We start from the raw sequence: 49,876 nt of genomic DNA on the forward strand, positions 1-49,876 counted from the left end.
CGGTAGATGTCGCAATCCACACCGAACCCAGAAGGCCCTCACCCGTTCAAGCACCCAGCACGCGTGTCACCAACGTCCCGGGACAGCACACCTAGGGCAGCCGCGCCCCCGGCTTCTCCAGCGGGATCGCCTCCCCGTCCGAGCCGACGACCTTCCGCTTCCCGAGCGGCTCGTCCAGCTCCACCGTGCGGTGGTGCGTCTTGGCGATCATGATGCAGACCTTGTCCGGCCAGGGCGTCTCGGTCACCGTGACCGTCACCTCGTCCGCGCTCTCCGTCGCCGTCGCCTCGTAGTCCGCGCAGACCCCGCCGGTGAAGGCGACCGTCAGCTCCCTGCCCTCGGTGGTGTAGCCCTCCACCTTCACGTTCCGGCTCTCGGCGGGCGCGTCCGGTCCCGTCGGTCGCGGACTCGGGTTCCCGCTCGGCGACCCGGAGGGCGAGGGCGAGGTCAGATAGCGCGGGTCGACGGCCGGATACGTGACCGTGAAGCCCTCCTTCGCGCCCGGCGCCCGCACCTCGAACAGCCAGGACGGCACCAGCGTCGGCCGCGCGTCCACGAAGTGCGAGGCCAGCCCGAACACCGCGTCCTCCACCACGATCGCCTCCCGCGAGAGGGTCGGGTCGGCGGGGACGGCCGGCTCGCTCGGGGCGGCCGTCGGGCCCGAGGGCTCGCACGGCGCCTGCGCCCGGTCCTCCTCCAGCGGCACCGGAGTGGCGCAGCCGCCGATGCCCACCCGGTGGCCGGGCTCCTGCGCCGCGTTCAGCCGGTCCAGCGTGGCGCGGGCGTCCAGTACTGGATACGTGTGCCCCTTCACCGGCGCCTTCAGCTGACCGCTGCCCGCGACCACCTCACCCTGGGCGCTGACCGTCAGCCCCGTCGGCCAGCCGTACGTCGGCAGCCCGCCGACCACCGGATCGACGTTCACCACCCGCTGCGCGCCCATCACCTGGGAGGCGTCCGCCCTCGCGGCGTCCTGCCCGAGCACCCGCAGCACCGGCGCCGCCGCCTTGCGTGCCGCCGCCTCGCTCACCGGGTCGCCGGCCGCGGACGTGGGCGGCTTCGAACAGACGGTGACGCTCTGACAGTCGTCGGTGCCGGGCGCGTACCGGTGGAACGTCCATGTGCCGGGCGCCTGCCGGTTCACCTGGAGACTCGGCCCCTGGCCGTCCTTGCCGGACCCGACCTTCCAGGCCTGGCCCTCGGCCACCGGCGTCCCGTCCACGCCGAGCGCCGTCGCCAGCCGCGCGACCTCCTCCCGGCCGACCTCGCCCTTCGCCCAGTACACCGGCGCCGAGCCGGGCCCCTTCGGCAGGTCGCCCGAGGCCCGGTACGTCACGCCGTTCGGGTCGGGCTCACCGGGCGCGATGCCGTTCCCGGAGCCCTCCGCGTACCCGTCGAGGGCGAGCGGCGGGGGAGTCCCGTCCCCACCGGGCGCCCCGGCCCCGGACCCCCCACCACCCGCGGCCCCCGCCAGATACGCCCCACCACCCCCGACGAGCAGCACGGCCGCGGCCATGGCGGCGACGAGGACGGGCGAGCGGTGGCGGGAGGGGCGGCCGGCGGGGGAGAGGTCTGCGTCTCGGCCGAGGTCGGGGCCGGAGCCGGTGGGCGCGACGAGTTCGCCGAGGGCCGGCCGGCCGGAGTCCTCCGCACCGTCGGCCGGTTCGGCGGCGTCCGGACCGCTGGATTCCACGGCCGGGTCCGACTCGGCGCCTGCCGGCCCCGCGGACTCGGCGCCTACCGGTCCCGAGGGCTCAGCGGGAGCCGACCTCCCGGACTCGGCGCCCGCCAGTGGAGCGGACCCCGCCCCCGCCGTTCCCGCAGACCCCGCACCCCCATCCGATCGGCCGTCAGTCGATCCGGCGGATTCCGCCGCGGACTCCGGTTCGCGCGTGCGCGCGCTCGCCCCCCGCCCCCGCGTGGGGTCCGCAGGGGAGGAGGGGCCGTCCTCGGAGCCGTCGTTCCTCTCGGCGGCGCCGGACTCGCCCACGACCTCGTCGTCGTTGTCGGGTCGCTCGGTGTTCACCGCATCGCTCCTTCGGCCACACAGCTGTTACGGGGGACAGCGATGGGACGCGGCGGAGGAGCGAGCGGTTCCCCTGGAGGAGGCCGCTCAGTCCCCGTAGTCGGACATCGCGTCCAGCAGCCGCGCGGAGGTCACCGGCACCGACACGCCGTGGATCAGGGACGGCGGGACCGGGCGGGCGGTGTCCCGGTCCGGGACCGTCCAGTGCGGAGCCATCCGGGCGCAGTCGCCGCGCAGCGACGCCAGGTCGCCTTCCAGGTCGGCCGGGGCGGGGGCAGGGGCGTCGAGGTTCGTCATAGTCGCACCGTAGGCACGGGTCGGCTCACGAAGAAAGATCTACTATCGGGTAGTTTTGTCGCCTTCAGACCCGGCCCCCGCACCGGGTAGCGTGGATTGTCATTACCCCTCCACCCAGGAGCGTCCACGCCGTGCGCATCGCAGTCACCGGCTCCATCGCCACCGACCACCTCATGACCTTCCCCGGCCGCTTCGCCGACCAGTTCGTCGCGGACCGGCTGCACACGGTCTCGCTCTCCTTCCTGGTCGACAACCTCGACGTCCGCCGGGGCGGCGTCGGCGCGAACATCGCCTTCGGCATGGGGCAGCTGGGCACGAAGCCGATCCTGGTCGGCGCGGCCGGCTTCGACTTCGACGAGTACCGCGCCTGGCTGGACCGGCACGGCGTCGACACCGGCTCGGTCCGGATCTCCGAGACCCTGCACACCGCCCGCTTCGTCTGCACCACCGACGCCGACCACAACCAGATCGGCTCCTTCTACACCGGCGCGATGAGCGAGGCCCGCCTGATCGAGCTGAAGACCGTCGCGGACCGCGTCGGCGGCCTCGACCTGGTGCTGATCGGTGCCGACGACCCGGAGGCGATGCTCCGCCACACCGAGGAGTGCCGCTCCCGGAACATCCCCTTCGCCGCCGACTTCTCCCAGCAGATCGCCCGGATGAACGGGGAGGAGATCCGGATACTGCTGGAGGGCGCCACGTACCTGTTCTCCAACGAGTACGAGAAGGGCCTCATCGAGACCAAGACCGGCTGGACCGACGAGGAGATCCTGGCCAAGGTCGGCCACCGCGTCACCACCCTCGGCTCGCGCGGCGTGCGGATCGAGCGCGTCGGCGAGGACCCGATCGAGGTCGGCTGCCCGGACGAGGAGCGCAAGGCCGACCCCACGGGCGTCGGCGACGCCTTCCGCGCGGGCTTCCTCTCCGGCCTCGCCTGGGGCGTCTCCCTGGAGCGCGCCGCACAGGTCGGCTGCATGCTCGCGACGCTGGTCATCGAGACCGTGGGCACCCAGGAGTACCAGCTGCGCCGGGCGCACTTCATGGAGCGCTTCACCAAGGCGTACGGCGACGAGGCCGCGGCCGAGGTGCAGAAGCATCTGAGCTGATTCCCGCCCGCGGGGACGAGGGGGCCGGGCCCCTGCGCCGGCCCGGCGTCCTCTCAGCCGGAACGGCGTACCACGTACGCCGTTCCCTTCTCCGCCGGCTCCTCACCCACGTACTCCTGCCCCCGCATCTCGCACCACGCCGGGATGTCCAGGCGTGCGGCCTCGTCGTCCGACAGGACCCGGACGAGGCCGCCCACCGGCACGTCGCCGATGACCTTGGCCAGCTCGATGACCGGGATCGGGCAGCGCTTGCCGAGGGAGTCCACCACCAGGACGTCGTCGCGCACGGCGGTCTCGGCCACCGGCGCGCCCAGCTTCTCCCGCACCCCGGCCACCACCCGCGGCAGCACCTCCAGGAACCCGTCGACGTCCTCGGAGACCGCCCCGAACGGCAGCGACACCCGCACATTGCCCTCGCTGAGCACCCCCATCGCCTTCAGCACATGGCTGGGCGTCAGGGTGCTGCTGGTGCAGGACGATCCGGACGAAACCGAGAAACCCTCCCGGTCCAGCTCGTGCAGCAGCGCCTCTCCGTCGACATAGAGACAGGAGAAGGTGACGATCCCCGGCAGCCGTTTCTCCGGGTCGCCCACCACCTCCACGTCCGGCACCAGTTCCGGCACCCGCGCCCGGATCCGGTGCGTCAGTTCCCGCAGCCGTACCGCCTCGGCGTCCGCCTCCGCGCGGACGGCCCGCAGCGAGGCGGCGGCGGCCACGATCGCGGGGATGTTCTCGAACCCGGAGGCCCGCCCGGACTCGCGCTCGTCCACCGGCCCTTGCGGCGCGAACCGCACGCCCTTGCGGACGACGAGCAGCCCCACCCCGGACGGCCCGCCCCACTTGTGGGCGCTCGCCGTCAGCACGGACCAGTCGCCCGCCACCGGACCCCAGCCCAGCGACTGCGCCGCGTCCACCAGCAGCGGCACCCCGGCCGCCCGGCAGATCTCGGCCACCTCGGCCACCGGCTGCACGGTGCCCACCTCGTGGTTGGCCGACTGGAGACAGGCCAGCGCGGTGTCCTCGCGCAGGGCGTCGGCGTACGCCGCCGGGGACACCGCGCCCGAACGGTCCACCGGAACCCGGGTGACCGTGCCGCCGTCCGCCTCGTGGGATTCGGCCGAATGCAGTACCGAGGAATGTTCGACCGCTGACACGATCAGGTGGCGCCCCACCCGCCGCCGGCCCGCCAACACGCCCGAGACGCCCGCGTGCACGGCCCGGGTGCCGGAGGAGGTGAACACCAGCTCGTCGGGCCGGCACCCGACCGCCTCCGCGGCCGCCTCCCGCGCCGCGTCCAGCAGCATCCGGGCCTTGCGCCCTTCCCGGTACAACCGCGCCGGATCCGCCCATCCCTCGTCCAAAGAGGCCAACAGCGCCTGCCGGGCGACGGGATGCAGGGGAGCGGCGGAAGCAGCGTCGAAGTAGGCCATACGGCAACGCTAAACCCCGGTCGGCCAAGACTCCCAAGGGGCGCGGGACAGCGCCGTCAGCGGCTCCGCCGTGGGGCGCGACCAGCCCAAAAGAACCCGCAGCCGCCAATCCAGCGAACCCACGGAGTGACTAGGCACCCCTCCCCGCGAACCCTCGAAGAGGGTGGGCTAGGGTTTGGTCCGCATAAACATCCAAACCCCTGCCCGACGCAGGGCGGCGACCGACCAGCGAGAAGGCCAGGCCGCAGCCGATCCGCGCGGGCGAGACTCTCGGGAAGGCGCTACGTGAGTCCCAACGGCTCCGACCGCTCGCCGCGGCGCCCGATGCGGCGGAAGCTGCTGCAGGCACTGACCGCGGGCCTGGTCCTGGCGACCGCCACCGGTTGCACATGGGAGGACTTCCCCCGCCTTGGCATGCCCACCCCCACCACGGAAGAGGCGCCGATCGTCCTCTCCCTGTGGCAGGGCTCCTGGGCTGCCGCGCTCGCCGTCGGCGTGCTGGTGTGGGGCTTGATCCTCTGGAGTGCCATCTTCCACCGGCGCAGCCGCACCAAGGTGGAGATCCCTCCGCAGACCCGGTACAACGTGCCGATCGAGGCGCTGTACACGGTCGTACCGATCATCATCGTGTCGGTCCTCTTCTACTTCACGGCTCGTGACGAGTCGAAGCTGCTCTCCATGGACAAGAAGCCCGACGTCACGGTCAACGTGGTCGGCTTCCAGTGGAGCTGGTGCTTCAACTACATCGAGAACGTCGAGGGTTCCACCGGCGACGCCAAGACCGCCAAGGAACTGGCCGCGGTCCCCGACCGCTACAAGAAGGACTTCCCGGCCAACGCCGGCGGCGTCTACACCTGTGGCACCCCGGGTGAGCGCAACCCGCAGACCGGCAACCCCGGCCCCACCCTGTGGCTGCCGGAGGGCAAGACGGTCCGCTTCGTCCTGACCTCGCGGGACGTCATCCACTCCTTCTGGGTGGTGCCGTTCCTGATGAAGCAGGACGTCATCCCCGGCCACCCGAACGCCTTCCAGGTGACCCCGAACCGGCAGGGAACCTTCCTGGGCAAGTGCGCCGAGCTGTGCGGCGTCGACCACTCCCGGATGCTGTTCAACGTCAAGGTCGTCTCGCCTGAGCGTTACGAGCAGCACCTGAAGGAGCTGGCCGAGAAGGGCCAGACCGGTTACGTGCCCGCCGGTATCGAGCAGACCGAGCACGCGAAGGACCGGGAGGCGAACGTCCTGTGAGTATCGTCAACGAACCCGCAGGTGCCCCCGAGGCCGGCACCTACGAGAACGAACTGCCGGTGAGGCGCAAGCAGCCCGGCAACGTCGTGGTGAAGTGGCTGACGACCACCGACCACAAGACCATCGGAACGCTGTACCTGACGACGTCGTTCGCGTTCTTCTGCATCGGCGGCATCCTGGCGCTCTTCATGCGCGCCGAGCTGGCCCGCCCGGGCCTGCAGATGATGTCGAACGAGCAGTTCAACCAGGCGTTCACGATGCACGGCACGATCATGCTGCTGATGTTCGCGACGCCGCTGTTCGCGGGCTTCGCGAACTGGATCATGCCGCTGCAGATCGGCGCCCCCGACGTCGCGTTCCCGCGGCTGAACATGTTCGCCTACTGGCTCTACCTGTTCGGCTCGCTGATCGCGGTGGGTGGCTTCCTCACCCCGAACGGCGCCGCCAGCTTCGGCTGGTTCGCCTACACCCCGCTGTCCGACGCGGTCCGCTCGCCGGGCCTCGGCTCCGACATGTGGATCATGGGCCTGGCCTTCTCCGGCTTCGGCACCATCCTCGGCGCGGTCAACTTCATCACCACGATCATCTGCATGCGCGCACCCGGCATGACGATGTTCCGCATGCCGATCTTCACCTGGAACGTCCTGCTGACCGGTGTCCTGGTCCTGCTGGCCTTCCCGGTCCTGGCCGCGGCGCTGTTCGCCCTGGAGGCGGACCGCAAGTTCGGGGCGCACATCTTCGACGCGGCCAACGGCGGCGCCTTGCTGTGGCAGCACCTCTTCTGGTTCTTCGGACACCCAGAGGTGTACATCATCGCCCTGCCGTTCTTCGGCATCATCAGTGAGGTCATCCCGGTCTTCTCCCGCAAGCCGATGTTCGGCTACTGGGGTCTGGTCGCGGCGACCATCGCGATCGCCGGTCTGTCCGTGACCGTGTGGGCGCACCACATGTACGTCACCGGCGGTGTGCTGCTGCCGTTCTTCTCCTTCATGACGTTCCTCATCGCCGTCCCGACCGGTGTGAAGTTCTTCAACTGGATCGGCACGATGTGGAAGGGCTCGCTGTCCTTCGAGACTCCGATGCTCTGGGCGACCGGCTTCCTGATCACCTTCACCTTCGGTGGTCTGACCGGTGTCATCCTGGCCTCGCCGCCCATGGACTTCCACATCTCCGACTCGTACTTCGTGGTGGCCCACTTCCACTACGTGGTCTTCGGCACGGTCGTCTTCGCGATGTTCTCCGGCTTCCACTTCTGGTGGCCGAAGTTCACCGGCAAGATGCTCGACGAGCGCCTGGGCAAGATCACCTTCTGGACGCTGTTCGTCGGCTTCCACGGCACCTTCCTGGTCCAGCACTGGCTGGGCGCCGAGGGCATGCCGCGCCGGTACGCCGACTACCTGGCGGCCGACGGCTTCACCGCCCTGAACACGATCTCCACGATCAGCTCGTTCATCCTGGGCGCGTCGATCCTGCCGTTCTTCTACAACGTGTGGAAGACCGCCAAGTACGGCAAGCCGGTCGGCGTCGACGACCCGTGGGGCTACGGCCGCTCCCTGGAGTGGGCGACCTCCTGCCCGCCGCCGCGGCACAACTTCATCACCCTGCCGCGGATCCGCAGCGAATCCCCGGCGTTCGACCTGCACCACCCCGACATCGCCGCACTGGAGCAGCTGGGTCACTCCGGCCAGAGCGCGCTCGCTGGTAGCAAGGAGGCCGGCAAGTGAAGATCCAGGGCAAGATGTTCATGTGGCTGAGCGTCTTCGTCCTCGCCATGGCGGTCGTCTATGGCGTGTGGTCGAAGGAGCCGGCCGGCACCACGGCCCTCTTCCTGGCCTTCGGCCTGTGCATCATGATCGGCTTCTACCTGGGCTTCACGGCCAAGCGGGTCGACGTCGGTGCGCAGGACAACCTGGAGGCGGACGTCGCGGACGACGCGGGCGAGCTGGGCTTCTTCAGCCCGCACAGCTGGCAGCCGCTGTCCCTCGCGATCGGTGGCGCCCTCGCCTTCCTCGGTGTCGCGGTCGGCTGGTGGCTGCTGTACTTCGCCTTCCCGGTCATCCTGATCGGCATCTTCGGCTGGGTCTTCGAGTACTACCGCGGTGAGAACCGCACCCAGTAGCACGAGGCGAGCCCACGGGAGCCCGGACACTCCGTCAGGAGCGTCCGGGCTCCCGCGTTTGCAGCAACCGCCGTCCCCCGCCCGGCCTACCCAGCGCGCCGCGTCCCAGGGGGCTCCCTAGCGTGAGCTCATGAGCCACACACCGCGTTCTCGCACCGTGATCACCTGCACCCTGCTGGTGATAGCCGTCGGCCCGGCCGTCACCTCCTGCGGCGACGACGGGCACCCGCTGTCGGCCGCGCCGTACGACGCGGCGGACCAGATATCCTTCAGCGGCCCCGCGGGGGAGGGGAAGAAGGCCGACCCGGACAAGCCCCTGGAAGTCACCGCGGAGGACTCCGACGGGCGCATCACGGACGTCACGGCCGTGGACGCGGCCGGCCGCCATCTGGCGGGCGAACTCTCCGCCGACGGGTCCCGCTGGCACTCCACGTCCGCGCTGGCCGCCAACGCCCACTACACGGTCCGGGTGAGCACCGAGAACGAGGACGGCCGGCCCGGCCGCCGGGTCCTGGTCTTCGACACCGGCAAGCCCCTCACCAAGAAGCGCCTGGACGTCTCCTTCGGCCCCAAGGCCGGCACCTACGGCGTCGGCCAGCCCATCACCGCCGAACTCAGCGGCGAAGTCAAGGACGCCGCACAGCGGGCGATCGTCGAGCGCGCCCTGAAGGTGCACTCCACGCCCGCCGTGGAGGGCTCCTGGCACTGGGTGAACGACAAGGAACTCCACTACCGGCCCAGGGAGTACTGGCCCGTCCACGCCACCATCCAGGTCACCAGCAACCTGGAGGGCATCAAGATCAGCGACCGGCTGTGGGGCGGTACGGCGAAGCCGCTGAAGCTCACCACGGGCGACGAGGTCGTCGCCGTCACGGACGCCTCGTCCCACCACATGACCGTCTACAAGAACGGCAAGGAGATCAACTCCATACCGGTCACCACCGGCAAGCCGGGCTTCGAGACCCGCAACGGCGTCAAGGTGGTGCTCGGCAAGGAGTACTTCGTACGGATGCGCAGTACCAGCATCGGCATAGCCGCCGGCTCCTCCGAGTCGTACGACCTGCCCGTCTACTACGCCACCCGGGTCACCTGGAGCGGCGAGTACGTCCACGCCGCCCCCTGGTCCGTCGGGTCCCAGGGCTACGCCAACGTCAGCCACGGCTGCACCGGCATGAGCACCGGCAACGCCGCCTGGTTCTTCCAGAACGTCCGCGAGGGCGACGTGGTGAAGGTCATCAACTCCTACGGCAGCACCATGGAACCCTTCGGCAACGGCTTCGGCGACTGGAACCTCACCTGGAAGAAATGGCGAGAGGGCAGCGCCCTGACCGCAGGCAAGCCGGAAGCCCCCAAACCGGAAGAAACGGCACGTCTACGACCGGCCGCGGTCTAACCGGTCAGGGGCGCGGGGCTGTGTCGATATGCGGCTCCGCCGCGTGAACGCGAGCGACCACGACGAACCCGCAGCCGCCCGGTCGCGCAACCCCACGGAGTGGCTAGGCGCTCTGCAGCTTCCTCTGCCGCAACAGGGACGCCAGCGCGGAGGCGAACTCCACCGGATCCACCGGCAGCGTCACGGCTGCCTCGGCCCGGCTCCACGACGCCAGCCACGCATCCTGCGGCCGCCCGATCAGCAGCAGCACCGGCGGGCACGCGAACACCTCGTCCTTGATCTGCCGGCAGAGCCCCATGCCCCCCATGGGCACGGCCTCCCCGTCCAGCACGCAGACGTCGATCCCGCCCTTGTCCAGCTCCCTGACGACGGCCGCCGGAGTCGCGCACTCCACGAACTCCACCAGGGGCGCGTCCGGAGCGGGCCGGCGCCCGGCCGCTAGCCGCACCTGCTCGCGGGTGTTGGAGTCGTCGCTGTAGACCAGCACCGTGGCGGTCGGCTGCATAGCTTCCTCCGTGACTTCGGCGTCGTACGGAAAGGCCCGTAAGCCCGGATGCTACTCCCCTGAACACCACGTCAACACCGGTACGACCCAGGGCAACACTCCGAACGGCACCCCCCGGAGTGAGGGCGAGATAAGCGACCGACATAATGTCGGTCGTGGCGACAGCAACGACAGTAGACACCGGGCACGCGCACCCGTCGGTCAACCGACCGAACCTCGTCAGCGTCGGAACCATCATCTGGCTGAGTTCCGAGCTGATGTTCTTCGCGGCCCTCTTCGCGATGTACTTCACCCTGCGATCGGTGACAGGACCCGAGTTCTGGAGTGAGAAGGCGGACGCCTTGAACTTCCCGTTCTCGGCGACGAACACCACGATCCTGGTGCTCTCCTCCCTCACCTGCCAGCTCGGCGTCTTCGCCGCCGAGCGCGGTGACGTGAAGAAGCTCCGGGGCTGGTTCATCGTCACCTTCATCATGGGTGCGATCTTCATCGGCGGTCAGGTGTACGAGTACACCGAGCTGGTCAAGCACGAGGGCCTCTCGCTCTCGTCCGACCCCTACGGCTCGGTCTTCTACCTGACCACCGGCTTCCACGGCCTGCACGTGACGGGCGGTCTCATCGCCTTCCTGCTGGTCCTTGGCCGTACCTACGCGGCCCGTAGGTTCACCCACGAGCAGGCGACCGCCGCCATCGTCGTGTCCTACTACTGGCACTTCGTCGATGTCGTCTGGATCGGCCTCTTCGCCACGATCTACATGATCAAGTAGCCGGACCCGATCCCACGCGCGTTCCCGTAACACGCACATCCCAGAAGCATCGACGCAGAAGATCCTGACACCGGGGTAATCCGTGAAAAAGCTCTCCGCACGACGACGCCATCCGCTGGCGGCGGTCGTCGTCCTACTCCTCGCGCTGGCGGCTACCGGGGGGCTGTACGCCGCGTTCGCACCCGCGGGCAAGGCGCAGGCCGATGAAACCGCCCAGTCCCTTGCCATCGACGAGGGCAAGAAGCTCTACGCCGTAGGCTGCGCCAGCTGCCACGGCACCGGCGGTCAGGGCACCTCCGACGGTCCGAGCCTGGTGGGCGTGGGCGCGGCTGCCGTCGACTTCCAGGTCGCCACCGGCCGTATGCCGGCCGCGACCTCCCAGGGCGCCCAGGTGCCGCGGAAGAAGAACATCTACACCCAGGCCGAGATCGACCAGCTCGCGGCGTACATCGCCTCGCTGGGCGCCGGCCCCTCCGTCCCGACCGAGGAGCAGTACGGTCCGGAGGGCGCTGACATCGCCAAGGGTGGCGAGCTGTTCCGCAACAACTGCGCGCAGTGCCACAACTTCACCGGCAAGGGCGGTGCCCTCACCAAGGGCAAGTACGCGCCGACCCTCGAAGGCGTGGACCCGAAGCACATCTACGAGGCCATGCAGACCGGCCCGCAGAACATGCCCTCCTTCCCCGACACCACCCTGTCGGAGCAGAACAAGAAGGACATCATCGCGTACCTGAACGCGGTCAACAGCGACGAGACGGACAGCTACGGCGGTCTGGAGCTGGGCGGCATCGGTCCGGTGGCCGAGGGCCTCTTCGGCTGGATCTTCGGCCTCGGCACCCTGGTCGCCATCGCCGTGTGGGTCGCCGCCCGGACCGCAAAGGCCAAGAAGTCATGAGTAGCCAAGACATTCCCGAAGAGAACCTGCCCGCAGCGCAGGGCACCGGCCACGGCGCACTGGGCGTCGCGGACGAGAAGAACCCGTTCGCCGACCCGGGCGTGCCCCCGCACGAGCCCCGGATCCAGGACATCGACGAGCGGGCCGCCAAGCGGTCCGAGCGCACGGTCGCCCTGCTGTTCACGGTGTCGATGCTGGCCACCATCGGCTTCATCGCCGCGTTCGTGACCATCCCGGTCCACAAGACGGTCTACATCTTCCCGCTCGGTCACATCGGCGCGATGAACTTCGCGCTCGGCGTGACCCTGGGCGTGGCGCTGTTCTGCATCGGTGCGGGCGCGGTCCACTGGGGCCGCACCCTGATGTCCGACCACGAGCTGGTCCAGGAGCGGCACCCGATCGAGGCCCCGGCCGAGGTCCGTGCCCAGGTCTTCGAGGACTTCCGGCAGGGTGCCGCCGAGTCCCAGCTGGGCCGGCGTAAGCTGATCCGCAACACCATGTTCGGCGCGATGGCCATGGTGCCGCTGTCCGGCCTGGTCCTGCTGCGCGACCTCGGTCCGCTGCCCGAGGAGAAGCTGCGCCACACCCTGTGGTCCAAGGGCAAGCTGATCGTCAACATGAACACCAACGAGCCGCTGCGGCCGTCGGACATCGCGGTCGGCTCACTGACCTTCGCCAAGCCCGAGGGCCTGGAGGAGCACGACCACGGCTTCCAGAACGAGATCGCCAAGGCCGCCCTGATGCTCGTCCGGATCCAGCCGGAGGACATCAAGGACAAGCGCGAGCTCGAGTGGTCGCACGAGGGCATCGTGGCGTACTCGAAGATCTGCACCCACGTCGGTTGCCCGATCTCCCTGTACGAGCAGCAGACGCACCACGTGCTGTGCCCCTGCCACCAGTCCACCTTCGACCTCTCCGACGGTGCCCGGGTGATCTTCGGTCCCGCCGGCCACGCCCTGCCGCAGCTGCGGATCGGCGTGAACGACGAGGGCTACCTCGAAGCGCGCGGCGACTTCGAAGAGCCCGTCGGTCCTGCATTCTGGGAGCGCGGATGAGCACCAACGAACCCACCGAGTCCCGCTCTCGCGGGAAGGCGCCGGCCGGCGAGCGCGTGGCCGACTGGGCCGACGGCCGGCTGGGGATCTACTCCCTGGCCAAGGCCAACATGCGCAAGATCTTCCCGGACCACTGGTCCTTCATGCTCGGCGAGGTCTGCCTCTACAGCTTCCTCATCATCATCCTCACGGGTGTGTACCTGACCCTGTTCTTCCACCCGTCGATGAACGAGGTGGAGTACCACGGCAGCTACATCCCGATGCAGGGCCAGCTGATGAGCGAGGCCTACAAGTCGACGCTGGACATCAGCTTCGACGTCCGCGGCGGTCTGCTGATCCGGCAGATCCACCACTGGGCGGCCATCGTCTTCCTCGCCGGCATGTTCGTGCACATGATGCGCGTCTTCTTCACCGGCGCGTTCCGCAAGCCGCGTGAGATCAACTGGCTGTTCGGCTTCCTGCTGTTCGTCCTCGGCATGTTCACCGGTTTCACCGGCTACTCGCTCCCGGACGACCTGCTCTCCGGCACCGGTGTCCGCTTCACGCAGGGCGCGATCCTGTCCACGCCGATCGTCGGCACGTACATCTCGATGTTCCTGTTCGGCGGGGAGTTCCCGGGCGACGACATGGTCGCGCGGTTCTACTCGATCCACATCCTGCTGCTGCCGGGCATCATGCTCGGCCTCGTGGTGGCCCACCTGATCCTGGTCTTCTACCACAAGCACACGCAGTTCGCGGGCCCCGGCAAGACCAACAACAACGTCGTCGGCATGCCGCTGCTGCCGGTCTACATGGCCAAGGCCGGAGGCTTCTTCTTCCTGGTCTTCGGTGTCATCGCGGTCCTCGCCGGCATCGCGACGGTCAACCCGATCTGGGCCATGGGCCCGTACCGCCCGGACATGGTGTCCACCGGCGCCCAGCCCGACTGGTACATGGGCTTCGCCGAGGGCCTGGTCCGCGCCATGCCCGGCTGGGAGATCAACTTCTGGGGTCACACGCTGGTCCTCGGCGTGTTCATCCCGCTGGTGCTCTTCGGTCTCTTCCTGGCGGCGATCGCGGTCTACCCGTTCATCGAGTCCTGGGTCACCGGCGACAAGCGCGAGCACCACATCCTGGACCGCCCGCGCAACGCCCCGACCCGCACCGCGCTCGGTGTCGCCTGGATCACCGCGTACATGATCATGCTGATCGGTGGTGGCAACGACATCGTCGCCACGCACTTCCACCTGTCGATCAACGCGGTCACCTGGTTCGTCCGCATCGGCTTCTTCGTCGGTCCGGTCATCGCGTTCGTCGTCACCAAGCGGATCTGCCTCGGCCTGCAGCGCCGGGACAAGGACAAGGTGCTGCACGGTCGGGAGACCGGCACCATCAAGCGTCTGCCGCACGGTGAGTACATCGAGGTCCACGAGCCGCTCAGCCAGGGCGCGCTCTACAGCCTCACGGCGCACGAGCAGTACCAGCCGGCCGAGATCGGCCCGACGGTCGACGAGAACGGCGTCGAGCGCAAGGTGAAGGGCTCCGAGAAGCTGCGCGCCAAGCTGAGCAAGGCGTACTTCGGCGAGGACTCCCAGATCCCGAAGCCCACCGTCGAGGAGTACAAGGAGATCACGAGCGGCCACGGCCACCACTGATCGCTGCGTTCGCCACGCCACGGTCGAAGGGCCCCCGTCCGGTGTTCGGACGGGGGCCCTTCGCCGTGCCCGGGCTGGATAGGCTGGGATCACACCGTGTGGTGTGCCATGTGTCCTACGACGATCAGGAGCGGCTGATGAGCGCTGTGACCCCCGCTGGAGGCGACACCGCGGCGGGCCGTTCCTGGCCCGTGGTGCTGAACGGTCTGCTGGAGGGCCGGGACCAGAGCGCCGAGGACACCGCCTGGGCGATGGACCGCATCATGCGCGGGGAGGCGACCGACGCCCAGATCGCCGGGTTCGTGGTGGCGCTGCGGGCCAAGGGCGAGACGGTCGAGGAGATCACCGGCCTGGTCCGCGCGATGTACGCGCACGCCAAGGTGATCCAGGTGCCCGGCGAGACCGTCGACATCGTCGGCACCGGCGGCGACGGCGCGAAGACCGTGAACATCTCCACGATGTCCTCCATCGTCGTGGCCGGCACCGGCGCGAAGGTGGTCAAGCATGGCAACCGCGCCGCGTCCTCGGCGTCCGGCGCCTCCGATGTGCTGGAGAAGCTGGGCGTCAATCTGGAGCTGACGCCGCAGCGGGTGGCCGAGGTCGCCGAGGAGGCCGGTATCACCTTCTGCTTCGCGGTGAAGTTCCACCCGGCGCTGCGCCACGTGGCGGCGGCCCGCGGTCAGCTCGGGATCCGCACGACGTTCAACGTCCTGGGCCCGCTGACCAACCCGGCCCGGGTGAAGGCCCAGGCGGTCGGCGTGGCCGACCCGCGGATGGCGCCGATCGTCGCCGGGGTGCTCGCCGAGCGCGGCAACTCCGCGCTGGTGTTCCGCGGCGACGACGGGCTCGACGAGCTGACGACCACCGCCACCTCCCGGGTGTGGATCGTGCGCGACGGCAAGGTCACCGAGGAGGCCTTCGACCCGCGCGACGTCGGCCTGGAGCTGGTCCCGGTGGAGGCGCTGCGCGGCGCGGACGCCTCCTACAACGCCGAGGTGGCCCGCCGTCTGCTGGACGGCGAGCGGGGCCCGGTCCGCGACGCGGTGCTGCTGAACTCGGCGGCGGCGCTGGTCGCCCTGCACCCGGGCGACGCCCCGCTGACCGAGCAGCTCCGCGCCGGGATGGCGAAGGCGGCCGAGTCCATCGACTCGGGCGCGGCCCGGCGGACCCTGGAGCGCTGGGTGGCCGCCAGCAACGCGTGACGCCGGCGTAGGTCGTCACGCAGGGCAAGGTCGTCCCGCGATCCGGACACGGGTTGCGGGGCGACGATCATTTCGTCTACGTTCCTGTATCAGGTCATGAGTGACAGTCATGAGGCCCCGGCCGACTGTCCGGCAACCCTCCGTCCGTGGCGGGGTGCCCCGGGTGAAGACCAGGTCGTACGGCAGCAAGGCCTACGGCAAGCGCGGACCCCTCGCGAACCCAGGGGTCCTGGTCGTTCGAGGGAGTCTTCCGTGAGCAAGCGAATGCGTTAGGGCCGCCGAGCCCCGCCTCCGCACACCCTTCTTCTCTTCTTTCCTCCTCAGTCTCACGGGAGTTCCGCCATGTCCGTCTCCACCGCTGCCGCCGACCAGTCCGTTTGTGCCCCGCTGCCCGTTCTGGGCAGGGATGTCACCGTCCCGCTCGTCACCGGTGGCGAGGTCACCTACGCCGCGCTCGACTACGCCGCCAGCGCACCGGCCCTCCAGCGGGTGTGGGACGACGTCGCCGCGTACGCCCCGTACTACGGCAGCGTGCACCGCGGCGCCGGCTATCTGTCCCAGCTGTCCACGGACCTGTTCGAGAACTCCCGCAGGACCGTCGCCGAGTTCCTCGACTGCCGCGACGGCGACCAGGTCGTCTTCACCCGGTCCACCACCGACTCGCTCAACCTGCTCGCCGCCGCGCTGCCCGCCGGCTGCCGGGTCTTCGTCTTCGAAACCGAGCACCACGCCTCCCTGCTGCCCTGGACGAACGCCCAGGTCACCTACCTGGACGCGCCGCGCACCCCAGCCGAGGCGGTGGCGACCCTGGAGCGCGCCCTCGCCGACCGCGATCCCTACGGCCCGGCCCTGGTCTGCGTCACCGGCGCCTCCAACGTCACCGGTGAGCTGTGGCCCGTCCGGGAGCTGGCCGCCGCGGCGCACGCGCACGGCGCCCGGATCGTGCTGGACGCCGCCCAGCTCGCGCCCCACCACCCCGTCTCCGTACGGGAGTTGGACGTGGACTGGGTCGCCTTCTCCGGGCACAAGCTGTACGCCCCGTTCGGCTCGGGTGTCCTCGCGGGCCGCTCCGACTGGCTGCGCGAGGCCGAGCCCTATCTCGCGGGCGGCGGCGCGAGCCGCAAGGTGACCCGGCGCGAGGACGGCGGCGTGGACGTGGAGTGGCACGAGAGCGCCGCCCGGCACGAGGCGGGCTCCCCGAACGTGATCGGCGCCTACGCCATCGCCTCCGCCTGCAAGGCCCTCACCGAGGCCGGGTTCGACACCCTGGTCGCCCGCGAGCGCCACCTCATCGGGAAGGTCCGCGCCGGGCTCGCCGAGGTGCCGGAGGTGCGTGTGCTGTCCCTCTTCGGGGACGACGCCCCGCGCGTGGGCGTGATCTCCTTCGTCGTCGACGGCTGGAACAGCTCCCACTTCGCCGCCGCGCTCTCCGCCGAGTACGGCATCGGGGTGCGCGACGGCCTGTTCTGCGCCCACCCGCTGGTGCGCACCCTGCTCGGCAGCGACCCGCAGACGCAGGGCGAGTGCGGCGCGCCCGAGGCGGCGCCCGGGGAGAAGTCCCTGAACGCGATCCGCGTCAGCTTCGGCGCGGGCACCCCGGACGAGCACGTGGAGCGGTTCCTGCGCGCGGTCAAGGAGCTGGTGCGGGACGGCGCGCGGTGGAACTACCGCACGGAGGACGGGCGTTGCGTGCCGGACACCTCCGCGTGAGCCGGTAGCCGGGCGCCCAGCAGGATCATCCGCAGGGCGCGCTCGGCGGCGTCCGCGAGGAGGTCGCTCGCCCGCACCAGTGCCTCCGCGAGGGCCATCGGGGCGGGCAGGATCCCGCTGAACGCGTCCACGCCCGGCACCTCGTGCGCCCCCTCGCCGAGCGTGCCGGCCAGGGCGAGCACCGGACGGCCGTACCGCTTCGCGCGGCGGGCCACCTCCGCCGGGACCTTGCCGCGCGGGGTCTGGTGGTCGAGGGCGCCCTCCGCGGTGACGACCAGGTCGGCGCGGGCGAGGCGGGCGTCGAGGTCGAGATGGCCGAGGAGGACGTCGAAGCGGGGCAGCAGCCGGGCACCGAGCGCGGCGAGCCCCGCGCCCAGGCCGCCGGAGGCGCCGGTGCCGGGGCCGGTGCGCAGATCGGTGCCCGTCACCCCGAGGTCGCGGGTGAGGACGTACGCCCAGTTCTCCAGACCGGCCGACAGGTGCTCGACCTGCGCGGGCGTCGCCCCCTTCTGCGGTCCGAAGACCCGGGCCACGCCCCGCTCGCCGCACAGCACGTTGTACGGGTTGCAGGCCACCAGGAGTTCCGTCGCGCGCAGCCGCGGGTCGAGGCCGGACGGGTCGACGCGGTGCAGGCGGATCAACTCCCGGCCGCCGGGCGGCAGTTCGAAGCCGTCCGCGTCCAGCAGCCGGGCCCCGAGCGCCTGGAGCGCGCCCGCGCCGCCGTCGGAGGTGCCGGAGTCGCCGCAGCCGACCAGGATCCGCCTGACGCCCGTGTCGAGCGCGGCGCGGATCAGCTCGCCGACGCCGCGGGTGGTGGTGGCGCCCGGGTCGCGCAGGGAGTGCGGGACGAGGGACAGCCCGGCCACCGCCGCCATCTCCACCACCGCGGTGTCCCCGGCGCCGCCGAGCAGCGCGAAGTGGGTGCCGAGCCGGTCGCCGACCGGGCCGGTGGCGGGCAGCGCGACCAACCGTCCCCCGGTCGCGGCGGCCAGCGCGACGGCCGTGCCCTCCCCGCCGTCGACCAGCGGGATCCGGTCGATCTCGGCGTCCGGCAGCACCCGGCGGACCCCGTCCGCGATGGCGTCGGCGGCGGCCTGGGCGGACAGCGACTCCTTGAACCCGCTGGGGGCTACGACGACTCGGCTCAGCATGGCAGGTCTCCTAGGGGGGCGTGGGAACGCCGAGCAACGGCCATACCGCCACGGCGAAGACGAGGACGATCACGGCGGTCAGCGGGGCCAGCACGGCGGACAGGCGCAGCAGGTCGCGCGGGGTGTAGGTGGGAACGCCGGGGACCTCGGCGAAGAGGGCGACCGGCTTGGCGGAGGCGGGCAGGGTGTGGCAGAACCCCGCCGCGGCGGTGGAGGCGAGCGCGGCGGCGACCGGGTCGACCCCGGCGCCCACGGCGGCGGCCACCACCAGCGGGACGAGGACGGAGGAGCGCGCGGAGCGGGACTGGAGGACGAGGTGGGCCGCCGTGCTGACCGCGATCACCACGGCCAGGAAGAGCACCGGGCCCACCCCCGACGGCAGCCCCGAGACCAGCCACTTCGCGGCGCCGGAGTCGGCGAGCGCCACGCCCATCGCCATGGTCGCGGCCATGAAGAGCAGCAGCGACCAGGGGACCGTCTTCAGCGCGTCCTTCAGCCGTACGGTGCCCAGGGCGGGGGAGGCGGCGACGACCGCGCCGATCAGCGCGACGACCGCGGGCGGCACCCGGTGCAGCGGCTCGCTGCACCACAGCAGCACGACGGTGGCGAGCAGCAGCGCGCAGCGGGTCTCCTCCGGCGTCCAGGGGCCGGTGACCGGGGTGTCGGTGTGCCGCTGGATGTCCTCCGGGGTGATGTGCACCGGGTCGCGGCGGTCGGCGCGGCGGGTGGTGGTGAGCAGGACGGTCTCGGCGGCCAGATGGGAGGAGACCACCGCCGGCGGCAGCCCCAGCAGCAGCCACTCCACGAAGCCGATCCGCTGCCCGGTGGTCTCCCACAGCACCGACACGGTGATCAGATGCGCGCCCGCGCCGATCAGGGTCGCCACCGCCGACAGAAGGATCACGGTCGGGAAGAGCAGCGCCAGCATCACGACCAGTCGTTTCCGGTCGGCCAGGGTCTTGGCCAGCGCCAGGAACACCGGCAGGGCGAGCGCGGCCCGGCCGGAGGTGGCCGGCACCGCGAACGCCGTGACGATCAGTGCGGCCGTGGTGAGGTGCACCAGCTGCCGTACCGTGCGCGCGCCGCCGACCAGGAACGCCGCCGCCCGGCCCGCGAGCCCGGTGCGGGTGACCGCCGCGGCCAGCACGAAGGCGCAGATCAGCAGCCAGACGGTGGAGTCGCCGAGGGTGCCGAAGAGGGTGTCGCTGCTGATCACCCCGGTCGCCGTGAGGGCGAGTCCGGCGCCCAGCGCGATGTACGTGTCGTCGATCGGGGTGCCGATCCAGGCGCAGGTCGCCAGCGCGAAGACGGCGAGGGTGAGGCGCGCGTCCCCGCCGAGCCCGGGGAAGGTGCCGGGCACCGCGAGCAGCGCGCACAGGGAGAGCGCCGCGCACAGTGCCGCGGTGAGACGGGGAGTCAGGGTCACGTCATCGAGGGTCCCGGCGGGCGGTGAGCCGTCGATGAGCCGTGGATGAAGGAGACTTCACGCCGCTCCCGGGGGGCGTCTCACGCGGCGGGCAGCCGGTACCCCATCCCGCGGACCGTCTCCACGCGCTCCGCGCCGAGCTTCTTGCGCAGCGCCCGCACGTACACGTCCACGATGTTGGAGCCGGGGTCGAAGTCGTAGCCCCACACGTGGGAGAGGATCTGCTCGCGGGAGAGCACCTGGCCGGGGTGGCGCAGGAACAGCTCCAGCAGCACGAACTCACGGGCCGTCAGGTCCACCGTGCGCTCCCCGGAGCGGGCGCGGCGGGTGCGCAGGTCCAGGCTGAGCGGGCCCGACTTCAGCACGGTCACCTCCGGCGCCCGGGCCGCCGTACGCAGCCGCAGCCGCACCCGCGCGAGGAGTTCCTCGAAGCGGAACGGCTTGGTCATCCAGTCGTCCGCGCCGCCCTCCAGGCCGGCCACCGTGTCGCGGACGGAGTCCCGCGCGGTGAGCACGATCACCGGGACCGTCACCCGGGCCTCGCGCAGCTCGCGCAGCACGGTGAAGCCGTCCCGGCCGGGCAGGCCGATGTCCAGCACGACCAGGTCGAAGCCGCCGGTGAGGGCGTAGTCGTAGGCGGTGTCGCCGTCGCCGACGACGGTGGTGGTGAAGCCGTTGGCGCGCAGGCCCTTCTCGACGAAGGAGGCGATGCGCTCCTCGTCCTCCACGATGAGGATGCGGTTCACGGTCGGGTCTCTCCCAGGGTGAGTACGAAGGTGGCGCCGCCGCCCTCGGTGGGGTGCAGCCGGACCCGGCCGCCGTGGCCCTCCGCGATCGCCTTCACGATCGACAGGCCGAGACCGGCGCCCGAGCCGCGCGCCCCGCGCCGGGTGGTGCCGCGCCGGAACCGTTCGAAGATCAGCTCGGTGTCCTCGGGCCGCACGCCGGGCCCGGAGTCGGCGACGTACAGCTCGATCCGCTCGCCGTCGGCGCGGGAGCCGATGCGGATGGTCTGCCCGGTCGTGGTGTGCTGCACCGCGTTCTGCGCGAGCTGCACCATCGCCTGGGTGATCCGCTGCGGGTCCAACCGGGCCTCCCGGTCGGCGACTTCGGCGAGCCGCCAGTCGCGCTCGCCGAGGGTGCGGGCCTTGACGTAGACGTCGGCGGTGAGTTCGGCGAGCTGGACGGGTTCGGGTGTGACGAAGTCGGGGCGTTCGGCCTTGGCGAGCAGCAGCAGGTCCTCGACGATCCGGCTCATCCGGTCCAGCTCGTCGGTGACGAGGCGTACCGTCTCCTCCCGCTCGGCCGGGTCGTCGCCCATCAGCTCCAGATGGCCGCGCACGATGGTGATGGGGGTGCGCAGCTCATGGCCCGCGTCGTCGACGAACTGCCGCTGGACGGCGAAGGCCCGCTCCAGCCGGTCCAGCATCGCGTTGAACGTCTCCGCGAGCGCGGCCACGTCGTCCCGCCCGGCCACCGGGATACGGCGCGTCAGGTCCTGCTCGGTGAGCTGCGCGGCGGCGGTGCGCACCAGCCGGACCGGCTTCAGGATCCGGCCCGCGACCACCCAGGCGATGCCGATCGTCATCAGCAGGGCGACCCCCGAGATGGCGAGCAGCACCCGGAACACCTCGTCCGCGCGGGCCTGCTCGCGGCCCGGGTGGAAGGCGACCACGAAGGCGGCCTCCGGCTCTCCGCCGTACCGGGCGACGGCGACCTTCGCCCAGCGGATGTCGCCGGACGGCCGGTGCAGGGTGCCGCTGGATCCGGGGGAGGCGAAGATCCGGCGGCGGGCGTCCTCGTCCCGGTGCAGGGGGACGGCGACGGGGATCTCCCGCTGCTGGATGATCTGCGCGGGCCGGCCGCCCGGGTGGCCGACCAGGCCGATCAGCTCCTCGTCCAGGTCGGCGTACTGCCGCTCCAGGAACACCCGCAGCAGCCGGGCCGGGTCGGTGAACGGGCGGCCGGTCTCCGGGTCGACGCCCGCCTCCTCGAAGTGGGCGAACTCGACGGCCTCCTGCGCGAGCAGGTTGTTGATCCGCTGGTCGGTGTCGCGCAGCAGGATCGAGCGGGTGGTGGTGGCCACGGAGGCGAGCGCGACGGCCATGACCAGCAGCAGCCACAGCAGGATGCGGACGCGGGCGGACACCGTCCGCCGGCGCGGCGGGTCAGCCGTCGTCGCCGGGGCCGTCGTCGTCTCCGGTGCCGCGGTCGTCGTCATCGTCATCACTGCCGGGGGCATCGGTGACCGGGGGCCGGGAGACGACCTGGTCGCTCGGCGTGGGCACGGGCGTCGGCGTCGGTGTCGCGCTCGGCGCGGTCCGGGAGGGCGAGGGGGTGGGCGAGCCGCTCTCCAGCTCCACTTTCGCCGGGACCTTCGGCGACTCGGGACTGTCCGTGAGGGCGAAACTCGTCGCGGCGATCCCGAGGGGGATCACCACGACGGCGGCGAGGGCCGCGATCCTGCGCGTGAAGACCATGCGGCCATCCTGTCCCCCGGCGGCGCGCCGAGGATGAGCCGGAGATGAAGAAGCCTTCATCTCGCCGCAGGGGGTCCCGCGACAGGGCGGGTGCGGGGCGTCCGTGGCCGGTCGCGCAGTTCCCCGCGCCCCTTCGGGGCGCGTCCCCTGCCGTTGCTCAGTTGTCCAGGCCGATCGCGAACGCCGCCTCCAGGTCGTGCTGGGAGTACGTGCGGAACGCGACGTGGGTGTCCGTCGCCTCCACGCCGGGGATCTTGCTGATGCGGCCGGGGATGACCTCGGCCAGGTCCTCGTGCTCCTTGACCCGGACCATGGCGATCAGGTCGTAGGTGCCGGTCACGGAGAAGACCTCGCTGACGTTGTCCAGCGCGGCGATCGACTCCGCGATCTCGGGGATCCGGTCCACGCTGGTCTTGATCAGGACGATCGCGGTGATCACGGCTGGTTCTCTCCCTCGGGTGCCGGAGCTGGGGCGGCCCTCACTCTAGTCGCAGGGCCGAACCGGGCCCACGCGAAGAGCAGGCCCAGCGCGAAGCCCACCAGATGGGCCAGATAGGCCACGCCCGGCCCCTGCGAGGCCTGGCCCGCCGCCAGCCACTGCAGGGCCGCCCAGAAGGGCAGTACGAGCCAGGCGGGGAAGCGCAGCGGCAGGAAGAGCAGGAACGGCAGGAGGCTGGTCACCCGGGCCCGGGGGAAGAGGAAGAGGAACGCGCCGAGCACCGCCGAGATCGCCCCGGAGGCCCCGACCAGTGACTGCGCGGAGTCGGAGTTGGCGCACGCGTAGCCGAGCAGGGCGAGATAGCCGCAGCCGAGGTAGAAGAGGGTGAACTGCACCCGGCCCATCCGCTCCTCGGTCATGACCCCGAAGACGTAGAGGAAGAGCATGTTGCCGAGCAGGTGCACCCAGGTGCCGTGCACGAACAGCGCGGTGGCGGGGGTCCATGCCGCCCGGGGGGACCCTTCGAACAGTTCTGCGGGGACCACGCCCCAGTGCCGGAAGTAGGCGCGCTGCGCGGCCAGCAGCTCGTCGCCGGTGCCGTACACCGGATTGAGACCCGAGGCGGGACCGAGCAGGAAGATCCCACAGCACAGGGCCATCAGGACGTACGTCACCGGCGCCGACGGCCGGCGCGGGCCCGGCCACCTCGGCATGCTCCACTTGCTGATCACGAACACAGAGCATGACGTAACCGGACGCAACCGCACAGACCGCCTCGCCGCCGTGGACGGACGGGCGCCCGGCACCCGGCAGGCCGTAGGGTTACGAGCCACACGCCGCGGGAAGTCCGGCGTGTCACGGACACTAGAAGGAAAGCGAACAGTCACGATGACGGTTCCCCTGCCGACCGCCACGACGCGGTGGCGCTGCACCCTCTGCGGCAACCTCACCCGCTTCGACGTGACGCGCTCGTCGAAGGTCGTCGAGTACGTCCACCTGGATCTGGCCGGAGAGCCGAAGGTGGAGGAGCGCGAGGTGGTCAGTGAGACCATCGAGTCCGTGCGCTGCCGCTGGTGCAACGCCGTGGACCAGGTGGAACTCGTGGACAGGCCGGGTGCCGACTCCTGAGGGGAGACGGCCCCGCAGGCGTGATCCCTGCCGGGGGATCCCGTAGAGGCATTGGGGTGTGACGGATGGCGGAGACACACGGCGGGGGGCCGGGCGACGGCGCCGCTGAGGTGCTCGACCGTCCGCTGCCCGAGGGAGTGCGCCGCCGGGTCGTGCAGATCGTCTCGGACGGCTTCGGCGGGCTGACCGTGGCGGAACTGCCCGCACAGCTGCGGCAGTACGCCCGGTTCGCCCCGAACCGCCGCGCCAAGTTCGCGGGCAACGCGATGGCCGCGGCGCTGGAGACCGACCCGCTGTTCCGGCAGCGCATCGGCGAGAAGTTCCGCGAGGCCCAGCCCGAACTCGCCGGCGCCCTCGACGCCGGCGCGCCGCCCCCGGCCGCGGACCCGCTGGACGTGGCGGCCGCGGCCTACGTCCTGCGCCCCACCGGCTGGGTCAAGCTGGTCACCGCCGCCGGCGAGGAGGCGCTGCGCGCCGACGCCGAACGCGCCGACGAGGAGAGCCGGGCCGAACTGGAGCGGCTGCGCGCCGAACTCGCCGCCGCCCGCGAACACACCCGCGCCGAGACCGAGCGGCTGCGCGCCGAGCTGGACGGCGCCCGCAAGGAAGCGGAATCGCTTCACCGCAAACTGCGCGCCGCCCTCAGCGACGTCAAGCGCGGCGAGGCGGCGCTGCGCAAGATGCACGGCGAGATCGAGTCCGTCCGCGCCGAGGGTCACGCCCAGGTGTCCGCCGCCGAGAGCGAGGTACGGCGGCTCAAGGCGCGCCTCGGGGAGGCGGAGTCCGCCCTGGAGGCCACCCGCCGGGCCGCCCGCGAGGGCCGCAGCGTCGAGGACATGCGGGTCCGGCTGCTGCTGGACACCCTGCTCGACGCCACCCAGGGGCTGCGCCGCGAACTCGCCCTGCCCCCCGTGTCCGTGCGCCCGGCCGAGACCGTGGACGCCGTCGAACCGGGGCGGATGACCCCGAAGGACATCGCCGCGCGGGCGCTGTCCGAGAACGACCCCGCGATCCTCGACCAGTTGCTGGCGCTGCCGCAGGCGCATCTGGTCGTCGACGGCTACAACGTCACCAAGACCGGCTATCCCCAGATGCCGCTGGAGAAGCAGCGCCTCAGGCTGCTCGGCCAGCTCTCCCAGCTCGCCGCGCAGACCGGCGCCGAGGTCACCTGTGTCTTCGACGGGGCCGAGCTGGCCGCGCCGGTGCTGCTCGCGCCGCCGCGCGGCGTGCGGGTGCTGTTCTCCAAGCCCGGCGTCACCGCCGACGAGCTGATCCGGCAGCTGGTGCGCGCCGAGCCGCCGGGCCGCCCGGTCATCGTCGCCTCCACCGACCGCGAGGTCGCCGACGGGGTGGCCCGCGCCGGTGCCCGACCGGTGGCATCCGCGGTACTTCTCAAGCGACTGTCCTGAAGGCCCAACGGACAGCCGTAATGCCCGAATTGGCGGATCCGTCACGCAACGTAGCGTCAACCTTGACTCACTGCATGTGAGTTGTGGGTAAAGAATGCAGGGTGTGACGAGATTTTTATTCTGAGAATTTGAACTGATCACAAGAAGGTCACTAGGGTCTGGCCTCGTACCTCCGAGCGGGTGATCACTCAGAAGAAGGAGTTCACCTCCGTGGCGTCCCACCGTCGACCCAAGCAGCCCAGTCGCGCCCGTGTGACCGTGCTGACCACCGCAGCCGCCGCTGCCGTCGCCCTCGGCTCCCAGGCCGCCAACGCGGCACCGACCGAGAAGCCGAGCAAGGACGAGGTGAAGGCGAAGGTCGACAAGCTCTACGAGCAGGCCGAGCAGGCCACCGAGAAGTACAACGGTGCCAAGGAGAAGCAGGAGAAGCTCCAGAAGGAGATCTCCACCATCCAGGACAACGTCGCCCGTGGCCAGGAAGAGGTCAACGAGCTGCGCGAGGGCCTGGGCTCCATGGCCAGCGCCCAGTACCGCTCCGGCGGCATCGACCCCTCGCTCCAGCTGCTGCTCTCCGCCGACCCGGACGACTACCTCGACAAGGCCTCCACGCTCGACCAGTTGAGCGCCCAGCAGGTCGAGGCGCTGAAGGAGATCCAGGAGAAGCAGCGCGAACTCGCCCAGCAGCGCGCCGAGGCCTCCGAGAAGCTGAAGGACCTCTCCTCCACCCGCACCGAACTGGGCGAGAAGAAGAAGGAAGTCCAGGCCAAGCTCGCCGAGGCGCAGAAGCTCCTCAACACCCTCACCGCCGCGGAGAAGGCGGCCCTGCAGGAGCAGGAGGAGCGGGCCAGCCGCGACAGCGGCCGCCAGGCCCTCACCAACCCCGCCGCCTCGGCCTCGGGCCGGGCCGGCGCGGCCTACGCCGCCGCCCAGACCAAGCTCGGCTCGCCGTACGTCTACGGCGCCACCGGCCCGTCCTCCTTCGACTGCTCGGGCCTGACCTCCTGGGCCTACGCCCAGGCCGGCGTCTCCATCCCGCGCACCTCCGAGGCGCAGGCCAACATCGGCACCCGCATCTACTCGCAGAGCGATCTCCAGGTCGGCGACCTCGTCTTCTTCTTCAACGACCTGCACCACGTCGGTCTCTACGCGGGCAACGGGCAGGTCATCCACGCCCCGCGCACCGGCACGGTCGTCCGCTACGAGTCGTTCAGCACGATGGGCGGCCCCTTCATGTGGGGTGTCCGCGTCTGACCTCGTCCCGGAGCCGGGACACCACGCCCCCCCGAACGGGCGAATCACCGGGACGGGTTCTGACCTCGCGCCCCGCCGATGACCTGCGTCAGCGGCGGGGCGTCACTGTGTGTGGCCGCGGAGGTCTTTGGCCGTCACCGTGTCACGGCGCTACTGTCTGCCGCGTTTCCCTCACGCCGATCTTTCCTGGCGTGGGGGGTTTTCCTGTCCGCCAGTGGAAGGAGCGCGGCTTCTCGTGGGGTCCCATCGCCGCCAGGCACCGTCGTCCGGTCTCGACCGCGGCGCCACCGTCGCGGCCTCTCTTCTCTCGGCCGCGGTGGCCGCGCTCGGCGCCGTCCCGGCCGTCGCCGCGCCGCACGACGACACCCGCGCCGAGGTCGACCGTCTCTACGCGGAGGCCGAGAAGGCCACCGAGGCCTACAACGAGGCCGACGAACGCGCCGACGAGCTGCGCGCCGAGGTCGGCCGCGCCCAGGACCGGATCGCCCGGCAGCAGGAGCGCGTCAACACCATGCGGGAGGCGCTGGGCTCGCTGGCCGGCGCCCAGTACCGCTCCGGAGGCGTCGACCCGTCGCTCGCCCTGCTGTTCTCCGAGGACCCGGAGGACTACCTCGACAAGGCCGCCGTCCTCGACCGGATCAGCGTCCGGCAGGCCGGCCGGCTCAAGGACCTCCAGAGCGCGCTGCGCGCCCTCGGCCAGCAGCGCGCGGAGGCCGCCGAGACCCTCGCCGAACTGGAGAAGAGCCGCAAGGCCGTCGCCTCGCACAAACGCGCCGTGGAGCGCAAGCTCGCCAAGGCCCGGGCCCTGCTCAACTCCCTGCCCGACGAGGAACGCGCCGCCTACGACCGGGCCTCCCGCTCCGGCCGCGACGACATGCCCGGCCTCACCGGCGCCGTCCCCGCCTCCGGCCGCGCCGCCGTCGCGGTCGCCGCCGCCCGCTCCGCGCTCGGCAAGCCGTACGTGTGGGGCGCCGCCGGGCCCGGCAGCTTCGACTGCTCCGGCCTGATGCAGTGGTCGTACGCGCAGGCCGGGGTCGCGCTGCCGCGCACCTCGCAGGCGCAGCGGGCGGCCGGCCGGCAGGTCCCGCTCTCCCAGGCCCGGCCCGGGGACCTGGTCACCTACCGCTCCGACGCCAGCCATGTCGGCATGTACGTGGGCAACGGCCAGGTCATCCACGCGCCGTACCCGGGCGCGCCGGTGCGCTACGACCCGGTCGGGATGATGCCGATCTCGGCGGTCACCCGGGTCTGAACCGGCCCGGGTGCCCGTACCCTCGGAAGATGGCTGGTCGAAGGCGGGCGCGGAGTCCCTGGGCGGTGACGCTGTGTCTGCTGCTCGTGGCCCTGGTCGGATGCGGGGGCGGGCCCGCGGCGGACAGCGCGCGGACCGAGGTGCAGCGGCTGCTCGACCGGCGGGCCGCCGCCGTCCTCGACCGCGACGTGACGGCCTACGGCACGACGGGCACCACCGCCGGATTCGACCGGCTGCGCGCGCTGCCGCTCGCGGCCTGGGCGTACCGCGTGACGTCCTTCGACCGCACCGGCGGCACGGCCACCGCCGGCGCCGATTTGCGCTACCGGATCGCCGGGCACGACGCGGCCCCCGTCACCGCGGGCCGCACCCTCGCCCTGACCCGGGACGCCGACGGACGGTGGCGGGTCGTCTCCGACCGGCCCGCGCGCAAGTCCGCCCACCAGCTGTGGGACCAGGGCGCGGTGACCGTGGTGCGCGGCGCGGACAGCCTGGTCCTCGGCGTCGGCCGGTCCCGGGACGAGCTGCGGGCGTTCGCCGCCCTCGCGGACCGCGCCGTCCCCGCCGTCTCCGACGCGTGGGGCACCGGCTGGCGCCGCCGGGTCGTCGTGCTCGTCCCCGAGTCGCTGGAGGACATGGCCGCGCTGCTCGGCTCGCCCGCCTCCGCCTACCGGGGCATCGCCGCGGTCACCACCGCGGAGACCGGCGCGGAGAACGCCCCCGCCGACCGGATCATCGTCAACCCGGACGCGTACGGCGTCCTCGGCCCCGTCGGCCGGCAGGTCGTGCTCACCCACGAGGCCACCCACGTCGCCACCCGCGCCCACACCAACGCCGCCACCCCGCTGTGGCTCTCCGAGGGCTACGCGGACTGGGTCGGCTACCGCGGCACCGGGCGGCTCCCGGCCCAGGCCGCGCCCGAACTGGCCCGCGCGGTGACCGAGGGGCGGCTGCCGGCGCGGCTGCCCACCGACCGGGACTTCGCCTTCACCGGCGACGCGGCGGCGCTGGCGCAGGCCTACGAGGGCGGCTGGATGGCGTGCCGGCTGATCGCGGACCGCTGGGGCGAGGCACGTCTCGGCGCGTTCTACCGGGCCGTCGGCGCGCACGGAAAGCGTCAGGGCGCGGTCGAGGGGGCGATGGCCGAGGTGCTGGGGACCACGCCGGAGGCGTTCACCGGGCTGTGGCGGGAGTATCTGCGGGAGCAGCTGGGCGGCTGAGCGGGTCCGGCAGCCGGGGCCGCCGTCGGGGACGAGGCCGCCCCGGCGCGTCAGGAGGAGACCCGAGGCCGCCCCGGCGCGTCAGGAGGAGACCCGAGGCCGCCCCGGCGCGTCAGGAGGAGACCGTGGGCTCCTTGGCGCGGGTGGCCTGGGCGGGCAGCGGCGGCTGCTCGGCCGGGCGGGACACCGTGGCCCGCCACAGCGCGCGGGCCGCGATCACGGTGGCGGCGGTCAGCAGGCCGTTGCGCACGACGAGCAGGGTGATGCCGAGGCCGTCGCTCGCCACGACGTGCGAGAACCAGACCGGGAACTCCAGCACCGTCACGAACGACGCCGCGAGGACCAGGCAGACCGGCAGCCGCATCCGGCTCGCCCGGAAGCACAGGCAGACCGCGCCGAGTCCGACCAGCCACACCAGGTACTGCGGGCTGATCACCCGGCTGGTGGTGGTGAACAGCAGCACCGCCACGAACGCCGCGTCGGCGAGGGTGTGCTCCTCGAACCGCACCGCCACCAGCCGCCACAGCAGCAGCCAGGCGAACGCGGCGCCGGTCAGCGCGAGCGCGGCCGTGCTGACCACGTCGACGTACGGGCCGAGGAACTCCACCGAGCCGTAGTTCAGCAGCACCTGCCCGTCCCAGCCGAAGTGCCGGGCCACGTGGAAGACCAGCGCGCCCAGCGACTCCACCTCGGTGCCGCGGTCGCGCTGGAAGGTCAGGAAGGCGAAGGCGCCGGGCATGGCGAGCGCGAACAGCGCGGCGACGAGGCCCGCCGTGACCGCCGCCGACGCCCAGGCGGCCCGCCGGCGGGCGGCGACCAGCAGCAGCACCGGCCACACCTTCAGCAGCGCGCCGAACGCGGTCAGCGCGCCCATCAGCCGCGGATGCCGGGCGCCCGCGAGCACCGCGGCCACCGCGACGGCGGTGACCATCACGTCGTAGCGGGCGTAGACGGTCGGCCCCAGCAGCGGCACCCCCACGACCCACACCCAGGCCCCGCGCGGGGACCGGCCCGGCCGCCCGCCCGCGTACCGCAGCAGCGCGAGCGTGACGAGGTCGGCGAGGAAGGCCAGGACGAAGAAGGCGTGCGCATAGTCGAGGAACGGCAGCAGCGCGGGGGAGAGGACGGCGAGCGCGGCGGCCGGCGGGTACTGCCAGGTGACGTCGTCCAGAGGGAACGTTCCACCGCGCAGGACCTCGTACCAGCCCTGGTAGATCACCGAGATGTCGCTGGTGACGTCCGGACCCGGGAAGACGTACACCTTGAAGACGAAGAGCAGCAGGAGCAGACGGGTCAGGGCCCATGTCCCCAGCAGCCCCGCGAGGTGCCGCCGGCCGTGTGTCCTGTCCACCCTGAAGCCCCCGCTTCCGTCCGCTGCCCGTCCCGGATCCTGTCGGGGCCATGATGTCCCGGCCGCCTGTGCGCGAGCCAAGCAGCGCGGCCGTGCCGACCAGTGAGTCTACGTTGGGTAGGGTCGGCGGCGATGCGCAAGACCCTCATCGTGACGAACGACTTCCCGCCCCGCCCCGGCGGCATCCAGGCGTTCCTGCACAACATGGCCCTCCGCCTCGAACCCGGCCGGCTGGTCGTCTACGCCTCCACCTGGAAGCGCGGCCGGGAGGGCAGGGAGGCGACGGCCGCGTTCGACGCGGAACAGCCCTTCACCGTCGTCCGCGACAGCACGACCATGCTGCTGCCGACCCCCGCCGCCACTCGGCGGGCCGTCGGGCTGCTGCGTGAGCACGGCTGTACGTCGGTGTGGTTCGGCGCCGCCGCGCCGCTCGGGCTGATGGCGCCCGCGCTGCGCCGGGCCGGCGCCGAGCGCCTGGTGGCCACCACCCACGGGCACGAGGCCGGCTGGGCCCAGCTGCCCGCCGCCCGGCAGCTGCTGCGCCGCATCGGCGACGGCACGGACACCCTGACCTACCTCGGCGAGTACACCCGCTCGCGGATCGCCTCGGCGCTCACGCCCGAGGCCGCCGCCCGCATGGTGCAGCTTCCGCCCGGCGTCGACGAGAAGACCTTCCACCCGGAGTCGGGCGGCGCCGAGGTCCGGGCCCGGCTCGGCCTCACCGACCGGCCGGTCGTCGTCTGCGTCTCCCGGCTGGTGCGGCGCAAGGGCCAGGACACCCTCATCCAGGCCATGCCGCGCATCCTCGCCAAGGAGCCGGACACGGTGCTGCTGATCGTCGGCGGCGGCCCCTACGAGAAGGACCTGCGCCGCCTCGCCCACGAGACCGGCGTCGCCGCGTCCGTCCGCTTCACCGGCGCCGTCCCGTGGTCGGAGCTGCCCGCGCACTACGGCGCCGGGGACGTCTTCGCGATGCCCTGCCGCACCCGGCGCGGCGGCCTCGACGTCGAGGGCCTCGGCATCGTCTACCTGGAGGCCTCCGCGACCGGGCTGCCCGTCGTCGCCGGCGACTCCGGCGGCGCGCCCGACGCCGTGCTCGACGGCGAGACCGGCTGGGTGGTACGCGGCGGCGACCCGGCGGAGGCCGCCGACCGCATCACCACCCTCCTCGGCGACGCGGAGCTGCGCCGCAGGATGGGCGAGCGCGGCCGGCAGTGGGTCGAGGAGAAGTGGCGCTGGGACCTTCTGGCGGAGAACTTGAAAACCCTGCTGTAGAGCAACCCCCTGAGGGGCGCGGGGCTGTATCGATGTGCGGCTCCGCCGCGTGGGCGCGAGAAACCACAACGGCCCCGCACCCGCCAACGGCGAGTACGGGGCACGTCCTCAGGCGCCCTACTTCGCGTAGATCGCCTCGATCTCCTCGGCGAAGTCCTTCGCCACCACGTTCCGCTTCAGCTTCAGCGACGGCGTCAAGTGCCCCGAGTCCTCGGTGAACTGAGACGGCAGAATCCGGAACTTCCGCACCGACTCCGCCTTGGACACCGCCGCGTTGCCGTCGTCCACCGCCGCCTGGATCGCGGCCAGCAGATCCGCGTCCTCGCGCAGCGACGCCGCCGTGGACCCGGCCGGCTTGCCGTGCTCGGCCGCCCAGCGGCCCAGGAACTCCTCGTCGATGGTGATGAGCGCGCCCACGAACGGCCGCCCGTCGCCCACCACCATGCACTCCGCGACCAGCGCGTGCGCCCGGATCCGGTCCTCGATCACGGCCGGGGCGACGTTCTTGCCGCCCGCGGTGACGAGGATCTCCTTCTTCCGGCCGGTGATCTTCAGATAGCCGTCCTCGTCGAGGGTGCCGAGGTCGCCGGTGTGGAACCAGCCGTCCTCCAGGGCCTCCTCGGTGGCGCCCGGGTTGTTCCAGTACTCCTTGAACAGGTGCTCGCCGTGCAGCAGCACCTCGCCGTCGTCCGCGATCCGCACCACGGAGCCCGGCAGCGGCTGGCCGACCGTGCCGATCTTCTGCCGGTCCCACGGGTTGAAGGCGGTGGCCGCGCAGGACTCGGTCAGGCCGTAGCCCTCCAGCACGGTGAAGCCGATGCCGCGGAAGAAGTGGCCGAGACGCTCGCCGAGCGGGGCGCCGCCGGAGATGGCGTACTCGCCGCGCCCGCCGAGCACCGCGCGCAGCTTGGCGTACACCAGCTTGTCGAAGACGAAGTGCTTCAGCTTCAGGCCGAGCGACGGGCCGGACGGGGTGTCCAGCGCCTTGCTGTAGGCGATGGCCGTGTCGGCGGCCTTGTCGAAGATCTTGCCCTTGCCGTCCGCCTGCGCCTTGGCCCGGGCGGAGTTGTAGACCTTCTCGAAGACGCGCGGCACGCCCAGGATCAGCGTCGGGCGGAACGTGGCCAGCTCGTCGGTGAGGTTCTTGATGTCCGGGACGCAGCCCAGCTTGATCGGCGCCATCATCGGGGCGACCTGAACCAGCCGGCCGAAGACGTGCGCGAGCGGCAGGAAGAGCAGGACCGAGCACTCGCCGGTGCGGAACAGTGGCCGCAGGCGCTCCACGACGTTGCCGCACTCGGCGAAGAAGCTGCGGTGGGTGAGGACACAGCCCTTGGGGCGGCCGGTGGTGCCGGAGGTGTAGACGATGGTCGCCGGGTCGTCGGCCTTGGCGAACGAGCTGCGCTCGTCGACCGTCTCGTCGCTGACGTCCTGTCCGAGCCGCCCCAGCTCCTCCACACCGCCGGCCTCGATCTGCCAGACGTGCTTGAGGGCGGGCAGCGACTCGCGCACCGACTCCACGGCAGCGGCGTGGCCCGGGAGTTCGACGATGCAGGCGGTGGCGCCGGAGTCGCTGAGGATCCACTGCACCTGCTCCGGCGAGCTGGTCTCGTACACCGGAACGGTGACGGCGCCCGCGCTCCAGATGGCGAAGTCGAGCAGCGTCCACTCGTAGCGGGTGCGGGACATCAGGCCCACCCGGTCGCCCGGCTGCACACCGGCCGCGATGAGGCCCTTGGCGGCGGCGTGGACCTCGGCCAGGAAGGCCGTCGCGGTCACGTCCTGCCAGGCCCCGTTCACCTTGCGGGCGATGACGGCGACCTCGGGGTGCTGCGCGGCGTTTCTGCGGACGATGTCGGTCAGGTTGCCGTCCGAGGGGACCTCGTACAAAGCCGGAAGGCTGAACTCGCGCAAGACTGCTGCTCCTCATAGGGCGCCGGCGCCACGACGTTGTGTGATGCGACGGTGCGGTCCAAGGCTCGGGCAGGTGCCCAGGGTCCAGCGGAAGCCGGGCGGCCGGCTTGTTGAATTCCTGAGCACGACTGGACTGCCCGGACGTTACCCGCCGGTATGGCGTCTACGACAGGGGGTCCCGGCGAGATGTTCGCTGCGTCACACGGATTGCTGCTGCACCGCGCACAGTAGTCCACGCCCTTCCCGACTGGCGAGTAAGCGCAGGTCCGGCCGCTACTGTTCACGTTTGCCGCACACGCCTACGCTTGATCGCCATGTCACCCACACCGGTCGGAAACCGCAGGCCCCGCACCCATCGCGTCCACATCGTGAGCGACGTGCACGGCAACGCGACGGACCTGGCCCGGGCCGGCGAGGGGGCGGACGCACTGATCTGCCTCGGCGACCTGATCCTCTTCCTGGACTACGCCGACCCCGGGCGCGGCATCTTCCCCGACCTGTTCGGCGCCGAGAACGCCCGCCGGCTGATCGCCCTGCGCACCGCCCGCCGCTTCGACGAGGCCCGCGAACTGGGCACCCGGCTGTGGGCGGGCATCGACGGAGACCGGGCGGAGGTCGTCGAACAGGCCGTGCGGGCGCAGTACGCCGAGCTGTTCGCCGCCTTCCCCACGCCGACGTACGCCACCTACGGCAACGTCGACATGCCGCGCCTGTGGAAGGAGTACACCGGCCCCGGCACCACCGTCCTCGACGGCGAACGGATCGAGATCGGCGGCCGCGTCTTCGGCTTCGTCGGCGGCGGCCTGCGCACGCCCATGCGGACGCCGTTCGAGATCAGCGACGAGGAATACGCGGCGAAGATCGAGGCGGTCGGTGAGGTGGACGTGCTGTGCACCCACATCCCGCCGGAGGTCCCGGAGCTGGTCTACGACACCGTCGCCCGCCGCTTCGAACGCGGCAGCAGGGCGCTGCTGGAGGCGATACGCCGCACCCGGCCGCGCTACGCCCTGTTCGGCCACGTCCACCAGCCGCTGGTGCGGCGGATGCGGATCGGGGCGACGGAGTGCGTGAACGTGGGGCACTTCGCGAGCACCGGGCGGCCGTGGGCGCTGGAGTGGTGACCGCCGCGGTGCGGGGCGCGGGGCCCGGGCGCGAGGCGGACACGGGTGACATCGGCCTGGTCACCGCGCGGTAGCCTTCACGCTGCACCCACGTGCGCACACCTCTTCACTACCGGCCCGCATCTGGAGGAGCCACGGCGATGGCGGAACACACCAGCTCGAGCACCACGATCGAGGCGGCACCGGCCGACGTCATGGCGGTCATCGCCGACTTCGCCCGCTACCCGGACTGGACCGGCGAGGTGAAGGAGGCGGAGGTCCTCAAGACCGACGAGCGGGGCCGCGCCGAGCAGGTCCGGCTGGTCATGGACGCGGGCGCGATCAAGGACGACCAGACGCTCGCCTACACCTGGACCGGTGACCACGAGGTGTCCTGGACCCTCGTCAAGTCCCAGATGCTGCGGTCCCTCGACGGCTCCTACCTGCTGAAGCCCACCGCCGCCGGGACCACCGAGGTCACCTACCAGCTCACCGTCGACGTCAAGATCCCGATGCTCGGCATGATCAAGCGCAAGGCGGAGAAGGTCATCATCGACCGGGCGCTGGCGGGGCTGAAGAAGCGGGTGGAGTCGGCGGCGAAGTAGGCCAAGCGGTCGGGGGTCTCCGCGGTACGCCGGGTACGGGGCGCGCGCGGCCGGTCGCGCGCGCCCCGCGCCCCTGGGCGGGGACGGCTGACGAACGAACCGGGGCCCCGGCGAGCCCCCGGTAGCGTTCACCCTCATGCGCACCATCCTGATCACAGGCCCCGGCGGCTCAGGCCGCACCACCACCGCCGCCGCCACCGCGCTCCAAGCCGCCCGCGAGGGCACCCGCACCCTCGTCCTCGGCACCGACCGCACCGACACCCTCGGCGCCGCCCTGGGCACCCCCACCGGCCCGGCCCCCACCCGGCTCGGCGACCACCTCACCGCCTGGCGCCCCGACGTCGCCACGGCCTTCCGCGCCGACCTCACCGCCCTCCAGGACCGCGCGTCCGGCGCCCTCGACCTCCTCGGCGCCGCCCGCCTCGACGCGGAGGAGGTCACCCCGCTGCCCGGCGCCGCGGAACTCACCGTGCTGCGCGCCCTGCGCGACGCGGTCCTCTCCGAGGCCCACGACCTGGTCGTCGTCGACCTCCCGCCCGCCGACCAGGCCCTCGCCCTCCTCTCCCTCCCCGAGGAACTGCGCCGCTACCTGCGCCGCCTGCTGCCCCCGGAGCGCCAGGCGGCCCGCGCCCTGCGCCCCGTCCTCGGCCGGCTCGCCGGTGTCCCCATGCCCGCGGAGTGGCTGTACGAGACGGCCGCCCGCTGGGACACCGACCTGGCCGCCGTCGAGGCCGTCCTCGCCGACCGCCACACCCACGTCCGGCTGGTCGCCGAGCCCACCCCGGCCGCCGCCGACGCCGTACGCGCCGCCGTCCTCGGCCTCGCCCTGCGCGGGCGGCGCCCGGACGCCCTGGTCGCCACCCGGGTGCTCCCCGAGGCGGAGGCGCAGCCGGGCAGCTGGCTCGCCGGGCTCGTCGCCCAGCAGCGCAAGATCCTGGAGGAGTGGCAGGACGCCCACGACGTGACGCCCGTCGCGCACCTCGGCCGCGACCCGCGCGGCGCCGACGACCTCGCCGCGCTGACCGTGCCCGGCGCCGTCACCGAGCCGTCCACGGTGGACTGGCCCGTCACCGACCGCCTCGCGGAGGACGGCGTCCTCGTCTGGCACATCCCCCTGCCCGGCGCCACCCGCGACGACCTCGACCTCATCCGGCGCGGCGACGAACTCGTCCTCACCGTCGGCCCGTTCCGCCGCATCGTCCCCCTCCCCTCCGCCCTCCGCCGCTGCACCGTCGAGGGCGCCGGCCTGCGCGACGACGAGCTGCGCATCCGCTTCGCCCCGGACCCCGGGCTGTGGCCGGCGGGGCGGTGAGGCGGGGGACCGGTGGAGCGGTGTTCCGGGGTACGGCGGCCGGTGGAGCGGTGTTCCGGGGGTGCGGCGGGCCGGTGGAGGTGCGGGACGCGGCGGGCCGGTGATGCGCTGTCCGGGGGTGCGGTGGGCCGGCGAAGGGGCGCCAGGCGTTACGCCCGTTTCCCTGCGCGTTGCGCCGCCGCACCGTCGAGGGCGCGGGCCTGCGCGTCGGCGAGCTGCGCATCCGGTCCGCTCCGGACCCGGGGGCTGTGGCCGACGGGGCGGTGAGGTGCGGGACCGGTGATGCGACAGGCAGGTGAGGCGTCGGATCGGTGATGTGGCCGGCCGGTGAGGCGCAGGGCCGGGCGTGCGGTGGGCCGACGAGGCACGGGACCGCGGTGCGGCGGGCCGACGAGGCACGGGACAGGGGGTGCGGCGGGCCGGTGATGCGCGCGAACCGGCGACGCGGCGGGGCGGGAAGCGGTGCCGGGCGCTACGCCCGTTCGGGTAACGTCGTAAGGACGAAACGTAGTCAGGAGTCCGCCATGAGCGAAGAGCGCCCCAGCCACGACGCGGCTCGGGAACAGGCGCCCGACGACCACCGCTCGCCGGGCGACCCCGACGCCTGGGCGACCGCCTGCGCCGAGGACCTGGAGGCGGAGAAGGCCCGCCGCCGCGGCCGGCAGACGCCGCCGCCCGGCTCCGCCGCCGAGGAGCTGCGCAAGTTCGTCGACACCGCCCTGGACAAGCTGGCCGGACTCCAGTCGCCGCTCGGGGCGGTCGCCGGGCCCGCCGCCCAGCAGGTGGTGCAGCAGGTCGTCGAGCAGGCCAAGGCGGCCGTCGAGCCGGTCATCGAACGCAACCCGGACGTCTTCGACCACCTGGCCGCGGCCGGCCAGGAACTCCTCGCCGCCTACCGCTCCGCCGTCCAGGCCCAGGAGAGCCGCTGGACCGGCGGCATGCCGAGGGCTCCGCGGACCCCCGGAGCCGCGGGGACCTCCGGGACTCCCGGGACTCCCGGGGCGGCGGAGCCGGACGGGCCGGACGGGCCCTCGGACCACCGCCGCGACCCCGGCGAGGGCACCGGTCCAGGGCAACGCATCGACCTCGACTGAACCGGGCTCGGGTACGGTTGGCCGTAGCGGGGCTCGACCGAAACTGAGGGATTCATGGGACTCACCATCGGCGTCGACATCGGCGGCACGAAGATCGCGGCCGGCGTGGTCGACGAGGAAGGCAACATCCTCTCGACCCACAAGGTGCCGACCCCGGGCACGCCCGAGGGCATCGTGGACGCGATCGCCTCGGCGGTGGAGGGTGCGCGCGCCGGCCATGACATCGTCGGCGTGGGCATCGGCGCCGCCGGCTACGTCAACCGCCAGCGCTCGACGGTCTACTTCGCGCCGAACATCGACTGGCGCAACGAGCCGCTGAAGGAGAAGGTCGAGGCCCGCGTGGGCCTCCCGGTCGTCGTGGAGAACGACGCCAACGCGGCCGCCTGGGGCGAGTACAAGTTCGGCGCGGGCAAGGGCCACCGCAACGTCATCTGCATCACGCTCGGCACCGGTCTCGGCGGCGGCATCATCATCGGCAACAAGCTGCGCCGCGGCCACTTCGGCGTGGCCGCCGAGTTCGGCCACATCCGCATGGTGCCGGACGGCCTGCTGTGCGGCTGCGGCTCGCAGGGCTGCTGGGAGCAGTACGCCTCCGGCCGCGCCCTCGTCCGCTACGCCAAGCAGCGCGCCAACGCCACCCCGGAGCGCGCCGAGGTGCTGCTCTCGCTCGGCGACGGCACCCCCGACGGCATCGAGGGCAAGCACATCTCCATGGCCGCCCGGCAGGGCGACCCGGTCGCCGTCGACTCCTACCGCGAGCTGGCCCGCTGGGCCGGCGCCGGCCTCGCCGACCTGGCGTCGCTGTTCGACCCGTCCGCGTTCATCGTCGGCGGCGGTCTGTCGGACGAGGGCGAGCTGGTGCTCGACCCGATCCGCAAGTCGTACAAGCGGTGGCTGGTGGGCGGCAACTGGCGGCCGGTGGCCGAGGTGATCGCCGCGCAGCTCGGGAACAAGGCGGGGCTCGTGGGCGCTGCCGACCTGGCGCGGGAGCCCGACCCGATCATGTGAGTGGTCTCGCCGCAGGGGTTCTGCGCGATGTCGGCCGCGGGTGACTCGTGGCTCGTCGCGCAGTTCCCCGCGCCCCTTGGCGGGGGTCCTGGGCGTAACTTCGTCCGCATGGCGAATCCGACTCCGCTGCTGCCGAACTCCCGTACCGAACCCGACGGTTCCGCCGTCGTCCGCGTCCTCGGCTACAACATCCGGTCGATGCGGGACGACACCGACGCGCTCGCCCGGGTGATCTCCGCCTGCGCCCCGGATCTGGTCCTGGTGCAGGAGGCGCCCCGGTTCTTCCGCTGGCGCAAGAAGCTGGCCCGGCTGGCCCGGGCCGCCGATCTCGTGATCCTCTCCGGTGGCGGGACGGCCGCCGGGCCGGCCCTGCTGTGCTCCCTGCGGACCACCGTCGAGCGCACCGAGGACGTCCTGCTGCCGCTCACCCCCGGTCTGCACCGGCGCGGGCTCGCGACCGCCGTCGTACGGTTCGGGGGCGCCCGGCTGGGGGTGGTGAGCTGCCATCTCAGCCTGAGCCAGGACGAGCGCTACCAGCAGGGCGGCATGGTGCTCGACCGGCTCGCGGGGCTGGGTGTGGAGCACGCCGTCGTGGGCGGTGACGTCAACGAGCGCCCCGACGGCCGGACCTTCCGGCGGCTCGCCGCCGAACTGCAGGACTGCTGGGCCACCGCGCCCTGGGGCGGCGAGTTCACCTCGACCCCCGCCGCGCCGCACCAGCGCATCGACGCCATCTTCGCGACCAAGGGCGTCGAGGTGCTGGGCTGCGGGGTGCCCCTCGGCCACCCCGGCGTCTCGGAGGACGACCTGAGGGCGGCCACGGACCACCTTCCGGTCCTGGCCGCCCTCAGAGTGCCGGCGGGCTGACGGTCACACGACCGCGCCGCGGCCCGGGTCGTCGTCGTCCTCGTCGTCCGTGCGCATCCGCATGACCAGCGTGGCGAAGCCGCCGAGGAAGCCGCCGATGCCGAGGGTGGTCAGCCACCAGGTCATGTCCCAGCCGAACAGGACGGCGAGCAGAAGCAGCACCGGGCCGCCGATCACCGCGAGCCAGGCGAACTTCGTGGTCGCGTCGGCGGTGGGCAGCGGGGGCGGCTCCGGCGGGACGAAGTGGCCCTCGTCGCCCTCGTCCCCGCCGTCGAGGTTCTCCTCGTCCGGCTCCGGCACCGTGTAGTCGCGGGGGCCGCCGCCGATGCCGGGGGCGAAGGAGACGGAGCTGCCCAGCGGCTGCGGCGCCTCCTTCTTCGGGGTCTCCTTCTTCGGCGCCTCGTCCCCGCCGTCGTTCGGCTCGACCTCCAGCAGCGCCAGGTCCTCCACCGACTTGAACGGCTTGGCGCCCGGCGGGTCCGGCGGCTCCTCGCCGTACCCGGCGACGATCGCGGCCCAGGCCGCCTCCTCGTCGAACGGGACCGACTGCTCCGCGGACTCCCCGTCCGGGCGGCCCGCGCCGCCGTCCCGTGCCCCCGCGCGCTCGGGGTCCTCCCGGCGTTCGCGGTCCTCGCGCTCCGAGTCGTGCTCAGCCACCTGTGGCCGTCCCTTCCTTGCCGGCGCCGACACTGGGTGCGAGCCGGCCGATGAACGCCAGGCTTTCCTCGAAGATCCGGTCCGCGTCGTGGTCCAACGTCGCCACGTGGTAGCTCTGTTCCAGCAGCAGCTCGGTGACGTCCGTGGAGGAGACCCGGCTGAGGATGCGGGCCGAGTCGGCGGGCGGCACCACATGGTCCTGCGGGCTGTGCAGCAGCAGAAGCGGCTGGGTGACCCGGGGCAGCTCGCGGTCGACGACCCGGAAGAAGTTCCGCAGGGAGTGCGCCGCGTGCAGCGGCACCCGGTCGTAGCCGATCTCCACGCTGCCCGGCTTCGCGATGTCGCTGGCGATACCGCGGGTGGTGCGGACCAGGTGGCGGGCGACCGGGAGGGCGTACGCGGACAGGCCGTGGACCTTGTTCGCCGGGTTGACGACCACCACGCCGCTGATCGCGTCGCCGTGCCGGGCGGCGAGCCGGAGCGCGAGGGCGCCGCCCATGGACAGCCCGGCCACGAACACGGTGGCGCAGCGCTCGCGCAGGGCGCGCAGCTCGCGGTCCACCTCGGCGTACCAGTCCTGCCAGCCGGTGAGCTGCATGTCCTCCCAGCGGGTGCCGTGCCCGGGGAGCAGCGGCAGGGTGACGGTCAGGCCGCGGGCGGCGAGGAACTCCGCCCAGGGGCGCAGCGACTGCGGGGAACCGGTGAAGCCGTGGCAGAGCAGGACGCCGACCTCTCCGCCCTCGTGGCGGTACGGCTCGGCTCCAGGAAGGACCGGCACCTTCGGTCTCCTGTTCATCTCAAGGGTCTCAGGTAAAGGGCGTGAAACGAGTCCAGGTGTGCTTCACCGTACGCGACGGCACTGACACCGACCAGGGCCGCCGGGCCCTCGGGGCGTACCGGGCCCGGCCCGTCGGGTTAAGGTCTGTTCGACAGACACAGGAGGCACTCGGTTGTTGTACGGCGCGATGAAGGTCACCATCGGAGGGTCGCTGAAGCTCGTCTTCAGGCCCTGGGTGGAGGGCCTCGAGAACGTTCCCGCCGAGGGCCCGGCGATTCTTGCGAGCAATCACCTCTCCTTCTCGGACTCCTTCTTCCTGCCCGCGGTGCTCGACCGGAAGGTCACCTTCATCGCGAAGGCCGAGTACTTCACCACGCCCGGCGTCAAGGGACGGCTGACCGCCGCGTTCTTCAAGGGCGTCGGCCAGCTCCCCGTGGACCGCTCCGGCGCGCGCGGCGCGGGTGAGGCGGCCGTCAGGAGCGGCATCGAGGTGATCGAGCGGGGCGAGCTGTTCGGTATCTACCCGGAGGGCACCCGCTCGCCCGACGGGCGGCTCTACCGGGGCAAGCCGGGCGGCCTCGCGCGCGTGGCGCTCGCCACCGGCGCGCCCGTCATCCCGGTCGCCATGATCGACACGGAGAAGATCCAGCCGCCCGGCAAGGTGATGCCCAAGGTCATGCGGCCCGGCATCCGCATCGGCAAGCCCCTGGACTTCAGCCGCTACCAGGGCATGGAACACGACCGGTTCGTGCTCCGCGCGGTGACCGACGAGGTCATGTACGAGATCATGAAGCTCTCCGGCCAGGAGTACGTCGACATGTACGCGACCGCCGCCAAGCGGCAGATCGCGGAGGCGGCGAAGGCCGAGAAGGAGGCGGCGAAGGCCGCCAAGGCCGCGCTCGCGCAGGCCGAGAAGGACCAGGCCGAGAAGGAGAGGACGCACCGGGAGCAGACGGACCGGTGACGGTCCGGCCCCCGGACGGGTCCGTCCGGGGCGGGGGTGGGGGGACATGGCCAAGCGCGAGAGAGTCATGAGGATGTCGGTCGAGCAGCCGCTGTGGCGTGCCCTGGCCGGCTACCGGGTGCTGACCATGCTGTACGCGGTCGGTCTGTTCTGCACCGCCTACGACGAGTTCGCCCGCCCCTGGGTCGCCGTCGCCTTCTACGCCGTCCTCGCCGTGTGGACCCTCGCGACCCTGCCCAAGGTGGCGAGCGAGGCGGCCTGCACCAAGCGGTTCCTCGCCGTCGACCTGACCATCGCCGTCACCGGCATCCTGCTCACCCTCGTCGCCGACACCCAGCAGCGCATCCACGAGGGCGGGCCGACCCTGCCGTCGATATGGACCGCCGGTTCCGTCCTCGCCTTCGCCATCAAGGGCGGCTGGCGGTGGGCGGCCTTCGCCTCCACGGCGGTCGCGGTGGCCAACCTGATCGAACGCGGCGCCCCGGTCCGCGACACGGTCCACAACGTGATCCTGGTCTGGGTCGCCTCCATCGCCATCGGCTACGTCGTGGAGGTCGCCCGCGCCTCCGAGCGCACCCTCGCCCGCGCCCTGGAGATCGAGGCCGCGACCCGGGAGCGGGAGCGGCTCGCCCGGGACATCCACGACAGCGTGCTCCAGGTGCTGGCCATGGTGAAGCGCCGCGGGGCCGCCCTCGGCGGAGAGGCGGCCGAGCTGGGACGCCTCGCCGGCGAGCAGGAGGTCGCGCTGCGCACCCTGGTCTCCGGCGGCCTGGTGCCGGTCTCCCGGATCTCCGAGGACACCGCCCAGGGCGCGGTCGTCCGGGCCGTGGAGGAGCCGGACGACCCCGACACCCCGGTCGATCTGCGCGCGCTGCTGATGCCGTACGCCGGCGCCCGGGTCAGCGTCGCAGAGCCGGGCGCCCCGGTCACCCTGCCGGCGAACGCCGCCCGGGAGCTGGCCGCGGCCGTCGGCGCCGCCCTCGACAACGTGGAGCGGCACGCCGGGGAGCACGCGCGCGCGTGGATCCTCATCGAGGACTGGCCCGACGAGGTGATCGTGACCGTACGGGACGACGGTCCCGGCATCCCCGAGGGGCGCCTCGCCCAGGCCGAGGGCGAGGGCCGGATGGGCGTGGCCCTGTCCATCCGGGGCCGGCTGCGCGACCTGGGCGGCAGCGCCGACCTGGTGTCCACGCCCGGGCAGGGCACCGAGGTGGAACTGAAGGTCCCGAAGAGCGAGACGACGAGCGAGACGACGGCACGGGGGAAGCGATGAGCGAGCAGCAGGCGATCAAGGTGATGGTGGTCGACGACCACCCCATGTGGCGCGACGCCGTCGCCCGCGACCTGACCGAGCACGGCTTCGAGGTGGTGGCCACCGCGGGCGACGGCGAGCAGGCCGTACGCCGTGCCAGGGCCGCCGCCCCCGACGTGCTCGTCCTCGACCTGAACCTGCCCGCCAAGCCCGGCGTGCAGGTCTGCAAGGAGGTCGTCGCCGCCAACCCCGCGCTGCGCGTCCTGGTGCTGTCCGCGAGCGGCGAGCACGCCGATGTGCTGGAGGCGGTCAAGTCCGGCGCCACCGGCTATCTGCTGAAGTCGGCGTCCACCGAGGAACTGCTGGACGCGGTACGCCGCACCGCCGCGGGCGACCCGGTGTTCACCCCCGGCCTCGCGGGCCTGGTCCTCGGCGAGTACCGGCGGCTGGCCTCCGAGCCCGCGCCCGCCCCCGACACCGACCAGCCGGGCGCGCCCCGGCTGACCGAGCGGGAGACCGAGGTGCTGCGCCTGGTCGCCAAGGGCCTGAGCTACAAGCAGATCGCCGAACGCCTCGTCATCTCGCACCGCACGGTGCAGAACCACGTCCAGAACACCCTGGGCAAGCTCCAGTTGCACAACCGCGTCGAGCTGGTCCGGTACGCCATAGAGCGCGGCCTCGACGAGGAGTAGCGCCGCGCCCCGGGCCGCGGTTCGGCCGACCGGCTGACACCGCACCGGAACCGCCCTCCCGGACCCTGCCGAAGTGACCTGGGTCACCCCTAGCCTGCTGCTACGGAACACCGCACGGAACACCGCACGGCACACCGCACGGCACGGCTCACGGCAACCCGGCGAAGGGACTTTCCATGCGGGTCGGAGTACTGACCGGAGGCGGCGACTGCCCCGGGCTCAACGCCGTCATCCGGGGCATCGTCCGCAAGGGCGTGCAGGAGTACGGCTACGACTTCACCGGCTACCGGGACGGCTGGCGCGGCCCCCTGAAGGGCGATGTCACGCGCCTGGACATCCCCGCCGTACGCGGCATCCTCCCGCGCGGCGGCACCATCCTCGGCTCCTCGCGCACCAACCCCCTCAAGAGCGCGGACGGCATCCGCCGGATCCGCGAGAACCTGGCGAAGCAGCAGGTCGACGCGCTGATCGTGATCGGCGGCGAGGACACCCTCGGGGTCGCCGCCCGGCTGTCCGGCGAGTACGGGATCCCCTGCGTGGGAGTCCCGAAGACGATAGACAACGACCTGTCGGCCACCGACTACACCTTCGGCTTCGACACCGCGGTCTCCATCGCCACCGAGGCCATCGACCGGCTGCACACCACCGCCGAGTCCCATATGCGCGTCCTCGTCGTCGAGGTGATGGGCCGTCACACCGGCTGGATCGCCCTGCACTCCGGGCTGGCCGGCGGCGCCAACGTCATCCTCATCCCCGAGCAGCGCTTCGACGTCGACCAGGTGTGCGCGTGGGTGACCTCGCGGTTCCGGGCGTCGTACGCGCCGATCGTGGTCGTCGCCGAGGGTGCCATGCCCCGGGACGGCGACATGGTCCTCAAGGACGGGACGCTGGACTCCTTCGGGCACGTCCGGCTGTCCGGCATCGGCGAGTGGCTGGCCAAGGAGATCGAGAAACGCACCGGCAAGGAGGCCCGGACCACCGTCCTCGGCCATGTGCAGCGCGGCGGCACCCCCAGCGCCTTCGACCGCTGGCTCGCCACCCGCTTCGGCCTGCACGCCATCGACTGCGTCCGCGACGGCGACTTCGGCACCATGGTCGCCCTGCGCGGCACGGACATCGTCCGCGTCCCCCTCGCCGAGGCGACCGCCCAGCTCAAAAGGGTGAAGCCGGAACTCTACGAGGAGGTCGGGGTGTTCTTCGGCTGACAGCCGAGCACGGCTATATTCACCGAAACCACCCCACATGCGGTCATACCCCCGGAGGGACCCCGTGGAGATCCTGGCGTTCGGTGTGCAGGCCGACGAGAAACCCCTGATCGAGGACGCGTTCCCGGACCCCTACGACGCCCGCTGTCTGGACGTCTTCCTCAACGAGGACACCGCCCCCATCGCCGCCGGCTACGAGATCGTCTCCACCAGCGTCAACGCCGACCTCGGCGCACGCGTCCTGGAGATCCTCGCCGCCGGCGGCACCCGGATGATCGCCCAGCGCTCCACCGGCTTCAACAACATCGACCTGCCGACCGCCGAACGCCTCGGCATGACCGTCGCCCGCGTCTCGTACTACTCGCCGTACGCGGTAGCCGAGTTCGCCTGGGCCCTCGCCCTGGCCGTCAACCGCCGTATCGTCCGCGCCTCCACCCGCACCCGCGACTTCGACTTCCGCCTCGACGGACTGATGGGCCGCGACCTGCACGGCCGCACCGCCGGCGTGCTCGGCACCGGCAAGATCGGCGAGGCGTTCGCCCGGATCGCCCACGGCTTCGGCATGCGGCTGCTCGGCTGGGACATCGCCGAGAACCCCGCCTGTATGCAGCTCGGCATGGTGTACGTCCCCAAGGAGCGGCTGCTCGCCGAGTCCGACCTGGTCAGCCTGCACGTCCCGCTGATGCCGGAGACCCTGCACCTGATCGACGCCGACGCGCTGAGGACGATGAAGGACGACGCGATCCTGGTGAACTCCAGCCGCGGCGGCCTGATCGACACCGCGGCCCTCGTCGCCGAACTGCGCGAGGGCCGCTTCACGGGCGTCGGCCTCGACGTCTACGAGGCGGAAGCCGGGCTGTTCTTCCTCGACAAGTCCCTGGAGGCCGTCGAGGACGACACCCTGGCCCGCCTCGTCACCTTCCCTAACGTCCTGGTCACCTCCCACCAGGCGTACTACACGCGGGACGCCGTCGGCCAGATCGCCGGGACGACCGCCGAGAACGTCCTGAACTACCGCGCGGGCCGCCGCTCGGAGAACGTGCTCGTGCCGCGCAGCTGACCGACCAGCTCCCGCACCACGGCCGCCCCGTTAAGGGTCAGCACCGACTCCGGATGGAACTGCACGCCCGCGAAGCCCGGCCCGCGCAGCGCGTGCACCTCCCCGTTCGCGGCCCGGCTCACCTCCACCCCGTGCGCCGCCAGCTCCGCCGCCGCCTCGTCGTCGCAGCGGGCCGTGAAGCTGTTGTAGAAGCCCACCGTCTCCGGCCGCCCGAACAGATCGATCTCCGTCTGCGCCCCCTGGTACGGCACCTCCTTGCGGACGATCTCCAGCCCCAGCTCCGCCGCGATCAGCTCGTGCCCGAGACAGACGCCGAGCACCCCGTGCCGGTGACCCCGGACGACCTCGGCGGTCAGTTCCCGCAGGAACCGCATCTTCGGGTCGCCGGCGTCACCGGGGTCCCCCGGACCGGGCCCCAGCACCAGCGGCCCCTCGTGCGCGCGCACCGCCTCCCGCAGCCCCGGCTCGTCGTACCGCCGCACGGTCACCTCCAGCCCGCTCGACCGCAGCACATGCGCCAGCATCGCCGTGAAGGTGTCCTCCCCGTCCACGACCAGCGCGTGCCCCTCCAGCTCGGACGACCGCTCCTGCATCCGCAGCCAGAACGGCGCCAGCGAGGCTCGGCGCCCGTCCAGCGCGGCCCGCACCCGCGGATCGTCGGCGAGCCGCGGCCCCGCGGCCTCCTCCCGGGGCCGCTGCTCGCGCACGCCCAGCGCGGCCAGCACCCCGGCCGCCTTCGCGTGGGTCTCCGCGACCTCGCTCACCGGGTCCGAGCCGCGCACCAGCGTCGCGCCGACCGGCACCCGCAGCCGCCCGGCCGCGTCGATGTCCGCCGTACGGATCAGGATGGGGGAGTCCAGGGTCTGCGCCCCGCCGGAATCCCGGCCGACGAGGGCGAGCGCGCCCGCGTAGTAGCCGCGCCCCCCGACCTCGTGGCGCTCGATGACCCGGCAGGCGTTCTGCACGGGCGAGCCGGTCACGGTCGCCGCGAACATGGTCTCCTTCAGCACCTCCCGCACGTCCAGGGAGGACCGCCCGCGCAGCTCGTACTCGGTGTGGGCGAGATGCGCCATCTCCTTCAGCCGGGGCCCGACCACCACCCCGCCCATGTCGCCGACCGTGCACATCATCTTCAGCTCCTCGTCGACGACCATCGACAGCTCCTCGATCTCCTTGCCGTCGGCGAGGAAGGCGAGCAGATGCTCGGGCGTCGGCCCCTCGGCGGGATAGCGGTACGTCCCGCTGATCGGGTTCATCACGACCGTGCCGCCGCTCATCCGCACATGCACCTCCGGGCTGGCCCCGACCAGCGTCCGCTCCCCGGTGTGCACCACGAACGTCCAGTACGCCCCGCGCTCACCGGCCAGCAGCCGCCGGAACAGCGCCAGCGCGTCGGCGCGCCCGAACCCGGGGATCCGCCCCTCGTACGTCCGCCGGATCACGAAGTTCGCGCCCTCGCCGCGCCCGATCTCCTCCTCCAGCACCCGCCCGACGATCTCCGCGTACTCCTCGTCGGCGACGTCGAACCCACCGCCCTCGACGCGCACGGCGTGCGACGGCAGCTGTGCCAGGGCGTCGGCGAGCGGGACGACGTACGACTCCTCCGGGACCAGCACCGCCAGCGGGGTGCCGTCGTCGCGGACGTCGAAGCCGCGCTCGCGGATCTGCCGGAACGGGACGAGCGCCAGGCCCTCGTCGGGCAGGTCGCCGAGGCGGTCGTACTCCGTCACCGGGCCCAGCAGCAGTTCCACCGTGTCGTGGTCGTGGCCGGGGGTGCGCCGCCGCAGCAGGGCGAAGGGACGGGGATCGTGCGCGAGCTGTGCCAGGTCCATGGGTTCCTCTTCCGTCGTGATCGGTGAGGAACGGCCCGGGAAACACGAAGGCCGCCCCTCGGGCGGCCTTCGCGAAGTCTTGGGTACGCGCAGTCAGCGGGCCGCCGGAGAAGCGGTCCACCACCAGTTCTGGATCGAGTGCGCGAACATGCGACGCACCCTACCCCATGTCCGACACGTGTACCCCGTGTCTCACTTGCTGGGCATGGGGTGGGACGTCCCATCCGACCCCGTAATGTTGAGGTCGTGACCGTGAACGCTAAGACCAGCGCGAGCGCTGGCAACACCTGGCGAAACCTGCCCGCGGCGCAGCAGCCCGAGTACCCCGACCCCGAGGCTCTGCGCAAGGTGATCGCGGACCTCGAGTCGTATCCGCCGCTCGTCTTCGCGGGCGAGTGCGACCAGCTGCGCGCCCGGATGGCGGCCGTCGCCAAGGGAGAGGCGTTCCTCCTCCAGGGCGGCGACTGTGCCGAGGCGTTCGACGCGGTGTCCGCCGATCACATTCGTAACAAGCTCAAGACCCTGCTCCAGATGGGCGCCGTGCTGACGTACGCCGCCTCCGTGCCCGTGGTGAAGGTGGGCCGGATCGCCGGCCAGTACTCCAAGCCGCGCTCCAAGCCGACCGAGACCCGCGACGGGGTGACCCTGCCGGTCTACCGCGGCGACTCCGTCAACGGCTTCGACTTCACCGAGGAGTCCCGGATCCCGGACCCGGAGCGGCTGAAGCGGATGTACCACGCGTCCGCCTCCACGCTGAACCTGGTGCGCGCCTTCACCACCGGCGGCTACGCCGACCTGCGCCAGGTCCACGCCTGGAACCAGGACTTCGTGAAGTCGTCCCCGTCGGGCCAGCGCTACGAGCAGCTGGCCCGCGAGATCGACCAGGCGCTCAACTTCATGCACGCCTGCGGAGCCGACCCGGAGGAGTTCAAGACCGTCGAGTTCTACGCCTCGCACGAGGCGCTGCTGCTCGACTACGAGTCGGCGCTCACCCGCGTGGACTCCCGCACCGGCCGGCTCTACGACGTCTCCGCGCACATGGTGTGGATCGGTGAGCGCACCCGGCAGCTGGACCACGCGCACATCGAGTTCGCCTCGCGGATCCGCAACCCGATCGGGATCAAGCTCGGCCCGACGACGACGGCCGAGGAGGCGCTGCAGTACATCGAGCGCCTCGACCCGGAGCGCGAGCCGGGCCGGCTGACCTTCATCGTCCGGATGGGCGCGGACAAGATCCGCGACCGGCTTCCCGAGCTGGTGGAGAAGGTCACCGCGTCCGGCGCGGTGGTGGCCTGGGTGACCGACCCGATGCACGGCAACACCTTCGAGGCGGCCTCCGGGCACAAGACCCGCCGCTTCGACGACGTGCTCGACGAGGTCAAGGGCTTCTTCGAGGTCCACAAGGCGCTCGGCACCCACCCCGGCGGCATCCACGTGGAGCTGACCGGCGACGACGTCACCGAGTGCGTGGGCGGCGGCGACGAGATCTTCGTCGACGATCTGCACCAGCGCTACGAGACGGCCTGCGACCCGCGGCTCAACCGCAGCCAGTCGCTGGACCTGGCGTTCCTCGTCGCGGAGATGTACCGGGATCAGTGATGTACAGGGGCCGGTGAATGGAGCGCCTATTACAGGCGGTTTTCGGCCATGAAGTGGGGCGCGGATCACATACGATCCGCGCCCCACTCCCCGTTTTGGTGAAAAGGCCGCGGGGTTATGTTTTGTTTTTCTCACCCAATAAGGGGGTGGCATGAAGACGCCAAACCC

Annotated in this window: 46 protein-coding genes and 1 riboswitch; of the genes, 29 read left to right on the forward strand and 17 right to left on the reverse strand. The window is 72.0% G+C overall.

Annotated features, from left to right (window positions below; genetic code table 11):
- Nucleotides 1-91: 91 nt before the first annotated feature.
- Both ACIG0D_RS31940 and ACIG0D_RS31945 read right to left on the reverse strand, forming a co-directional pair.
- Nucleotides 92-2,026 carry a hypothetical protein gene (locus ACIG0D_RS31940; protein WP_399807961.1) on the reverse strand — a complete coding sequence of 645 codons (1,935 nt, stop codon included), beginning with the start codon at nt 2,024-2,026 and terminating at the stop codon, nt 92-94.
- Nucleotides 2,027-2,113: 87 nt separating this feature from the next.
- Entirely contained in the window at nt 2,114-2,323 is a 210-nt protein-coding gene (locus ACIG0D_RS31945; protein WP_399807964.1) for a hypothetical protein, read from the reverse strand.
- 131 nt (nt 2,324-2,454) lie between these two features.
- Here ACIG0D_RS31945 and ACIG0D_RS31950 point away from each other — a divergent pair, with 131 nt between their 5' ends.
- On the forward strand, nt 2,455-3,429 hold the full coding sequence (locus tag ACIG0D_RS31950) for a carbohydrate kinase family protein (RefSeq protein WP_399807967.1): 975 nt from the start codon (nt 2,455-2,457) through the stop codon (nt 3,427-3,429).
- Nucleotides 3,430-3,482: 53 nt separating this feature from the next.
- Here the strand turns inward: ACIG0D_RS31950 and ACIG0D_RS31955 are convergent, their stop codons facing one another.
- The gene (locus ACIG0D_RS31955) at nt 3,483-4,859 is read right to left on the reverse strand and encodes a cysteine desulfurase/sulfurtransferase TusA family protein (protein WP_399807970.1); all 1,377 of its coding nucleotides are present in this window, start codon (nt 4,857-4,859) and stop codon (nt 3,483-3,485) included.
- Nucleotides 4,860-5,144: 285 nt separating this feature from the next.
- Between ACIG0D_RS31955 and coxB the strand changes: the two genes are divergently transcribed.
- The 4 genes from coxB (at nt 5,145) to ACIG0D_RS31975 (ending at nt 9,616) form a co-directional block, all read left to right on the forward strand.
- A complete protein-coding gene (coxB, locus tag ACIG0D_RS31960; protein WP_365760846.1) occupies nt 5,145-6,104 on the forward strand; it encodes a cytochrome c oxidase subunit II in 960 nt (319 codons plus the stop codon).
- Nucleotides 6,101-7,828: a cytochrome c oxidase subunit I gene (gene ctaD, locus ACIG0D_RS31965; protein ID WP_399807974.1), complete on the forward strand. Its 1,728-nt coding sequence runs from the start codon at nt 6,101-6,103 to the stop codon at nt 7,826-7,828. The genes coxB and ctaD overlap by 4 nt, the downstream gene beginning before the upstream one ends.
- On the forward strand, nt 7,825-8,223 hold the full coding sequence (locus ACIG0D_RS31970; protein ID WP_165998970.1) for a cytochrome c oxidase subunit 4: 399 nt from the start codon (nt 7,825-7,827) through the stop codon (nt 8,221-8,223). Before ctaD ends, ACIG0D_RS31970 begins: the two co-directional genes overlap by 4 nt.
- Before the next feature lie 130 nt (nt 8,224-8,353).
- Nucleotides 8,354-9,616: an Ig-like domain-containing protein gene (locus ACIG0D_RS31975; protein WP_399807978.1), complete on the forward strand. Its 1,263-nt coding sequence runs from the start codon at nt 8,354-8,356 to the stop codon at nt 9,614-9,616.
- 103 nt (nt 9,617-9,719) lie between these two features.
- Here the strand turns inward: ACIG0D_RS31975 and ACIG0D_RS31980 are convergent, their stop codons facing one another.
- Nucleotides 9,720-10,121 (reverse strand): hypothetical protein, encoded by a 402-nt coding sequence (locus ACIG0D_RS31980; protein WP_399807981.1) that lies wholly within the window; start codon nt 10,119-10,121, stop codon nt 9,720-9,722.
- A gap of 146 nt (nt 10,122-10,267) precedes the next feature.
- Between ACIG0D_RS31980 and ACIG0D_RS31985 the strand changes: the two genes are divergently transcribed.
- From ACIG0D_RS31985 to ACIG0D_RS32010, 6 genes are all read left to right on the forward strand, one after another.
- Entirely contained in the window at nt 10,268-10,888 is a 621-nt protein-coding gene (locus ACIG0D_RS31985) for a heme-copper oxidase subunit III (RefSeq protein WP_073942916.1), read from the forward strand.
- Nucleotides 10,889-10,970: 82 nt separating this feature from the next.
- Nucleotides 10,971-11,783 carry a c-type cytochrome gene (locus ACIG0D_RS31990; protein WP_399807985.1) on the forward strand — a complete coding sequence of 271 codons (813 nt, stop codon included), beginning with the start codon at nt 10,971-10,973 and terminating at the stop codon, nt 11,781-11,783.
- On the forward strand, nt 11,780-12,838 hold the full coding sequence (locus tag ACIG0D_RS31995; RefSeq protein WP_399807988.1) for a Rieske 2Fe-2S domain-containing protein: 1,059 nt from the start codon (nt 11,780-11,782) through the stop codon (nt 12,836-12,838). The genes ACIG0D_RS31990 and ACIG0D_RS31995 overlap by 4 nt, the downstream gene beginning before the upstream one ends.
- Complete coding sequence (locus ACIG0D_RS32000; protein ID WP_399807991.1) at nt 12,835-14,472, forward strand: cytochrome bc complex cytochrome b subunit; 1,638 nt, start codon at nt 12,835-12,837, stop codon at nt 14,470-14,472. Before ACIG0D_RS31995 ends, ACIG0D_RS32000 begins: the two co-directional genes overlap by 4 nt.
- Before the next feature lie 137 nt (nt 14,473-14,609).
- Nucleotides 14,610-15,674 carry an anthranilate phosphoribosyltransferase gene (gene trpD / locus ACIG0D_RS32005; protein ID WP_399807994.1) on the forward strand — a complete coding sequence of 355 codons (1,065 nt, stop codon included), beginning with the start codon at nt 14,610-14,612 and terminating at the stop codon, nt 15,672-15,674.
- A 92-nt stretch (nt 15,675-15,766) separates the two neighbouring features.
- Nucleotides 15,767-15,884, forward strand: a riboswitch (SAM riboswitch).
- Between the two features lie 132 nt (nt 15,885-16,016).
- Complete coding sequence (locus ACIG0D_RS32010) at nt 16,017-17,384, forward strand: aminotransferase class V-fold PLP-dependent enzyme (RefSeq protein ID WP_399807996.1); 1,368 nt, start codon at nt 16,017-16,019, stop codon at nt 17,382-17,384.
- Here the strand turns inward: ACIG0D_RS32010 and ACIG0D_RS32015 are convergent.
- From ACIG0D_RS32015 to ACIG0D_RS32045, 7 genes are all read right to left on the reverse strand, one after another.
- Nucleotides 17,339-18,535: a glycerate kinase gene (locus ACIG0D_RS32015; RefSeq protein ID WP_399807999.1), complete on the reverse strand. Its 1,197-nt coding sequence runs from the start codon at nt 18,533-18,535 to the stop codon at nt 17,339-17,341. The genes ACIG0D_RS32010 and ACIG0D_RS32015 overlap by 46 nt on opposite strands.
- 10 nt (nt 18,536-18,545) lie before the next feature.
- Nucleotides 18,546-19,961: an SLC13 family permease gene (locus ACIG0D_RS32020; RefSeq protein ID WP_399808002.1), complete on the reverse strand. Its 1,416-nt coding sequence runs from the start codon at nt 19,959-19,961 to the stop codon at nt 18,546-18,548.
- An 80-nt stretch (nt 19,962-20,041) separates the two neighbouring features.
- Entirely contained in the window at nt 20,042-20,707 is a 666-nt protein-coding gene (locus ACIG0D_RS32025; RefSeq protein WP_399808005.1) for a response regulator transcription factor, read from the reverse strand.
- Nucleotides 20,704-22,188, reverse strand: coding sequence for an ATP-binding protein (locus ACIG0D_RS32030; RefSeq protein ID WP_399808007.1), 1,485 nt, complete (start codon nt 22,186-22,188; stop codon nt 20,704-20,706). The genes ACIG0D_RS32025 and ACIG0D_RS32030 overlap by 4 nt, the downstream gene beginning before the upstream one ends.
- Nucleotides 22,130-22,441 (reverse strand): small secreted hydrophilic protein, encoded by a 312-nt coding sequence (locus tag ACIG0D_RS32035; protein ID WP_399808010.1) that lies wholly within the window; start codon nt 22,439-22,441, stop codon nt 22,130-22,132. The genes ACIG0D_RS32030 and ACIG0D_RS32035 overlap by 59 nt, the downstream gene beginning before the upstream one ends.
- Nucleotides 22,442-22,598: 157 nt before the next feature.
- Nucleotides 22,599-22,880, reverse strand: a complete 282-nt coding sequence (locus ACIG0D_RS32040; protein ID WP_165998991.1) for an Lrp/AsnC family transcriptional regulator — start codon at nt 22,878-22,880, stop codon at nt 22,599-22,601.
- Nucleotides 22,877-23,593 carry a rhomboid family intramembrane serine protease gene (locus ACIG0D_RS32045; protein WP_399808203.1) on the reverse strand — a complete coding sequence of 239 codons (717 nt, stop codon included), beginning with the start codon at nt 23,591-23,593 and terminating at the stop codon, nt 22,877-22,879. Before ACIG0D_RS32045 ends, ACIG0D_RS32040 begins: the two co-directional genes overlap by 4 nt.
- Nucleotides 23,594-23,768: 175 nt before the next feature.
- On the opposite strand from ACIG0D_RS32045, the gene ACIG0D_RS32050 reads away from it, so the two are divergent.
- The 5 genes from ACIG0D_RS32050 to ACIG0D_RS32070 all read left to right on the forward strand — a co-directional run bounded on the left by ACIG0D_RS32050 (nt 23,769) and on the right by ACIG0D_RS32070 (nt 29,140).
- Entirely contained in the window at nt 23,769-24,008 is a 240-nt protein-coding gene (locus tag ACIG0D_RS32050; RefSeq protein WP_009309707.1) for a hypothetical protein, read from the forward strand.
- 65 nt (nt 24,009-24,073) lie between these two features.
- Nucleotides 24,074-25,417 carry an NYN domain-containing protein gene (locus ACIG0D_RS32055; RefSeq protein ID WP_399808013.1) on the forward strand — a complete coding sequence of 448 codons (1,344 nt, stop codon included), beginning with the start codon at nt 24,074-24,076 and terminating at the stop codon, nt 25,415-25,417.
- 210 nt (nt 25,418-25,627) lie between these two features.
- Nucleotides 25,628-26,668: an NlpC/P60 family protein gene (locus tag ACIG0D_RS32060; RefSeq protein WP_399808205.1), complete on the forward strand. Its 1,041-nt coding sequence runs from the start codon at nt 25,628-25,630 to the stop codon at nt 26,666-26,668.
- Nucleotides 26,669-26,903: 235 nt separating this feature from the next.
- Nucleotides 26,904-27,920, forward strand: coding sequence for an NlpC/P60 family protein (locus ACIG0D_RS32065; RefSeq protein WP_399808015.1), 1,017 nt, complete (start codon nt 26,904-26,906; stop codon nt 27,918-27,920).
- A gap of 29 nt (nt 27,921-27,949) precedes the next feature.
- Nucleotides 27,950-29,140, forward strand: a complete 1,191-nt coding sequence (locus ACIG0D_RS32070; RefSeq protein WP_399808018.1) for a hypothetical protein — start codon at nt 27,950-27,952, stop codon at nt 29,138-29,140.
- 112 nt (nt 29,141-29,252) lie between these two features.
- Here the strand turns inward: ACIG0D_RS32070 and ACIG0D_RS32075 are convergent, their stop codons facing one another.
- Entirely contained in the window at nt 29,253-30,491 is a 1,239-nt protein-coding gene (locus tag ACIG0D_RS32075) for a glycosyltransferase 87 family protein (RefSeq protein ID WP_399808022.1), read from the reverse strand.
- Nucleotides 30,492-30,623: 132 nt separating this feature from the next.
- Between ACIG0D_RS32075 and ACIG0D_RS32080 the strand changes: the two genes are divergently transcribed.
- Nucleotides 30,624-31,766, forward strand: a complete 1,143-nt coding sequence (locus ACIG0D_RS32080) for a glycosyltransferase family 4 protein (RefSeq protein WP_399808024.1) — start codon at nt 30,624-30,626, stop codon at nt 31,764-31,766.
- 117 nt (nt 31,767-31,883) lie between these two features.
- Here ACIG0D_RS32080 and ACIG0D_RS32085 read toward each other — a convergent pair whose 3' ends face one another.
- On the reverse strand, nt 31,884-33,680 hold the full coding sequence (locus ACIG0D_RS32085; RefSeq protein WP_399808026.1) for an AMP-dependent synthetase/ligase: 1,797 nt from the start codon (nt 33,678-33,680) through the stop codon (nt 31,884-31,886).
- Nucleotides 33,681-34,045: 365 nt separating this feature from the next.
- On the opposite strand from ACIG0D_RS32085, the gene ACIG0D_RS32090 reads away from it, so the two are divergent.
- From ACIG0D_RS32090 to ACIG0D_RS32115, 6 genes are all read left to right on the forward strand, one after another.
- Nucleotides 34,046-34,801: a metallophosphoesterase gene (locus tag ACIG0D_RS32090; RefSeq protein WP_399808209.1), complete on the forward strand. Its 756-nt coding sequence runs from the start codon at nt 34,046-34,048 to the stop codon at nt 34,799-34,801.
- Nucleotides 34,802-34,941: 140 nt separating this feature from the next.
- Entirely contained in the window at nt 34,942-35,385 is a 444-nt protein-coding gene (locus ACIG0D_RS32095; protein WP_399808030.1) for an SRPBCC family protein, read from the forward strand.
- A gap of 136 nt (nt 35,386-35,521) precedes the next feature.
- Entirely contained in the window at nt 35,522-36,697 is a 1,176-nt protein-coding gene (locus tag ACIG0D_RS32100; protein WP_399808032.1) for an ArsA family ATPase, read from the forward strand.
- A gap of 524 nt (nt 36,698-37,221) precedes the next feature.
- Nucleotides 37,222-37,791, forward strand: a complete 570-nt coding sequence (locus tag ACIG0D_RS32105) for a DUF5304 domain-containing protein (protein ID WP_399808034.1) — start codon at nt 37,222-37,224, stop codon at nt 37,789-37,791.
- 54 nt (nt 37,792-37,845) lie between these two features.
- Complete coding sequence (locus ACIG0D_RS32110) at nt 37,846-38,799, forward strand: ROK family glucokinase (protein ID WP_365764136.1); 954 nt, start codon at nt 37,846-37,848, stop codon at nt 38,797-38,799.
- 108 nt (nt 38,800-38,907) lie between these two features.
- Entirely contained in the window at nt 38,908-39,666 is a 759-nt protein-coding gene (locus ACIG0D_RS32115) for an endonuclease/exonuclease/phosphatase family protein (protein ID WP_399808038.1), read from the forward strand.
- Between the two features lie 3 nt (nt 39,667-39,669).
- Here ACIG0D_RS32115 and ACIG0D_RS32120 read toward each other — a convergent pair whose 3' ends face one another.
- A complete protein-coding gene (locus tag ACIG0D_RS32120; protein ID WP_399808045.1) occupies nt 39,670-40,323 on the reverse strand; it encodes a hypothetical protein in 654 nt (217 codons plus the stop codon).
- Nucleotides 40,316-41,101: an alpha/beta hydrolase gene (locus ACIG0D_RS32125; RefSeq protein WP_399808048.1), complete on the reverse strand. Its 786-nt coding sequence runs from the start codon at nt 41,099-41,101 to the stop codon at nt 40,316-40,318. The genes ACIG0D_RS32120 and ACIG0D_RS32125 overlap by 8 nt, the downstream gene beginning before the upstream one ends.
- 187 nt (nt 41,102-41,288) lie before the next feature.
- Between ACIG0D_RS32125 and ACIG0D_RS32130 the strand changes: the two genes are divergently transcribed.
- The 5 genes from ACIG0D_RS32130 (at nt 41,289) to ACIG0D_RS32150 (ending at nt 46,277) form a co-directional block, all read left to right on the forward strand.
- The gene (locus ACIG0D_RS32130; protein WP_399808050.1) at nt 41,289-42,065 is read left to right on the forward strand and encodes a lysophospholipid acyltransferase family protein; all 777 of its coding nucleotides are present in this window, start codon (nt 41,289-41,291) and stop codon (nt 42,063-42,065) included.
- A gap of 46 nt (nt 42,066-42,111) precedes the next feature.
- Nucleotides 42,112-43,341 carry a MacS family sensor histidine kinase gene (gene macS / locus ACIG0D_RS32135; protein WP_399808052.1) on the forward strand — a complete coding sequence of 410 codons (1,230 nt, stop codon included), beginning with the start codon at nt 42,112-42,114 and terminating at the stop codon, nt 43,339-43,341.
- Nucleotides 43,338-44,012: a response regulator gene (locus ACIG0D_RS32140; RefSeq protein ID WP_399808055.1), complete on the forward strand. Its 675-nt coding sequence runs from the start codon at nt 43,338-43,340 to the stop codon at nt 44,010-44,012. Before macS ends, ACIG0D_RS32140 begins: the two co-directional genes overlap by 4 nt.
- A 176-nt stretch (nt 44,013-44,188) precedes the next feature.
- Nucleotides 44,189-45,217 carry a 6-phosphofructokinase gene (locus ACIG0D_RS32145; protein WP_399808058.1) on the forward strand — a complete coding sequence of 343 codons (1,029 nt, stop codon included), beginning with the start codon at nt 44,189-44,191 and terminating at the stop codon, nt 45,215-45,217.
- A 64-nt stretch (nt 45,218-45,281) separates the two neighbouring features.
- Nucleotides 45,282-46,277, forward strand: coding sequence for a 2-hydroxyacid dehydrogenase (locus tag ACIG0D_RS32150; protein ID WP_399808061.1), 996 nt, complete (start codon nt 45,282-45,284; stop codon nt 46,275-46,277).
- Here ACIG0D_RS32150 and ACIG0D_RS32155 read toward each other — a convergent pair.
- Nucleotides 46,229-48,109, reverse strand: a complete 1,881-nt coding sequence (locus ACIG0D_RS32155) for an anthranilate synthase family protein (protein ID WP_399808063.1) — start codon at nt 48,107-48,109, stop codon at nt 46,229-46,231. The two genes, ACIG0D_RS32150 and ACIG0D_RS32155, sit on opposite strands and share 49 nt — an antisense overlap.
- A 93-nt stretch (nt 48,110-48,202) precedes the next feature.
- The gene (locus tag ACIG0D_RS32160; RefSeq protein ID WP_189697087.1) at nt 48,203-48,259 is read right to left on the reverse strand and encodes a trp operon leader peptide; all 57 of its coding nucleotides are present in this window, start codon (nt 48,257-48,259) and stop codon (nt 48,203-48,205) included.
- A 96-nt stretch (nt 48,260-48,355) separates the two neighbouring features.
- Here ACIG0D_RS32160 and ACIG0D_RS32165 point away from each other — a divergent pair, with 96 nt between their 5' ends.
- The gene (locus ACIG0D_RS32165) at nt 48,356-49,708 is read left to right on the forward strand and encodes a class II 3-deoxy-7-phosphoheptulonate synthase (RefSeq protein WP_399808066.1); all 1,353 of its coding nucleotides are present in this window, start codon (nt 48,356-48,358) and stop codon (nt 49,706-49,708) included.
- Nucleotides 49,709-49,876: the final 168 nt, after the last annotated feature.

The sequence above is a fragment of the Streptomyces sp. NPDC052773 genome, assembly GCF_044547145.1.
In the GTDB taxonomy this organism is placed as follows: Bacteria; Actinomycetota; Actinomycetes; order Streptomycetales; family Streptomycetaceae; genus Streptomyces.

What these genes read in the sequence shown, in the direction of transcription:
- ACIG0D_RS31945 (WP_399807964.1), bottom strand. Translation starts at nt 2,323, where the DNA reads ATGACGAACCTCGACGCCCCTGCCCCCGCCCCGGCCGACCTGGAAGGC.
- ACIG0D_RS31955 (WP_399807970.1), bottom strand. Translation starts at nt 4,859, where the DNA reads ATGGCCTACTTCGACGCTGCTTCCGCCGCTCCCCTGCATCCCGTCGCC.
- ACIG0D_RS31975 (WP_399807978.1), top strand. Translation starts at nt 8,354, where the DNA reads ATGAGCCACACACCGCGTTCTCGCACCGTGATCACCTGCACCCTGCTG.
- ACIG0D_RS31980 (WP_399807981.1), bottom strand. Translation starts at nt 10,121, where the DNA reads ATGCAGCCGACCGCCACGGTGCTGGTCTACAGCGACGACTCCAACACC.
- ACIG0D_RS31985 (WP_073942916.1), top strand. Translation starts at nt 10,268, where the DNA reads ATGTCGGTCGTGGCGACAGCAACGACAGTAGACACCGGGCACGCGCAC.
- ACIG0D_RS31995 (WP_399807988.1), top strand. Translation starts at nt 11,780, where the DNA reads ATGAGTAGCCAAGACATTCCCGAAGAGAACCTGCCCGCAGCGCAGGGC.
- ACIG0D_RS32000 (WP_399807991.1), top strand. Translation starts at nt 12,835, where the DNA reads ATGAGCACCAACGAACCCACCGAGTCCCGCTCTCGCGGGAAGGCGCCG.
- trpD (WP_399807994.1), top strand. Translation starts at nt 14,610, where the DNA reads ATGAGCGCTGTGACCCCCGCTGGAGGCGACACCGCGGCGGGCCGTTCC.
- ACIG0D_RS32010 (WP_399807996.1), top strand. Translation starts at nt 16,017, where the DNA reads ATGTCCGTCTCCACCGCTGCCGCCGACCAGTCCGTTTGTGCCCCGCTG.
- ACIG0D_RS32015 (WP_399807999.1), bottom strand. Translation starts at nt 18,535, where the DNA reads ATGCTGAGCCGAGTCGTCGTAGCCCCCAGCGGGTTCAAGGAGTCGCTG.
- ACIG0D_RS32030 (WP_399808007.1), bottom strand. Translation starts at nt 22,188, where the DNA reads ATGACGATGACGACGACCGCGGCACCGGAGACGACGACGGCCCCGGCG.
- ACIG0D_RS32035 (WP_399808010.1), bottom strand. Translation starts at nt 22,441, where the DNA reads ATGGTCTTCACGCGCAGGATCGCGGCCCTCGCCGCCGTCGTGGTGATC.
- ACIG0D_RS32045 (WP_399808203.1), bottom strand. Translation starts at nt 23,593, where the DNA reads ATGCCGAGGTGGCCGGGCCCGCGCCGGCCGTCGGCGCCGGTGACGTAC.
- ACIG0D_RS32050 (WP_009309707.1), top strand. Translation starts at nt 23,769, where the DNA reads ATGACGGTTCCCCTGCCGACCGCCACGACGCGGTGGCGCTGCACCCTC.
- ACIG0D_RS32055 (WP_399808013.1), top strand. Translation starts at nt 24,074, where the DNA reads ATGGCGGAGACACACGGCGGGGGGCCGGGCGACGGCGCCGCTGAGGTG.
- ACIG0D_RS32070 (WP_399808018.1), top strand. Translation starts at nt 27,950, where the DNA reads ATGGCTGGTCGAAGGCGGGCGCGGAGTCCCTGGGCGGTGACGCTGTGT.
- ACIG0D_RS32080 (WP_399808024.1), top strand. Translation starts at nt 30,624, where the DNA reads ATGCGCAAGACCCTCATCGTGACGAACGACTTCCCGCCCCGCCCCGGC.
- ACIG0D_RS32095 (WP_399808030.1), top strand. Translation starts at nt 34,942, where the DNA reads ATGGCGGAACACACCAGCTCGAGCACCACGATCGAGGCGGCACCGGCC.
- ACIG0D_RS32100 (WP_399808032.1), top strand. Translation starts at nt 35,522, where the DNA reads ATGCGCACCATCCTGATCACAGGCCCCGGCGGCTCAGGCCGCACCACC.
- ACIG0D_RS32105 (WP_399808034.1), top strand. Translation starts at nt 37,222, where the DNA reads ATGAGCGAAGAGCGCCCCAGCCACGACGCGGCTCGGGAACAGGCGCCC.
- ACIG0D_RS32110 (WP_365764136.1), top strand. Translation starts at nt 37,846, where the DNA reads ATGGGACTCACCATCGGCGTCGACATCGGCGGCACGAAGATCGCGGCC.
- ACIG0D_RS32115 (WP_399808038.1), top strand. Translation starts at nt 38,908, where the DNA reads ATGGCGAATCCGACTCCGCTGCTGCCGAACTCCCGTACCGAACCCGAC.
- ACIG0D_RS32130 (WP_399808050.1), top strand. Translation starts at nt 41,289, where the DNA reads ATGAAGGTCACCATCGGAGGGTCGCTGAAGCTCGTCTTCAGGCCCTGG.
- macS (WP_399808052.1), top strand. Translation starts at nt 42,112, where the DNA reads ATGGCCAAGCGCGAGAGAGTCATGAGGATGTCGGTCGAGCAGCCGCTG.
- ACIG0D_RS32140 (WP_399808055.1), top strand. Translation starts at nt 43,338, where the DNA reads ATGAGCGAGCAGCAGGCGATCAAGGTGATGGTGGTCGACGACCACCCC.
- ACIG0D_RS32145 (WP_399808058.1), top strand. Translation starts at nt 44,189, where the DNA reads ATGCGGGTCGGAGTACTGACCGGAGGCGGCGACTGCCCCGGGCTCAAC.
- ACIG0D_RS32155 (WP_399808063.1), bottom strand. Translation starts at nt 48,109, where the DNA reads ATGGACCTGGCACAGCTCGCGCACGATCCCCGTCCCTTCGCCCTGCTG.